The organism is Agrobacterium sp. 22094, from assembly GCF_052046015.1.
Taxonomy (GTDB): domain Bacteria; phylum Pseudomonadota; class Alphaproteobacteria; order Rhizobiales; family Rhizobiaceae; genus Agrobacterium; species Agrobacterium cavarae.
Map to the genome: position 1 here is coordinate 1 of NZ_JBQEPX010000006.1, position 57,671 is coordinate 57,671.

The following is a 57,671-nucleotide window of genomic DNA, read 5'->3' on the forward strand; positions in this document are numbered from 1 at the left end:
AAGAGACACACCCCAAACAAGTCAACAGACGTTTTTCAACAAAATCCATATTTCTTGTAAGTCGCTGTTTCAATTAGATAATTTTCACAAATCTGTCAAACAGGTGTCAGAAACATATCAGTTCCATGACTTTCACCGCGGGTTTTTGCGAGAAAGCAGGGAGAAGTCCGCGCCGCACACATACACGCCACGTTTTCGCCGCGACTTAATCCTATCTGCACTTCTTAACGAAGAGTTACAGCAAGCTGGGGACTGCGTCGGGATCGCCGCGCAGAAGTTTGACTCCTCGGTCTGAAAGTTGCACATCTTCGTCACATGACTTCTGGAGATCAAATGCAGAAACGGTCGCGACAGGCATGACGGCGGATCGGGATATGATCCGTACGCTCGGGACCGAGCCGCCTATTCTGGCGGAAGGCCGGCGAGCACCCGACCGGCGCGAGATCTCGATCCGCTGGCTGAGCGGGACATTTCTTACAGGGATCACCTCTTCCATATTGATGGGCGTCGCACTCTTTGCAGCTCTCGACGGCCGTCAGCAGCTTGCCATTCCCGCAGAAGCCTTCGCGCGCGGAGACATGGAACACTCCCTTTCCGAGACTGTTCGCCGTGGCACTCGGTTAGTGGCGCCCAATATCGCAGCGCGTCCTTCGGACCGCTCCGTTATGGAAGTCTCGACAGTTATTCATGATGGCGACAAGGAAGTGGTTCGCAAAGTCCCCTTCGCCCATGTGAAGATCTCGCTCGCGGCCAATTACAATACGCAGGATGATTATCCGGCATTCGATCCGCTCAACATCTTCGCCACAGACGACGAGCCGGAAGCTGCCGGGGCGAGCAAAACCGGGACGATCTATGGGTCCGAGGTGGAATCGGAAGTCAGCCTCAAATCGGTTCCTTTCCCGACGAAGCACAGCCCCTTTGCCTATGCCGGCGCGATGAGCTTCGATGAGGTGGAAGAAGCGGTCCGTTCCAACGGTTCTATCCTGACGGACGGCAACGAACAGCTTGCCGCGCTCTACTATATCGATCCGCGTCGGTTCGAGGCCGATGAGGATGTGGACATCACCGCGGGACTGGCGGCCCGCGTCGTCGAACAGAACATGTCGGTGTCGACGCCGCAGGCCCCGACGGTCAAACTGCCTGAATTTGCCGATGACGTCATTCCTGTGCGGCAGAGCCAGACGATGGAGGCTGCCCTTTTCGGCGCTGGCTATTCCAAGGAACAGGCCAAGCAGACCGCGACAGCCCTTGCGTCGGTCAATGGAACGGGGGATCTCCAGGCGGGTGACGTTCTCCGCATCGGCATTTTGCAGGACGACGAAAAGAGCGATATCGTTCGCGCCAGCCTTTACCGCAAGAACCGCCACGTCGTGACGGTGGCGGCAAACGACCAGAAGACCTTCGTCGCAGCGAGCGAACCGCCAAAACTCGATGCGGTCGCGACTGCCTTTGACGGCGGCAACGCGCCGATGACGGCGAACCGCGATCTGCCGCGTGTTTATGACGGCGTTTATCGTGCCGCTCTTGCCTACGGCATGAACCAGAGCATGGTCTCGCAGCTTATCAAGCTTCTGGCGAGCAGCGTCGACTTCCAGGCACAGCTGAAACCTTCGGATTCACTTGAGGCCTTCTTTTCGGTCGAAGGACCGGATGGCAAGGCGACCGAACAATCCGAATTGCTCTACGTCAATGCCAAATTCGGCGACAACCAGACGCGTTTCTACCGCTTCCAAAACCCGGATGATGGCAGCATCGATTACTTCGACGGCGAAGGCAAAAGTATTCGCCAGTTTCTGATCCGCAATCCGGTTCCGAACGGTCGCATGACATCCGGTTTCGGCATGCGGCGTCACCCGGTTCTACGATTCAGCCGTATGCATACCGGCACCGACTGGGCAGCGCCCCGCGGCACGCCGATTATCGCCACGGGTAACGGCGTCGTTGAGAAGGCGGGATGGGCATCCGGCTACGGCAACCAGACTTTGATCCGCCATGCCAATGGGTATGTCTCCTCCTATAACCACCAGAGCGCCATTGCGAAGGGCGTGGTCGAAGGAGCGCGCGTCACGCAGGGCCAGGTGATCGGCTATGTCGGCTCTACCGGTCTTTCGACGGGCGCGCACCTGCATTATGAGCTGATCGTCAATGGCACCAAAGTGGATGCGATGAAGGTTCGCCTTCCGGGCGGCAAGTCCCTTTCCGGCCAAGCACTCGCACGCTTCTCGGATGAGCGTCGTCGTATCGACACGCTGCTGAACATCGACGGCAAGGGCGAACAGGTCGCCAGCCGCTAATCAACTTCTGTTAGACACCGTCGCGCCTAAAGCGTAACGAGCGAATCTGAAAGATCGCGATACGCTCAAGGCGGAGCGACCTTAAGCGCGCTCGGCTGCAGGGAAAATCTTGGCGCGGCGAATGACCACATGGCCGTGATCTCCGGCTTCCACCGACGATTCCGGCGGTACATCGAATTCGAGAAGCTCCCCCTCTCTCGTCGTGGCGATCACGCGGCGCTCCCCTGCCCTGTCTAGAACGCGGGTGACTTGCGCGGGAATCCCATCATGCAAATCCTCCCATTCCAGATCGGCAGGGCGGGCATAGATCTCGACAGGACCGTCTGCCTGACCGTAGGCAAACTGGACCTCAGTGTCTCCAACATAGACCTTGCCGTTCTTGGCAATCCCGGAAACCTTGTTTGTGTCTCCCAGAAAGGTCATGACGAAGGCGCTGTTCGGCTGGCGGCAGACCTCTTTCGGCGTGCCTTGTTGGACGATCTCACCCTGGTTGAGAATGACGACGCGATCCGCAAGATCGAGCGCCTCTTCCTGGTCGTGAGTGACAAAGATCGTGGTGATGCCTAATTCGTCGTGGATTTCGCGAAGCCAGCGGCGCAGGTCGCGACGAACATTTGCGTCGAGCGCGCCGAAGGGCTCATCGAGCAACAGAACCTTCGGATCGACGGAAAGTGCGCGTGCCAGGGCGACGCGTTGCCTTTGCCCACCGGAAATCTGCGCGGGAAACCTGTCGCCCAACCCCTCGAGCCTTACCAGCCGCAGCAACTCCTGAACGCGGGCCTCGATTTCGGCGCGGTTCCGCTTCACGCGCGATACTTTCAGCCCGAAAGCGATATTCTCGTTCAACGTCATATGCGGGAAAAGTGCATAGTGCTGGAAGACGAAGCCGACGCCACGATCGCGGACGGGAATGTTGGTCGCATCCGTCTCGCCGAAGTAGATATGGCCGCCATCGGTATATTCGAGCCCTGCAACCATACGCAGGATCGTCGTCTTGCCCGAGCCGGAAGGACCGAGAAGCGCTAGCAATTCGCCACTTTCGATATCGAGCGAGACACCGCGCACGGCACGAAACGTGTCGAAGGTTTTAACGACATTCTGCAGGCGGATTTTCATGAAATCGTCTCCGTGGCGACGGCGTTTGCGGCGCTCAGCTTTTTACGTCCGCGACCTGCACCGCGCCGCTCCAATGCGACTTTGGCGATGATGGTGATAACGGCAAGCGCCGCGAGAATAGAGGCGGAGGCGAAAGCGCCAGCAGCCTGATAGTCGTGATAAAGAAGCTCAATATGCAGCGGCAGCGTGTTGGTCTGCCCGCGAATATTGCCCGAAACGATAGACACCGCGCCAAATTCGCCCATGACACGGGCGTTGCACAGCACGACGCCATAGAGGAGCGCCCATTTGATGTTGGGCAGCGTGACGGAAAAGAAAGTGCGCCAGCCGGAGGCCCCAAGCGAGGTTGCCGCTTCCTCCAAATCGCGTCCCTGCGCCTGCATCAGCGGGATGAGCTCGCGCGCAACAAATGGAGCCGTGACGAACATCGAGGCGATGACGATGCCCGGTAGAGCGAAGAGAATCTTGATTTCATAGGCATCCAGCAAGGGCCCGAACAGACCCTGCAGGCCATAGACGAAGAGATAGGCGACGCCGGCAACGATGGGAGATATGGAGAAGGGAATTTCCACGATGACCAGCAGGAAACGCTTGCCCCAGAAGTCGAACTTGGTGATCGCCCAGGCAGCAGCGACACCGAAGAGCGTGTTGATCGGCACCGCGATCAGTGCGGTGATCACCGTCAGCATGATGGCATGACGGGTATCGGGATGGTTGATCGTCGCGGCGTAGGCCTTCACACCTTGAGAAAAGGCCTCGACAGCGATGACCGCCAGAGGCGCCACCACCAGGAAGGCCCCGATGATGAGAACGAAGCCGATCAGGATTCGGCGCACCCATGGTGCATCGCCGACGCGCGGCGGCTTACGGCGGGAGGAAATAGTGCTCATTCTCTAGCTCCTCACCGTATAGCGCAAAGCGCGCGCCTGCAGATAATTCGTGAGCGCCAGCATCACGAAAGCCGTAATCAACAGAACGGATGCGATCGCTGCAGCCGCCTGATAATCATATTCTTCCAGCCGGATGAAGATCAGTAGTGAGGTAATCTCGGTCGAGAAGGGCTGATTGCCGGCAATGAAGATGATGGCGCCGAATTCGCCAAGGCTGCGGGCAAAGGAGAGCGACAGCCCGGCAAGAAGCGCTGGCGTCAAAAGTGGCAGGATGACCTTGCGAAAAATCTCGAGATCCGATCCACCAAGCGACTGGGCGGCCTCTTCCAATGCAGTGTCCAGATCTTCCAGCACGGGCTGAACGGTGCGAACGATGAAGGGCAGACTGGTGAAGGCCATCGCTACGATGATGCCGAGCGGCGTATAGGCGACCTTTATTCCGACCTCTGCCAGAACAGAGCCAAACCAGCCGTTTCCAGCAAAAAGCGCTGTCAGCGCTATACCGGCCACTGCCGTCGGTAGCGCGAAAGGCAAATCAACAATGGCATCGACCAGACGCCAGCCCGGAAAGCGATAGCGCGTCAGCAACCATGCCAGTGCGAGGCCGAAGATGACGTTGAAGACTGTTGCGGCCAGCGCGCAAAGGACGGTGACGCGGTAGCTGGCGAAGGCTCGCGGAGAGGATATGATGCTCCAATATTCCGCCGGTCCAAGGCTTGCCGCCTTGAAGACGAGTGCTGCCAGGGGAAGAACGACGATGATGCCAACGTAAAGCAGCGTGACGCCGAGAGACAATTTGAGCCCCGGCAGGACATTGCGTTTCAAATCTTCCCCCTTTGCATCGGCGAAGGTCCTGTTTCTCGGCACAAGATGGAGAGACACAAGATCAAAAATCGACCCGGCGAGTATCCCGCCGGGTCGATGTGGATTTGTGCCATAGAACGATTAGCGATTGCCGTAAAGCGCATCCAGTTTTCCGCCAGAGGCGAAATGGTCTTTCTGGATTTTGTCCCAGCCGCCGAAAACATCATTGACGTTGACGAGGCGAATGCTGGGGAACTGGTCCTTGAACTCGGCCGCAACCTTTTCATTGTGAACGCGGTGACCGAACTCAGCGGCAATGCGCTGGCCTTCTTCGGTATAAAGGAAGTCGAGGTAAGACTTCGCCAATTCGCGCGAGCCGCGCTTGTCCACGACCTTGTCGACGACCGCGACCGGGAATTCAGAAAGCAGGCTGACGGACGGCACAACGCCTTCGAACTTGTCCGTGCCGTACTGCTTGGCAATGCCACGGGTCTCGGCTTCGAAGGTGATCAAAACGTCGCCGATCTCACGCTCGACGAAGGTGGTCGTCGCGGCGCGGCCTCCGGTATCGAAGACAGGAACGTTGGCGAAGATCTTCTTGATGAACTCGTCGACTTTGGCTTGGTCGCCATTGAACTTTTCATTGGCGAAAGAGACAGCGGCCAAATAGGTGTAGCGCGCATTGCCGGACGTCTTCGGGTTCGGGAAGACGATCTTCACGTCATCGCGAACGAGATCATCCCAGTCCTTGATATTCTTGGGATTGCCCTTGCGAACAAGAAACGACGGGAAGGAGTAGAAGGGCGACGCGTCGTTTGGGAAATCTTTCTGCCAGTCGGCGGAAACAAAACCCTGCTTCACGAGGAAATCGATATCCGTGACCTGGTTGAAGGTAACGACGTCTGCCGACAGCCCCTCAACGATCGCACGGGCCTGCTTCGAGGTGCCTGCATGCGATTGGTCGATCGTCACGCCCGGATGGGATTTGACGAAGTCTGCATTTTCAGCCGCGAAGAGCTCACGCGCCACATCATAGGATGCGTTGAGAAGCGTCTTCGGCTCCTCAGCGGAGACGGCGGTGGAAATCAAAGCAGCAAGTGCGGCGCCAATCAGCGCAATCCGTTTCATGTCAGCCCCCATGGATCTCATTGGAGGCGGAGAATAGAGAAGGAAGATAGCCTCGGCGAGGAACCCTGAACCTCAGGCTGACCCATCTTGAGAATGTTCAACTCCCCAGACTGATCTTTTTGCAGTAATTTTCCGGCAGACCTCCGAGCCGATACATGGTCAAAATACGAGCTGGCGGGTTCTTGGAGCAGCCGATAGCGTTGCGGATCTCACCTCGCGACGTGGATTCCCATAACGCCTCGTAAAGACCCGATGTAGCGCCGATCCAGTTGCAAATCCGTGGTTCATGTCGGCCTTTGAGCCCCGCTTTATTGCATCGCCAAAATTTTTTCGCATGTCGTGCTTCCAAACCCGTTTTTGCGGAGTTTGGATGTGGTGGCTCCATCACGCAACATTTATCAAACGGAGGGAAGACAGGGCGCCTGAAAGCGTATTGAGTATATGAGAAAAACAAAAAAGCTGCCTATTGCGACGCAGCAAATTGACTTGACCGTCTGCAGAATCGTGGCATCTACTACAGCATCAATCCGAAAATCGGAATCGCTTTTCGGACACGCATGATGCGTAGATTTAAAGATATAGAGCGTCCTTAGTGCGTCTGAAAGACGCACGGCGCTCTAGCGAAATAGAAGACCGCGGCTCATTCCTGTCCAGCGTTGCCGCCGGACCATGCAGACAGCCCGTTACGGGTTAAGGCGTTACTCCAGGAGATAGACATGCAGGTTTCAGAACAAGAGTGGATCAGCAAGCGGGCTTACACACTTTGGGAGAGCGAAGGCCGCCCGCACGGCCGTGATGCCGAGCACTGGGAGCAGGCGAAAAAAGAATTCACTCTGCTGCAAAGCACGAAGGCGACCAAGCCTGCGCACCGCAAGAAGGGGGAAGTCAAAGCCGCTTCCATCGCTCCCGAGACAACCAAACCCAGGACACGCGCCAAGAAGTCTGCAGCCCAGTAAGCACTTCAGAACAGCTAAGCGCTTCAGAAATTCCAACCTGCATGAAAAAGCCCCGTTCACACAGAACGGGGCTCTTTTGTATCGACTGAGAAGATGCTGCGCAAAACTGCGCAGCGTTTGCTCGCGTGTGTCGCTTCAGAACGTCAAGGCGCGATCGCCGTTTTCGTCCTTGATGCGGGTCGGCAAGCCGATCTTGTTCAAGAGATTGAGGAACGGCTGCGGCGGAAGTTCTTCGACATTCGCCATCTGCTTCACATCCCACTCGCCAGTGGCAATCAGCATCGCGGCGGCAACCGGCGGAACGCCGGCCGTATAGGAGATGCCCTGCGAGCCGACTTCTTCGTAGGCTTCCTTGTGGTCAGCCACATTGTAGATGAAGACTTCGCGATCCTTGCCGTCCTTCGTACCCTTGACGATATCGCCAATGCAGGTCTTGCCGACATAGTCGGGCGCCAGCGAAGACGGATCGGGCAGCACGGCCTTGACCACCTTGAGCGGAACCACTTCCAGACCTTCAGCGGTCTTGACCGGCTTTTCGGACAGGAGGCCAAGGTTCTTCAAGACGGTGAAGACGTTGATGTAATGGTCGCCAAAGCCCATCCAGAAACGCACATCCGCGCCATCCATGTTCTTGGAGAGCGAGTGCACTTCATCGTGGCCCGTCATATAGGCTTTCTGCTTGCCAACGACCGGCAGGTCGAATTCCTGTCCGACTTCGAACATCTGGTTCGTCTGCCACTGGCCGTTCTGCCAGGAATAGACCACGCCGGTGAATTCGCGGAAATTGATTTCCGGATCGAAGTTGGTCGAGAACCAGCGGCCATGACTACCGGCATTGATATCGACGATATCGACGGACGTGACCTTGTCGAAATACTCATCCTTGGCCAGACGCGCATAGGCATTGACCACACCCGGATCGAAGCCGACGCCCAAAATGGCGGTAACGCCCTTTTCCTTGCATTCGGCGGCACGCTTCCATTCGTAGTTTCCGTACCACGGCGGCGTTTCGCAGATCTTTGTTGGATCCTCGTGGATCGCGGTATCCATATAGGCAACACCTGCGTCCATGCAGGCCTGAAGAACGGACATGTTGACGAAGGCCGAACCGACGTTGATGACGATCTGGACGCCAGTCTTTTCTATCAAGGCCTTCGTGGCCTCGATATCCAAAGCGTCCAGCGCGTGGGCCTCAAGTTTCACCTCTGTCTTGAGGCTCTTCTTTTCACGTACGGATTCGACAATCTTGCGGCACTTATCGACAGTGCGTGACGCAATATGAATGTCTCCCAATACATCGCTATTCTGGGCGCACTTATGCGCCACGACCTGTGCTACGCCACCGGCGCCGATGATGAGAACGTTCTTCTTCATTTCAGGTGATGCCTCCTTTTCCCCGCAGGGATGGCTTTTTGAGAAAGAGTGCTACAAGCGTTTTTCAAAAACGCGCTGTTACGACAGACTCTGCTGATAATCGACAAAGTCGAATTCACGGACGGTTCGAATGCTGCCGTCCAGTTCCTTGATGGCGATCGCCGGCATTTTGACGCCGTTGAACCAGTTCTTCTTGACCATTGTATAGCCGGCCGCATCCTGGAAAGAGACGCGATCGCCGACCTTGAGTGCGTTTTCGAACTTGAATTCGCCGAAGACATCGCCTGCGAGGCAGGATTTGCCGCATACCATATAGGAGTGCTCGCCCTCGTTGGGCGCAACCTTCGCGTTCTCGCGATAGATCAAGAGATCCAGCATATGGGCTTCAATCGAGCTATCGACAATGGCAAGATTCTTGCCATTGAACAGCGTGTCGAGAACCGACACTTCCAGCGTCGTGCTCTTGGTGATCGATGCTTCGCCCGGCTCAAGATAGACCTGCACGCCGTACTTCTCGGAAAACTGCTTAAGGCGGTCGCAGAACTGGTCGAGAGGATAATTCTCGCCGGTAAAGTGAATGCCACCACCAAGGCTGACCCACTCCGCACGCGACAGAAGCGAACCGAATTTTTCCTCGATCTGGCCAAGCATCTGGTCGAAGAGGCCGAAATCATTGTTCTCGCAATTGTTGTGGATCATGAAACCGGAGATGCGGTCCATGACCTTCTCCACCTTGGACACATCCCATTCGCCGAGACGGCTGAACGGGCGCGCGGGGTCTGCCAGATCGAAGGTGGAAGAACTCACCTGCGGATTGAGGCGAAGGCCACGAACGATGCCGGACGCCTTGTCGGCGAAGCGTTCCAGCTGCCCGATGGAGTTGAAGATGATCTTGTCGGCATGGGAGACGACTTCGTCGATCTCGTAATCGGCATAAGCGACGGAATAGGCGTGCGTTTCGCCACCGAATTTCTCATGCCCGAGCCGCACCTCATAGAGCGAGGACGAGGTGGTGCCGTCCATGAACTCAGCCATAAAGTCGAAGACCGACCACGTCGCAAAGCACTTGAGCGCGAGAAGAGCCTTGGCGCCGGATTTTTCGCGCACATAGGCAATCTTCTCCATGTTGCGGAGAAGCTTGGTCTTGTCGATCAGGTAGTAAGGTGTTTGCAGCATCGGCCAGTCACATCGTCCAATTGATAGAGATCATGAGATCATTTTCCCGGCCTTATATGATGCTTGTGACAGGAAAACAAACCTGTCGAAAACAATTGCAACGATTCCCCGACGGGTTTTCGCAAAAGGCGGGAACAAAAGCTTTGGCGCTACGTTTGGAGGTCAGGCGCATTTTGACACCCTAGAAAAGGATTGAACATGGCAAGCGTTCGCAACGTGGAAGACAAGGTACGCGAAACCCTCGACAGCGCAGAGGCCGAAGATGTCTCCGCACAGCTGGCCCAGCTTCGTGACGATCTTTCCAACCTCGCAAAGAGCGTCAAGGCACTCGGCGTTGGCGTTTCCCACGAGGTCAAGGCACAGGCGTCGCGCGTTGCCGATGATGCCATGGCGAAGTCTGAGCAGACCGTTCATGCGGTTCGCGACGAAATCCAGACCCTGAACGACAATCTGGTCTACCAGGTTCAGCGCAATCCACTTCAGTCTCTCGGCATCGCTGTCGCAACCGGCTTCCTTCTTGCCCTTGTCACGCGTCGATAAGGCGCAAACATGCTTCAAGCATTTTTGCTCTATTTGGGCGATACACAGCGGGAAGGCACCTTCGTCACGCGCAGGATAAAGACCGGTATCGTGCTGAGGGTGCTCGCCGGCTTCTTCTTCCTGGTTGCGGTGATCGCTGGCGGCATCGGCGGCTCGATCTATCTTGCGAAGGAGATCGGTGCTGGCCCAGCCGCGTTGGTCATCGCCGGCGTCGCATTCCTGCTTGGCGTGATCATGCTGGTCTGGCTGGCAATTCTTCGTCGCCCGACGGCGTACCGCCGTGCACCAATTGCGTCTCCGCTTGCAACAGCGCCATTGGCTGTTGAGGCCATGGCGGCGGGTGCTCTTGGAAAACGTCCGTTCACGACGCTGTTGATTGCGATGGCGCTTGGCTTCATCACAACACGCACGACAATTCGCAAGAAGTAGAACTCTTCTGCGCGTCCCTCGGTTTCCAAGGGGCGCGCATTTACCTTGCGGTCTTTTCCAAAAAATTCCCCCTACCCTTCTTCCGACAAAATGATACGCAGTCTCCAACAGTCTCTTTTTGAAAGGATGTTGGATGCGGAAGAAAGTTCTCGTTGTCGGCGGGGCCGGATATATTGGCTCGCACACCTGCCTGTTGCTTGCAGAACGCGGCTACGAACCTGTCGTTTTCGACAATCTCTCCAATGGTCATGAAGAGTTTGTTCGCTGGGGACCGTTCGAGCAAGGGGATATTCGCGACAAGGCGCGACTGGACGAGGTCTTCGCCAAGCATCAGCCCGAGGCGGTTCTTCACTTCGCAGCCCTCATCGAGGTGGGTGAATCGGTCAAGAACCCGGTCGCCTTCTACGATAACAACGTCATTGGCGCCCTGACCCTCTTGTCCGCGACGATGGACGCCGGCGTAAAAGCCTTCGTCTTCTCATCCACATGCGCGACCTATGGTCTGCCGGAACGTGTACCGCTGGATGAAGGCCATCCCCAGGCTCCGATCAATCCCTACGGCAGAACCAAATGGATCGTGGAGCAGGCGCTCAAGGATTTCAGCACCTACAAGGATCTGAAGTCTGTGATGCTGCGCTACTTCAACGCGGCGGGTGCTGATTTCGAAGGCCGCATCGGAGAGTGGCATAAGCCCGAAACGCATGCCATTCCGCTCGCGATCGAGGCGGCCCTAGGCCGCCGTCAGGGCTTCAAGGTGTTTGGCACCGACTACGACACCCGCGACGGTACCTGCGTGCGCGACTATATCCACATCCTCGATCTTGCCGATGCGCATGTCCGCGCGGTGGACTATCTCTTGTCTGGCGGGGAGACCGTAGAACTTAACCTCGGCACCGGGACTGGAACGACGGTGAAGGAGTTGCTCGACGCGATTTCAAAAGTCTCAGGCCGCCCGTTCCCCGTGGAATTCGCCGAACGGCGCGAAGGCGACTCCACTACGCTTGTGGCCAATAACGACAAGGCCCGGGAGGTCCTGGGTTGGCAGCCGCGCTATACACTGGAGGATATCATCTCCTCCGCATGGCGTTGGCATTCGACCCACAATGCGGAGCGTTGAGAGGTCCATTCAGCACAAAAAAACACCGGCCCCAATGAGGCCGGTGTTCTGAGAAAGAGCATCATGCTCACTCTCGCTCCTCTCCCGTAACGGGATTAGGGCTTGGTGGCACCTGTCTGCGTGGTGTCCGTTGCCGCTGGTGCCGTGGTGCTTGCGTTCGCGTTCTTGTCCTTGAGGGTCATGAACTCGGGCGCTGCCTTCAGCGATTCAGCGGTTTCGGTCGTCGTCAGGCGGACCGTGCCATTGTTGGTGTCACGTGTCATCGTGAGCTTGTCCATCGGGACGGCAACATCCTTGGTGCCGATTCCGAGGAATCCGCCGACGCCGACCACAGCAGCGACGATGCCGCCGTTTTCTTCGAGGATGAGGTTCGTCACGTTACCGATGCTCTCGTCGGCAGAGGTGTAAACCGAGTTGCCGATGAAATCATTGGCGCTGATCTGGTTGGCTGCCTGCTCCGTCAGATAGGAGCCGGATGCTGCACCAGCATTCGCGGAGGTGTCAGTCGCGCCAGGAGTTGTCGGCATGACTGGGGTTGCCGGTGCGGCGTTCGGGCTTGCGGGCGCCGTCGTGCCTGGCGCAGCCTGAGTTGCGTCTTGGGCGATGGCGAGCGGTGCGAACGCTGTTGAACCCATGAGGGCGGCCGTCGCGATAAGGGTCAATGTCTTTTTCATCTCGTACCTTCCTTTCATCGTCGTTAAACCAAACTGGCTGGTGACAGTTCATCTGTCCTTTTCGTCAACCTGTTCGCCGGGCAAACGAAACGACGGCAAAATTGGTTCCGGGTTTTTCACCCTCATCAACAAAGGGTGAAAGGAGAAAAAAGCCTATAGATATCGCTCCCTGCCGCAAGGAACAGCATTGTGCCGCCAAAATAGACAGCTATTATCTGTGCGTCATTCAGCATAAAAGATGACACTTATGGACGTATAAGGGCACGACAATTTCCAGGTTTAGAGCATTCTTCGCCAGACTGTCTCCCACAGCATCGATTGGCACCTACATCGTCATCATGACGACGCTGGTGACCCTGCCGCTGATTATTTTTGCCGGTTATCTGATGTTGCGGCTTGAAGCGGATGAACGGGAAGATTTGCAGCGTGAAGCCGTCGACGATGCCCGCGCCATCAGCCGCAACATCGAGCGACGTCTTCAGGAATTGAGCACCACGCTTAATCTCCTCGTGCAGTTTCCGGAACTGGAAGATGGCGATCTCGCCAGTTTCCATCAGCGCGTCAGTGAAAGCCTGCGCCAGCGAAACATCTATGTGGTGGTCGCTACGCGCGACGGCGTTCAGAAGGTCAATACGCGCATTCCCTACGGGCAGCCTCTAGGCCAGGTTCCTGCGGATGCCCATATTCAGGAGGCGATCGATGCCAAGCGGATCATGCTTTCGAACATCTTCTATGCCACGAATCGGAAGGAATGGGTGTTCACCGTCACCCTTCCCCTGCCCCGTCAGCTCGCAGCCGCTGGCGACGTGTTGATCGTTACGCAAGCCGCGAAGGATCTCTCAAGCCTGATCTCCACGGACGCAATCCCCGCTGGATGGTCGGCATCGGTGATCGACAGCGGCGGGCGCGTGGTGATTTCAAGCAATATGCAACAGGCAGCGCCCGGTATCGCCTATGAGCCGGCAAAACTTGCGGCCGGCATGTCGGCTTTCAGCGGGAGCTTCACCGACGCTCATAACAACATCTATGCCTACGCCCAACTTCCCGGCTGGCCCTGGAAAGCGGTCGTGGCGGGCGCGATAGACCGTAGCGACTCGGCCTTGCGCAGCACCTGGCGGCAGATGTTGATCGGCAGCCTTTTCATCGTCCTGGCTGCAGTCCTTGGCACCTACCTTGTCGGCCGGCAATTGCGGCAGTCCGTCAAACAACTCGTCGCCGTGGCTGAACGCATCGGCGAAGGCGAAATCGTCTCGCGCGTCGAAACCAACGTCAAGGAACTCAACCAGGTCGGTGTGGCACTCTCCAACGCGTCTTTCGATCGTAGTCAGGCAGAAGACCGTAACCAGCTGATTTTGCATGAACTGGTTCATCGGTCCAAGAACATGTTGACCCTGGTGCAGGCGATGATGCGCCAATTGGCGCGGGAGAACACGACCGTTCCCGAACTGCAGAAGGAAGTCGATCACAGACTCCGAGGTCTCGCCATGTCGATCTCGGCACTGGCCGAGGTCCAGTGGGAAGGCCTGCCGATCCACCGCCTGGTGAAAGGCCATCTTGAGGTGTTTGGCTCGACAGCCCATCAGGTCGATATCTCAGGCGAGGATTTCCTCCTATCGCCCGAAGCTGCGCAAAATCTCGGCCTCATCCTTCACGAACTGAGCACCAACTCGATCAAGTACGGCGCGCTTTCGGTCAGGGAAGGACGCGTGCGGCTTCATTGGGCTCTTAATTCAACCGATCACGATAGCGTGACGATGGAGTGGACCGAGACGGGTGGCCCGCCGGCCAGCCAGCCTTCTCGTCGGGGATTTGGCTCTACGATCATAAAGCGCCATGCGGAAAGCGCATTTTCTGCTGTCGTTTCAACGGATTATGCGCAAACCGGGTTTACTTGGTCTATGACCGCGCCCGTGGAGCGGCTGCTCAAAAAAAATTCTAGCCCAGAGACTGCGTAAAATATCGTTGGGCCTCTGGAACCAAGAATAGGTGCGTACGTTTCTTCAGCACGCCAGGCCAATTCCCCGTCCCCGCCTAGAGGCCCGGCGCAGCAGGTTTTGCCCCTGAAAACCTGCCCCTGAATAGCACGGCTCTCCCCCGAGCCGTGTTTTTCTGTTTTTGGGTCATTGATCGACAGTCCTCACTCGCCAACTCACGCGGAGACGCGGGGAATGTCCTCCGTCGATAATGTACGCTTCAGCTCATCACCTGAGATAGCCTGCTGGTCGAAGACGCGCTGAGATGACCGCGCGTGTCCTGTAAAGCATGGCTCGATGTTCAGATTCGCTCCACGCCCTAGGTCGCGTAGCGCATGTCGCTGTCACAAACCGCCGCACACTTTTACGTGGATCATGCTTTAGGACGTGCTGAGCGGCGCACCAGTTCTTTCGACATGCATATGGGCTGAAAAAAATCGATCCCGATCTCGAGCCCATCCCATAGCGCTTTGCGTGAAGGTTTCCACGCAAAGGACGTCTTTCACGTCAGGACGCGACCGGAGCAGGGAAGCGCAGCGTATATCCGATGTCACTGGCCGAGATGTCGTACCGCGCCTCCCCTGCAAGGGCTGCTGGCACCACCTTTTCGAGGACAACGCTACCAAAGTTGCTTCGGCGGTCGCTCTCTTGCGATGCGGGCATATCATCCGGAGAGAGCGGTTCGCTCCAGCTCACTTCGAAGAAATCCCCGTCGCGCCGGCATTCCAGCGTGATGGGCAAGTGAAGCGCCAGGTTGGGGCTGTGGCTGACGGTATTCACCACCAGTTCGTGAAAGGCCAGCCCCACATAGAGAGCGCCATTCGGATTGAGCAGGAGGTTCTCACCCTTCATTTGAACAAGGTGAGGATATTCTGGAAGGTAGAGATCCGATTGCTGTTTCAACAATTCGAAAATCTCCGCGCCGCGCCAGTCGGAATCCGTGATCAGATCTTGAGATTGTGCCAGCGCATGCAGCCGCCCGCGGAATTTCCGCAGGAAATCTTCCTTGGTGAAACTGAACCGTGCCGTCTGTGCCGAAAGGCTCTGGATGATTGCCAGAAGATTTTTCGAACGATGACTGACCTCGCGCAATAGCGAGCGAAGCAACTGTTCACGGCGACGCTCGACGGTGACCTCGCGGATCGTCGTCTTCAACACTCCCTGGCCAGACATGTTGACCGTGGAATAGACATGGAACTGAAATATCCTGTCCTTGCCCGCCATCACCTCAAGCGTACCGCGGCTGCCCGCAGCGCTAAGGTCCTTCTTCAACTCCGACAGACGCTGAGCAAGGTCCTTGCCGAAGATGTTGATGTCCGTAGGCTCGTCTTCCCGCTCCGTCGGGAGGTTCCAAACGTCCGGCAGATTGGCAATGAATATGTAATCCCGGTCACGATCCTGCAGCATGACAGTTTCGCCGGAGTCGAGCAAAGCCAACACCAGCGAATCATGCAATTCACCTTCGTTTCGGTCTCTGTTGTGCCACGCGAGCCGATGCAATTTCATCTCCTAGCGGAAAACGACGTCGAGCCGCGAAGCGCCCGCGCCGACTATCCTTGCGTCAAACGTCCAGCAGCCGCAAGAGTTGCGGGACATAACGACACTCAGCATGAATTACGCGGCAACACGTGAACTTTCATTAAAGAACAGAGCCTGACTGATCAGCGCCTTAACCATATCTGGATTGAAAGGCTTGGTCACAAGGAAGGTCGGCTCAGGCCGCTCACCGGTGAGCAGACGCTCAGGGAAGGCGGTGATGAAGATGACCGGAAGGGTCGTCATCTGAAGGATGTCCTTCATCGCGTCAAGGCCGGAACTGCCGTCAGCGAGCTGGATATCCGCAAGGATCATCTTTGGCTGGGTGCGATGGAACAGTTCCAGCGCTTCCTTGTGGGTGCGGGCGATGCCGGTGACGTTATGGCCAAGATCGGTCACCATCTGCTCGATGTCCATCGCGATCAGCGGTTCGTCTTCGATGATCATGATGTCAGTCGCAACCTGGCGGGCGATTTCGGACGCCGCCTCATCGATCAACTTGCCGATATCGCTTTCCGGAACCTGAAGAACTTCAGCGGCTTCCGAGGGAGAAAACTCTTCGACGGTGGTCAGCAGAAACGCCTGCCGCGGCACAGCCGGAACGGCCGAAAGATTGGCAGAAGCGCGCTTTTCCCAGCCTGTCAGGTTCTCATCCGTCTTGATGTTGATCGTGACGGAACTAAAAATAGAGACAAACAATTGATAAAGCGAAACACGATCGCTGCTCGTCTGCGGAAAGATGCTGACATCGGCGATCAGAGCTTCGAGGCTAGCAGCGACGTAGGCATCGCCAGTGGATTGAGACCCGCAAACGGCACGCGCGAACCTACGGAGATAAGGTAGGTGCGGTGCAATGCGTGTAGAAACGGACATGTAATTCTCCCCTGTTCATGCGGTCTGCAGCGCAAACCTGCGGGATTAATGCCTGAAGGAAAAAAAAGTTCCGCAGGCCTGGAACGTTTTTTTTGTGAGCGCATTTATAAAGCGTCACAAAAGGAATACCCGCACTCATGAGCATGTTTCAATCGGATCAGGATTCGTCTGATAACGGAGCGGGGCCAAGTGTGCCCGATTCCGGACGAGCGGTCATCACCCGGAAATTGAGAGAACTTTACGACGCTGTCCAGGATGAAGGTATCCCGGACAAGTTCCTCGACCTTCTCGAAAAGCTTGACGAGGCTGAGCGCAGATCGAAAGCTTCGGGTGAATGATGACACAAGACGTGGAAAAAGACGGCCACAACTTCAAACGCGAAATGCTGGCGGCTCTGCCAAATCTGCGCGCATTCGCTATATCCCTTATTCGCTCTCGCGACCGCGCTGACGATCTTGTCCAGGACACGATCATGAAGGCCTGGGCTAAGCAGGAAAGCTACCAGCCTGGCACGAATATGCGTGCATGGCTGGTGACCATCCTGCGAAACGAGTTCTACAGCCAGATCCGCAAATCCGGCCGTGAGGTTCAGGACACAGACGGCGCATATACCTCGCGCCTGTCCGTCCCGCCCGAACAGCATGGCTCGGTCGACCTCCACGATTTCCGCCAGGCGCTTGAAAAATTGCCAGACGATCAGCGTGAAGCCATTTTGCTGATCGGTGCTTCCGGCTTTGCCTATGAAGAAGCTGCAGAGATCTGCGGTTGCCCTGTCGGCACGATCAAGAGCCGTGTCAGCCGTGCGCGAATGCGTCTGCAAGAACTTCTCGGCATCGAAAACGAAAACGAGTTCGGTCCTGACGCCCAGACCACGGCAGTGACTGCTGCAATGGGTCTTCGCTGATCGCGTTCAATAACATGACGGGTGGCCCACTGACGCTGCCCGTCACATCCCTGTATCCTTGACGGATTCCATGACGACAAAGGTCGATGTGTTTGCGACCGAAGGCAGGCTCGAGATTTTCTCGCCAAGCACCCGTCGATATTTGCGGATGTCTGTCGTTCTTACTTTCAGCAGGTAATCGAAGGCGCCTGCAATCATGTGGCACTCCTCCACCTCCTTGATCTTGCGCACCGCTGCATTGAACTCATCCAACGCCTTCTCTCTCGTATCGGAAAGCTTGACCTCGGTGAAAGCGATGTGCTCGAGCCCAAGCTTCGCTGCATTGAGCGACGCCCGGAAACCCAGAATATAGCCCTCATCGACAAGCCGCTTCAGGCGGGTCTGGCAGGGCGTCTTCGAAAGCCCCACGCGCCGCGACAATTCCAGCATGGACATTCGCCCGTCCTCGCTGAGCGCTTCCATGATCCTCATATCGAAGTGATCCAGATCGCCTGTTTCTTGCGCCTTAATCATCCACTTTTCCTGCAAAACTCGAAAATAAAAGTTCGTTTTTCCTTTTTTACCCTTAAAATAAGGCCATAGCAATCTCGCCGGTGGTGTTATTCTGTGAACCAATATGGGGAAGGCAAAAGGCCACCTCATCTTTTCACGAATCCAATCGAGGGCCGATCCGATGGCGGGAACTGCATCCACCGTTGCACTGAATGAAGCGACAACGCCAGTTGGCATTTTTGACCGTTTCGCACCGCAGGTCCGAGAACAGAGCGCGCTCCGCCAGGCGATCACTGCAGCCTATCGCCGCTCTGAACCAGAATGCCTTACACCCCTTCTCGACGCGGCGAGCGTCAGCGACAGCGAAGCCCAGACGATCAAAGCAACGGCTCGCCGACTGATCGAGGCGCTGCGCGCGAAAGCCAAGGGTACAGGCGTCGAGGGATTGGTGCAGGAATATTCCCTCTCCAGCCAGGAAGGCGTGGCGCTGATGTGCCTTGCCGAAGCGCTGCTGCGCATTCCCGACACGGCGACACGCGATGCGCTGATCCGCGACAAGATCGCCACGGGCGATTGGAAATCGCATCTCGGCGGCGGTCGTTCGCTTTTCGTCAATGCCGCGACCTGGGGCCTCGTCATCACGGGTAAGCTGACCTCGACTGTCAACGACAGGGGCCTGTCTGCCGCGCTGACGAAGCTGATCTCCCGTGCCGGAGAGCCGGTCATACGTCGTGGCGTCGATATGGCAATGCGCATGATGGGCGAGCAGTTCGTCACCGGCCAGACCATTGAGGAAGCAATCAGCCGCTCAAGACCGCTCGAAGCCAAGGGCTTCCAGTATTCCTATGACATGCTGGGTGAAGCGGCGACCACTGCCAAGGACGCCGAACGCTATTACCGCGACTACGAACAGGCGATCCACGCCATCGGCAAGGCGTCCGCCGGGCGTGGCGTCTATGATGGACCTGGCATTTCCATCAAGCTTTCTGCACTCCATCCGCGATACTCTCGGTCGCAAGCCGAGCGTGTGATGGCGGAACTTCTGCCGCGCGTGAAGGCGCTGATGGTTTTGGCGAAGAGCTATGACATCGGACTCAACATCGACGCGGAAGAAGCCGATCGGCTGGAGATTTCGCTCGATCTGCTGGAATCACTGGCGCTCGATAGCGATCTTGGCAACTGGTCCGGCCTTGGCTTCGTCGTTCAGGCCTATGGCCGCCGCTGCCCCTTCGTGCTCGACTACATTATCGATCTCGCGCGCCGTTCCAACCGCCGCATCATGGTGCGGCTGGTGAAGGGTGCTTATTGGGACGCCGAAATCAAGCGCGCTCAGCTAGACGGTTTGGAAGACTTTCCAGTCTTCACCCGCAAGGTTCACACCGATGTGTCCTATATCGCCTGCGCCCGAAAGCTGTTGGCCGCGCGGGACGTCATCTTCCCGCAGTTTGCCACCCATAATGCGCAGTCGATGGCGACGATCTATCATCTTGCTGGCCCAGACTTCAAAATCGGCGACTATGAGTTTCAGTGCCTGCATGGCATGGGCGAACCGCTTTACAGCGAAGTCGTCGGCAAGCAGAACCTTGACCGCCCATGCCGTTTCTATGCGCCTGTCGGGACGCACGAAACGCTCCTGGCCTACCTCGTTCGTCGGTTGCTGGAAAATGGCGCCAACTCTTCCTTCGTCAACCGCATTGCCGATCCGAATGTGCCCGTCGATTCTCTGCTGGAAGACCCGGTCGCCGTGGTAAAAGCGATGCCGGTCCCCGGCGCGCAGCATGACAAGATCGCCAAGCCTGAAGCGCTTTATGGCGCAAGGGTGAACTCCAGCGGCCTGGACCTTGCCAATGAGGATGCGCTCGCCGAACTGAGCACGGCACTTTCCGCAAGCGTTACCATGGAGTGGAAGGCTGCTGCCCCCAACGCCTCTGGAGAGACGCGTCCGGTGAAGAACCCCGGCGACCACGACGACATCGTTGGCTATGTGACAGAACCGACGCAGGAGGATGTCGCTACGGCGCTAACGGTCGCAGCATCCTCATCATGGCCGCAGTCCAGCACCGAGACGCGCGCATACTGCCTGGAAAAGGCAGCGGACCTCATGCAGGCGCGGATGCCAACCCTGCTTGGCCTCATCATGCGCGAAGCCGGGAAATCGGCTCCCAATGCTGTCGCGGAGGTGCGGGAAGCCATTGACTTCCTGCGCTACTACGCGGCGGAAGCACGCAGCACATTCGGCCTGCTGCAACAGCCACTCGGACCGATCGTCTGCATCAGCCCATGGAACTTCCCGCTGGCGATCTTCATCGGCCAGGTTGCGGCGGCTCTCGTTGCCGGCAACCCCGTATTGGCGAAGCCTGCGGAAGAAACGCCGCTGATCGCAGCCGAAGGCGTGCGACTTCTGCACGAAGCCGGGGTTCCTGCCGATGCTGTTCAGCTTCTGCCTGGTGCAGGCCAGACTGGCGCGCAGCTCGTGGCGGCTCCGCAGACAGCTGGCGTGATGTTTACCGGCTCCACCGAAGTGGCGCGATTGATCCAGAAGCAGCTTGCCGAGCGTGTTTCGAGTGACGGACGCACCATTCCGCTGATTGCCGAGACCGGCGGTCAGAACGCCATGATCGTCGACTCCTCGGCGCTTGCCGAACAGGTGGTGGCGGACGTGATCGCTTCTGCTTTCGACAGCGCCGGCCAGCGCTGCTCGGCGCTTCGCGTTCTCTGCCTTCAGGACGATGTGGCTGAGCGGACGCTGACGATGCTGAAGGGCGCGCTCCATGAATTGCGCATCGGCCGCACCGATCAGCTTTCGGTCGATGTCGGCCCGGTGATCAGCGCGGAAGCCAAGGACAATATCGAAAAGCATATCGAAGCCATGCGCGGCCTTGGCAACACGATCGAGCAGATTTCGCTCGCCGGTGACAGTCAGAACGGCACCTTCGTGCCTCCAACCATCATCGAGTTGAAGTCGCTTGCCGATTTGAAGCGCGAGGTCTTCGGCCCTGTCCTGCATGTCATCCGCTTCAAGCGCGAAAAGCTTGATCAGTTGATCGACGATATCAACGCAACCGGTTACGGCCTGACCTTTGGTCTGCATACGCGCCTTGATGCGACGATCGCACATGTTCTGTCGCGGGTGAAGGCGGGCAATCTCTATGTCAACCGCAACATCATCGGCGCAGTCGTTGGGGTTCAGCCCTTCGGCGGCCGCGGCCTATCGGGTACAGGCCCCAAGGCCGGCGGCCCGCTCTATCTTGGCAGGCTGACACGTGTTGCTCCGCTGGTAGAGCGCGCTGCTCAGCATAAGGATCAAGCGGTTATCGATCTGGCACAATGGCTGGACGGCAAGAACGAAACGCAGGCGGCGGAAGTGGCGAGAACCTCCGCGCAGTCATCGGCGCTCGCCTTCGAGACGGAGCTTGCCGGTCCGGTTGGCGAGCGCAATATTTACGCGCTTCATCCGCGCGGCACAGTCTTGCTCGCGCCGGTATCCACGCACGGTCTTTATCGCCAGCTTGCGGCGGCACTTGCGAGCGGCAACACCGTCGTCGTCGACAAGGACAGCGGTCTGGAAGATGCTCTGGCAACGGCCCCGGCGTCGGTCAAGACACGCCTGTCCTGGAGCGCCGACTGGCAGGCCGCTGGACCCTTCGCTGGCGCGCTGGTGGAAGGGGACGCGGATCGCGTTCGCGCCGTCAACAGCCGGATCGCCACGCTGGAAGGCCCGCTCGTGCTGGTTCAGGCCGCATCGATGGAAGAGGTTCAGGGCGTAACCCAGCCCTACAATCTCAACTGGCTGCTTGAGGAAGTATCCGTCAGCGTCAACACGACGGCTGCCGGCGGCAATGCCAGCCTGATGTCGATTGGCTGAACGAAAAAGGCTGGCAGGAAAATTCTCTGCCAGCCTTTCGACTCTTCGCGTTAGTCGCGCGACTTTACTCGATGTCGAACGACACACCCTGCGCCAGAGGTAGCGCCTTGGAGTAGTTCACCGTATTGGTGGCCCGGCGCATATAGGCCTTCCATGAGTCGGAACCGGATTCACGGCCGCCGCCAGTTTCCTTTTCACCGCCGAATGCACCGCCGATTTCAGCACCGGAGGTGCCGATATTGACGTTGGCGATGCCGCAGTCCGAGCCATCGGCCGCGAGGAAACGTTCGGCTTCCTGAAGGTCTTTCGTGAAAATGGACGAGGAGAGACCGGCCGCGACGGCGTTATGCTCATTAATGGCAGAATCGAGATCGGAATACTTCATCACATAGAGGATTGGCGCGAAGGTTTCTTCCAGAACGGGGCCAACCTGCTTGGGCATTTCTACGATTGCGGGCTTTACGTAATAGCCATTGGCAGCACCGGTATCGACGCGCTCGCCGCCGGCGACCACACCGCCATGCGCCTTAGCCTCCTCGAGCGCCTTCTGCATGCCGTCGAATGCGGCCTTATCGACCAGCGGGCCAACGAGGGCAGACGTTTCAAGCGGATTGCCGACGGAGACGGAAGAATAGGCTTTCTTCAGACGCGGCACCAGTTGATCATAGACGCTGTCATGCACGAAGAGGCGGCGCAGCGTCGTGCAGCGCTGGCCCGCCGTTCCCATGGCACCGAAGGCGATGGCGCGCAGCGCCATGTCGAGGTCAGCCGATGGGCAGACGATACCGGCATTGTTGCCGCCAAGCTCGAGGATGGCACGGGCAAAACGTTTGGCAAGACGCGGACCGACATCGCGACCCATGCGCGTCGAGCCTGTGGCCGAGACCAGCGGGACCTTCGGATGATCGACCAAAGCTTCCCCCACAGCGCGATCGCCGATCAAAAGCTGGCTGAGACCTTCAGGCGCATCGCCAAAGCGGGCGACCGCGCGTTCGAAAATACCCTGCACGGCAAGCGCCGTCAGCGGCGTCTTCTCCGACGGCTTCCAGACGACGGAGTTGCCGCAAACGATGGCAAGCGCCGCATTCCAGGACCAGACGGCAACGGGGAAGTTGAAGGCGGAAATGACGCCCACGACGCCGAGCGGATGCCAGGTTTCCATCATGCGATGGCCGGGGCGTTCCGTCGCAATCGTCAGGCCGTAAAGCTGGCGGGACAGGCCGACGGCGAAATCGCAGATGTCGATCATCTCCTGCACTTCGCCTAGGCCTTCGGACGAGATCTTGCCGGCTTCGAGCGAGACGAGGCGACCGAGATCGGTCTTGAAGGCGCGCAGCTCTTCACCGAGAAGCCGGATCAACTCGCCACGCCGCGGCGCGGGAACCAGGCGCCAGGCGCGGAACGCGGTATCCGCCTTCTCGACGATACCTGTGACCTCTGCAGGGGAAACCGTCTTGAGGCTCGCGACCTGCTCGCCCGTCACGGGGCTGAAGGAGGCCATGTCGCCACCCTGATAGAGATCGGACGAGACGCCCATCTTGGACAGAAGCGCGGCTGCTTCCTTCACGACATCGACTTTGGCTGCGGACATATTCTGGCTCCTGACGATTTTCGCCACCTGTTGTTCCGGCACGCGGGAGATGGCTCGAGGCAGTTGGTCGGGTGCGAACCACCCATTTCATTCTCTTTCCAGATCATATACGTCTGGAACCACCCATTTCAAATGAGGAAAGCGGGTGGGTTGATGCGAGGCAGGAATGGATACGCGCAGACGACTGGTTCCCGATATCGTCACGCTGCAGGCGTTTGAATGCGCTGCACGGCATGGAAACTTTACCCGGGCAGCGGAAGAATTGAACCTGACGCAAAGTGCGGTCAGCCGGCAGATCAGCGACCTCGAGGCACAGACCGGCATGCTGCTCTTCGAGCGCATCAGGCGGCGGGTTATACTCTCCGATGCGGGCCGCAAGTTCCTGCCCGGCGTGCAGAAGCTTTTGCACCAGTCCGAGCAGTTGATGGTGCGCGCAGTCACGGCGGGAACCTCCAGCGCATCGCTCTCCATCGCCACATTGCCCACCTTCGGCAGCCGCTGGCTGACCCCTCGCCTGCACAAATTCATGGCGCTCTACCCGGAAACGGTTCTGACCGTCGGATCGCGATCCCAGCCTTTCGATTTCGACGAAGAGAGTTTCGATATCGCAATCCATTACGGACAGCCGGTCTGGGCGCGCGGCACCTGCACCTTCCTCTGCAACGAGGTCATCGTCCCGGTCGCAAGCCCGTCGCTATTCGCGAAACACACGCCCAAGACCCATTCAGACCTCTTGTCCAAGCCTCTGTTGCACGTCACCACCCGCCCAAAACTCTGGACCGATTGGTTCGAGATGAACGGCATCGCGTCGGAGGGCGCATATCGCGGTAGCCGCTTCGACCAGTTTTCGATGTTGATTGAAGCGACCATCAGTGGACTTGGCTTCGCGCTTCTGCCGAAATATCTGATCGAGGCCGAGCTGGTATCAGGCCAATTGGCCGTCGTGTTCGATGTGCCGCTCGCGACGGACAAGAGTTACCACATCGCTCTTCCGGAGGGGCGGCAGGACAATGTACTGGCGCAAGCGTTCCAGACCTGGCTCTTGGAGCAGGTTGGCAGGCCGCTGTAACGCGTGGACATCCTCCAAGCCGACATCGTTACAGGCGGTTGCGGAAAAACGGATTCCAGCGCACGGTCCCAAGCCGGATTTTTTCACGCATCATCGTGAGCAGCCCGGCGCTGGCGATCACGATCAGGCCAAACACCGCAAGCGTGTCCGGATACTCGGCGAAGAAAAAAGCGCCGATCCCCACGGCCCAGAGGATCTGCGAATAGTGCGACGGCGCAATCTGGCTGGCAGGCGCGATCTTCGTTGCCGTCAGCAACGTGATCTGGCCGACCGCCGTGCAAATGCCGATGATGATAAAGGCGCCGACCTGATGCAATGTCGGGACATGAAAATGCGGAATAGCCAAGATACCGTTGAAGGTGAGGCCGTAAACCAGCAGCACGCCCATGATCGAGGTGCGCTTTTCACGGCCGGCTAGCGAGCGCAAAATGACGATCGTCATTGCTGCCAGAAGAGCGACACCGACTGCCGCCAGGTGACCGAGTTCCAAGGCCTTGAAGCCCGGTCGCACGACAAGGAACACGCCGACGATCCCGGCAAAAACCGCGGACCAGCGCCAGAGCCCGATGTCTTCCTTTAGCACGACTGCGGAGAGGATGGTAACGAACAGCGGGGACAGAAAGATCAGCGCATAGGCTTCCGCCAAAGGCAGCGTCGTGAAGGCATAGATGCCGAGGATGCCGGCGAGCAGGCCTGAGATTGCGCGCCCATGCACCGCAAAAGGCCGGCTCATGCGCCAGAATTCGCGCCACCGTTCTTCCCGTGGCTTGGTGAAGAAGATGATGGCGGCAGAGGACAGGATACTGAAGAAGCCGATCTCGAACACCGAAACCTGGTGACCAAGCGACTTGATCGTGGCGTCTCCCCAGGAAAAGCTGGCGTAAGCGAGCAGTCCGAGAAGAAAACCTTTTTGCATGACGAACAATCCAGACGGTAACGTGCAAAGATACGGCAGAGCCGGTCTGCGATCGCGGCTGATGCGCGTCAGATCATGATGATTGGTGGCTCCTCGATACAAGGGCTACGCCTCATGCTCCACACTCACAAGGCGAAAATACACAAAAGCGGTAACACTGACATTTCAGCAACGGTTGGGATTTTGGTGGGAGATCAAGCCAGTTCGGGGTCGATGGTGAAGAGTTCATGTGCTCTCGCAAAGCCGCGCAGGGCGTATCGCCCGAGCGACACCATCAGCGCCTGCATCTCTTCAGGACACGTGGCGACGAAATCCCGTGACATCACCGTGTCGCGATCGACCGAACCGCAGAGACCTCCGATGCGGCTCACCATGTTGACCGCGGGTCCAACTACGGTGAAATCGAGGCGCCCTCGGCTGCCGATATTGCCATAGAAGACTTCACCGACATGGAGACCGAGATAGACATCTGTCGTCGGAAGGTCTTTCGCGTGACGCTCATGGTTTAGGACCGAAAGACGCGTCCGCATCGTCATTTCCGCGGCAAGTGCTGCGGCACAATCATCCTGGCGGTTGCCACTTCGGAAGATTGCAAGAACGCCATCACCGATCAGTTTAAGCACGCTGCCGCCATGCGCATGGATCGCATCGATGACGAGACCGGCGTAATCATTAAGAAATGGGATGATCTGATCCGGCTTGGCGCGATCGGAAATGCCGGTGAAATCCCGAAGATCGGAAAACCACAGAACCGCTTCGATCCGTTCGACTTCGCCTCTTGTGATCGTGCCACTCATCACCTTACGACCGGCATCACGGCCAAGATAGACATCCGTAATCGTTTCGATGATGCGCATGCAGCAGGCCGTCTTCACTGCTAGCGCAAGCGTCGGCAGCAGCATGCGCAATGCGGCCAACTCATCGTCATGAAAGCCCTCCGGCTGCCGGGTGAGCCAGCGGGAATAAAAGGCACTCATTTCGCCGATGCTACCACGCTCCGTGAAACGATGGATGGATGCGATGTAGTCGGTATGACCCGCATTGCGCAGCTCATCCAGCTTGTAGAAGCTCGCCGGTTCATTGAGGAACAACCGCTGCCGGATCTCCTCCGCATTCTCTTTCAGAAGATGGAAGAAGACGGAGCTCTCCCAAGCCTCACGCGCCGTACCCTCGTCGGTGAAATCATAGACGCTGGATGAATCGACCGTATCGCGGCTGTCCCACTGGAAAGCATGCCCTTCGAAATCCGGGTGGAGCGTGTCCATCAGGACCAAAGCCGAGGAAATGGAGATGCCAGCCGCGTTGCAGCGTTCGCAAAAGCCCGCCAGAAGCTCCTCTTCCGGCGTGCCCTCATAGCCCTGTCGAGAGAGCCAGAATGCAATTTCCTGGAGAGTGTTGGGTTGGGTCATGAAGTTCCTGCGGCAAGAAGGCGTTACTGATAGTAAAGGGAGAATAGCTTGAAGAGCCGTTTGGTTTTATTCGGTACAAAAAAATTTTACTATTCTCGTTGAAATCCGTTTGTGTGCTTGTGAATGCAGAGGAAGGCAGATAAATAGCAATTTTAGAGACAATATTAAGTCGCTGAGTGGCTTTACCGCCCAGCCTGGAAAAAGGTTGTTTAATGCGTATTGTGATGATTGGATCAGGTTACGTCGGCTTGGTTTCTGGCGCCTGCTTTGCTGATTTCGGCCATGACGTGATCTGCGTCGACAAGATGCCGGAAAAGATCGACGCGTTGAAGAACGGGCAGATCCCGATTTTTGAGCCTGGTCTCGATGTCATCGTTTCCACCAATGCCAAGGCCGGTCGGCTGAGCTTCACCACCGATCTGAAAACGGCTGTTGCAGACGCGGATGTTGTTTTCATCGCCGTCGGCACGCCATCGCGCCGCGGTGACGGCCATGCTGATCTCGGCTATGTCTACGCGGCAGCGAAAGAAATCGCAGCAGCCATCACCGGCTTTACCGTCATCGTCACCAAGTCCACCGTGCCTGTAGGCACAGGTGACGAGGTGGAGCGCATCATCCGTGAGGAAAACCCGATTGCGGATTTTGCCGTCGTTTCCAACCCCGAGTTTCTGCGCGAAGGTGCGGCCATTGACGACTTCAAGCGTCCCGACCGTATCGTCGTTGGCCTCTCCGACGAGCGCGCACGTCCGGTGATGACGGAAGTGTACCGTCCGCTCTACCTCAACCAGTCGCCACTTCTCTTCACCACCCGGCGCACCTCCGAACTGATCAAGTATGCCGCCAATGCATTCCTGGCGATGAAGATTACCTTCATCAACGAGATCGCCGACCTCTGCGAAAAGGTGGGGGGCGATGTGCAGGACGTGTCGCGCGGCATTGGCCTCGATGGCCGCATCGGCTCGAAATTCCTTCACGCGGGGCCGGGTTACGGCGGCTCCTGCTTCCCCAAGGATACGCTGGCACTTGCCAAGACCGCGCAGGACTATGACAGCCCGGTTCGTCTGATCGAGGCAACGATTTCTGTGAACGACAACCGCAAGCGCGCCATGGGCCGCAAAGTCATCGCAGCCGCTGGCGGGGATATCCGCGGCAAGAAGGTGGCCGTTCTCGGATTGACCTTCAAGCCGAACACCGACGACATGCGCGACAGCCCGGCGATTACCGTCATCCAGACATTGCAGGATGCCGGAGCGAAAGTTACAGCCTATGACCCGGAAGGCATGGCGAATGCCAAGCCTTTGATTGAGGGCATCGATTATGCGCAGGGGCCTTATGAGGCCGCGCAGGATGCCGAAGCGCTGGTGATCGTGACCGAATGGAACCAGTTCCGCGCGCTCGATCTCGCCCGTCTCAAAAGCACCATGAAGAGCCCTGTCCTCGTTGATCTGCGCAACATCTACCGCGCCGACGAAGTCACGGCCCATGGCTTCGCCTATTCGAGCATCGGCCGCTCGGAACAGTAACGGAAGGTCTGCACACCCATGCGTTATCTGATTACCGGCACGGCGGGTTTCATCGGCTTTCATCTCGCCAAGCGATTGCTGGACGATGGTCACTTCGTCGTCGGCTTCGACGGGATGACGCAATATTACGATGTGGCGCTGAAGGAAAAGCGGCACGCGATCCTCTCCCGCTCGAACGGCTTCAAAGCGCAGATCGGCATGCTGGAAGATGCCGATGCGCTGAACCGCGCGGCCGATCTCGCCGAGCCGGAGGTGATCATCCATCTCGCGGCGCAGGCGGGAGTTCGCTACAGCATCGAGTGCCCCAAAGACTACGTGAATTCGAACCTCATCGGCTCCTGGAATATTCTGGAGCTGGCAAAAAATCTCCAGCCAAAGCATCTTCTGCTCGCCTCGACCTCCTCGATCTACGGCTCGAATGAGAAAGTACCCTTTGCCGAGAGTGACCGCGCCGACGAGCCGATGACGATCTATGCGGCCACCAAGAAGTCGATGGAGCTGATGGCGCATAGCTACGCGCATCTCCACAAAGTGCCGACGACCGCTTTCCGCTTCTTCACGGTCTATGGTCCCTTTGGCCGTCCCGACATGGCGCTGTTCAAGTTCGTCGATGCCATCCTCAAGGGTCAGCCGATCGACATCTACGGCGAAGGCATGATGAGTCGTGACTTCACCTATATCGACGATCTGGTGGAAGGCATCATCCGCCTCAGCCACATTGCGCCTTCCGAAGACAATCGCGTCACTGAAGAGGGTGTGACCGATACGCTGTCGAAGCACGCACCGTTCCGTGTGGTCAATATTGGCGGTGGCCAACCGGTCGAATTGATGCGCTTCGTCGAAACGGTGGAGACGGTCCTTGGCCAGAAGGCCATCCGCAACATGCTACCAATGCAACAGGGCGACGTGCCGCGCACCTATGCCTCACCGGATCTGTTGCGTGCACTCACGAACTACGCGCCGGAAACGCCCGTCGAAACAGGCGTCCAGCGTTTCGTCGAATGGTATCGGGGCTGGCGCAACGGAACTGTCTAAGACCCTGCGGTCTTAGATATTACACCTCGGTCCCTTCACCATCACGGCCTTGCAACAAGCCCAGAACGGCTGCGCAGTTCGGATCGCCCTTATCCAGCAGCTGCGCCGGTGACGTCCAGCCGAAGGTGAAACCGACAACGGTGGCGATCGCCCAGGCCGGGTCTTCGCCGGCGCGGTTGAGAAGCTGCGGCGCCTGGCTGGCAACGCAACGCTGCGATTGCTGGATGATCTCAGTAGATGCATTTGCACGATCGAGCTGTTCGCGCATTTCCGCCTGAAGCGGATCGACGACGAACAGCGTGATGAACCATGCGGCGATATCGGAAAGCATGAGGGGCCTCTGCAGCCTCGGCGTGATGTCGGAAAAGGTCCGACATCGTGAAAGCGCCGAGACTTTCACCAGAGGGGCCCGGACCAGCGGGTTGAGGCAGATGTAGGAAGAGCGCCTATCGCTTCAAGACCATCGGTCAGACTTTCCGATAGAGATGTTGCGGAAAGAGCGCCTGACCTACTATCAATTGCTCAGGGTTTGCCTTGATCTGCCTCCGCCTCGGCAAATAGAGCGTCGAGACGTGGCTTGGCGCGGGCGGGCAGTGCCACGCTTCTGTAGTGTTCCGGCAGGCTACCCTTACCCACCTTGATCAACATGACCATGCCCATACCAAAATGCGGTGAGCATTTGATGCCGTAGAAGCCCTGCTGATCGAAAGTGACTTCAATCTCCTCGTTGATCTTGCCCTTGAAACCCTTCGCCCCGTCTGGAACCATGCCGTCGATGGTCGCGGCATTGTGGCTCTTATGCGTGGCGATGAACTTCACCGTGTCGCCAGGCTGGAGGTGAAGATAATCGGGTTCGAAAACCATCGAACCCTTTTTACCCTGATTGAGCATCCTGACCTCGAAGTCCTCCGCAAAGGCGAGACCCGCACTCAGCGACAAAGCGACGGCGGCCGTAGCAATGGATAGCAACAATTTCATCATGTCGTCCTTACTGGGTAAATCAAAGTCGGGGCGCGATAGCGGATATGACAGGCATCCTCGCCTTCTCGTTCCACATCGACATGAACGCCGAACACATCGAGGATGAGATCCGGGGTCAGCACGTTGCAAGGTTTACCCATCGCGACGAGCGCTCCCGCCTTCAACACGGCAACCCTGTCACAAAACATCGCCGCGTGATTGAGATCATGCAAGGCGGCGGCCACTGTCAGTTTCTGCTGCTGAACCAGATGCAGAAGTGCGATCTGGTGTCCGATATCGAGATGGTTGGTCGGCTCGTCCAGGAGCAGGATCTTCGGCTGCTGCGCCAAAGCGCGCGCAATATGCAGACGCTGCCGCTCTCCGCCGGACAGCGTATGCCACATCCGTCTCCCGAAGCCCTCCATATCGACGTCATGCAACGCCTGATCAACAATCTCATCATCTTGAGGAGTCCATGGAGACAGGGCGCCCTTATGCGGAATGCGGCCAAGCTCCACCGCCTGGCGAGCGTTGATGCGCTCCTGCGTCTCCGCCTGCTGCTCGACAAGCGCGACCTGACGCGCCACATCACGGCGCTGAAGCTGGTTCAACGACTTACCATCCAGCAAGACTTCACCGGAGCGCGGTTTTCTCAGGCCAGCGAGCATGGCCATGAGGCTCGTCTTGCCCGACCCGTTGGGTCCGACGATGCCGAGAAACTCGCCGGCAGAAAGATCGAGGCTGATGTTCTTGACGATATCGATCCCGCCCGTTGCCCAGCTTAGGTTGCGCGCTGACAGCATCATGCCGCCCTCCTTCGCTGTGAGAGGATGAGCGCGAAGGCTGGCGCACCAAAGAGCGCGGTAATCACACCAATCGGTAGAACCTGGCCGGCGATGATGGTCCGGGAGAGAATATCGGCTGCGATCATGAAGATGGCGCCGATCAGCGCGGCGGCCGGCAACAGGCGTCCGTGACGAACACCGACAACAAGACGGGCTGCATGGGGAATGACGAGACCGATAAAGCCGATCGATCCGACAATGCTGACCATAACGGCCGTCATCAAGGCAGACGTGCCCGTCAGCACGACATAGACGCGGCGCACGGGAATGCCAAGAGAGGCGGCCGACTCCGCTCCGAAGGTAAAGGCGTCCAGGGCGCGGGCATGCCAGAGGCAGACGATAAGACCGAACATGGCTATGGGAAGGGCAAGCGAGACATCCGTCCAGCGAACGCCGGAGAGGTTGCCGAGCAGCCAGAACATGATGCCGCGCGCCTGCTCCGCATTGGCGGCCTTGGTGACAATGAATGAGGTAAGCGCGTTGAACAATTGCGAACCGGCGACGCCGGCGAGGATGATTGCGCTGTTACCCCGCCCTGCCCTGAGCGCCAGCAGGCTGACAAGCGCAAAAGCTACGAGCGCACCAAGAAATGCACCGAGCGGCAGTGTCAGCATGCCCGCGCCGAAGCCAAGGAGGGCGACGCTGACCGCGCCGGTCGATGCTCCAGCGGAGATGCCGAGAATATAGGGGTCGGCCAGAGGATTGCGCAGCAGCGATTGCAGCACGACACCGGAGACGGCAAGCGCTGCCCCGCAACAGGCGGCAACCACGGCTCGGCTCAAACGATAGTTCCAGATGATCCCCTCATCGATGGCATCCAGTGGATATCCGGCATGCCAGAGGCGATTGGCGACGGTCTTGGCGACAACCTCCATCGGAATGGAGGTTTCGCCAATCGAGGCGCCCAGCCAAAGCGCCACCAGAAGACACCCGGCTGCAATGACGGCAGCGCGGGTGTAAAGAAAGGGAACGGGCATCCTCTTACTTCGCCAGACCAAGTTGGACGATCTGGTCGGCCAGCACCTCGATGCCGTCGATGGTGCGGATCGTCGGGTTCATCGCCTGCGCATCCATGACGACGATATGGTTGTCCTTCACCGCTGGCATCAGGCTTGTGACGGGATCATCTTTCAGGAATTTCAGTTTCACGGCGATATCGTCGGCTGGAAACCGGCGGCGGTCCATCTTGCCTGCGACTATGATCGTGGGGTTGGACTTGGCGATGGTTTCCCAACCGACGGTCGGCCATTCCTCATCACTGTCGATGACATTCTTGATGCCGAGCGCCGACATGATGTAGCCGGGAGCACCATTCTTGCCCGCCACGTAAGGATCGATATCCAGTTCGGCGCTGGAGAACCAGAAGACAGCCGAGAGCTTACCATTCACGGATGCGATCTTCTGACGCGCAGCACCCTCGCGGGCCTTCAGGTCGGCGATGAGCTTCTCACCTCGATCCTGCACGTTGAAGATTTGCGCGAGTTCAGCAATTTCCTGGTAGATCTGGTCCATGGTGAAGACCGAATGTCTGACACCATCGCCGCCGCCCGAATTGTCCTTACCCGTGCAATCGGCAGGCGACGTGTAAACCGGGATACCAAGCTCTTCAAATTGCTCAGGCTTTGCCACAATGCCTTCCGGACCGACATGCCATTGAAACTGAGCGGTTACGAGGTCCGGCTTTTTGGCAACCACACTCTCGAAACTCGGATCATTGTCCGCGAGGCGCTCGACCGTGGCGTTGGCCTCTTCGTATCCCTTGATAACCGGGCCGATCCAGACGGCCGTACCGACAACCTTGTCGGCCAGTCCGAGCAGATAGAGAATTTCCGTGGTGCTCTGACCAAGAGAAACGGTGCGCTGTGGAGCATGCGTGAAGGTGACGTCCCTGCCGCAATTTTTCAGCGTCGAGGGGTAGGTCGTTTCCGCAGCCTCTGCCGTTTTCGGCACGATCGAGAGCGCAGTGAGTGCAGCGGCCAGAAACGCGCCGGTGAAATGAAATGTCATGGTCCGATAATCCCCGAAATCGTCGACGTTGCCGACAAGCAAGACGCCGTCATGTGAGCGCGAATGAAACACTCATTCGACAGCCACGGGAGTGAGACGATCGAGAACGAGGGAAAAAGACAGATGGATGTGAGCGCTGAAGGGCGCAAATAACAATCATGACGTCTCCTGTTCAGGGCATCCCCGCCCGTGACATTGGAATGAACTTATGACGGCAGGTCTCCTGGCTCACGGATGATCGTCTTGCCCGCCTTCCCACGATAATTCGCAGTGGCCTGACGCAGGTGAATGCGCCACGAGTGCTCGACAATCCGCTTACAGTTGCGGGGGCAGCCACGGCATTGGAGATATCCCCTCACCGTGTTCCCTATTATTCCTCACGATCACTCGCTTGGAACCGTCGCCAGCCAGATAGACCTATTTGATCTCGTCCGTCAAGCAAGTCTCTGTAATGTTATTACATATCAAAAACAAGTGGATCATTGTGCTGAGAATAAACAAAATGGCCGGAACGAAGTCCCGGCCATCAAGGGTTTTAGCGAAATGATCTGGTTATGGGAGCGTGTAGGCGATGACATAATCACCCGGCTTCGTCCCCACCGAACCGTGGCCGCCTGCAACCATCACGACATATTGCTTGCCGTCGTCGAGAGCGTAGGTCATGGGCGTGGCCTGCCCACCTGCGGGAAGGCGTGCTTCCCAAAGCTGCTTGCCGCTCGTCAGATCGTAAGCGCGCAGATAATCGTCCACCGCTGCGCCAAGGAAAGCGACGCCACCTTTGGTGATCATCGGACCGCCGATACCCGGCACACCGACCTTGAAGGGAAGTGGCAGCGGCGTCATGTCGTAAACGGTGCCGTTCTTGTGCTTATAGGCAACCTTGCCGGTTCTGAGATCGGCACCGGCGACATAACCCCATGGCGGCGCCTGGCAGGGAATGCCGATCGGGCTCAGGAACGGGCCCATCAGCACGCCATAGGGTGCACCATCATTGCGGTTCAGACCCTGCTCGCTGCCCTTCTCATCCTGACCTCGCGGTGGAATCTGGTCGCGCGGAACGAGCTGTGAGGTGAAGGCGAGATAGGTCGGCATGCCGAACATGACCTGGCGTTCGGGATCGACTGCGACACTGCCCCAGTTGAAGGTGCCAAAATTGCCAGGGTAGATGATCGATCCATTCAGCGACGGCGGCGTGTAACGACCTTCGTAGTTCAGCTGATGGAACTTGATGCGGCAGGCGAGCTGATCGAACAGCGAGACACCCCACATGTTCTTTTCCTGCAGCGGTTCCGGCTTGAAGGTCAAGGCAGATGTGGGCTGCGTCGGCGCGGAGAAATCCTCGGGGATTGCCCCACCGGGTGCCGGCTCTTCGGTCACCGGCAGGATGGGCTCACCCGTCCGACGGTCCAGCACATAGATATCACCCTGCTTGGTCGGGCCGACAAGAGCGGGAACAGATTGGCCATCCGGCTTGGTGATATCGAGCAGCACCGGCTGGGCCGGCACATCCATATCCCAGAGATCGTGATGCACTGTCTGCCGTACCCAGCGGTCCTGCCCGGTGTTTACGTCGAGTGCCACGATCGACGAGGAGTACTTCTCTACATTCTCGCTCCGACCCATTCCGAGCTGGTCAGGAACTTGATTTCCCAAAGGGATGTAGACGAGCCCAAGCGCTTCATCGACGCTGAATACGGACCAGCTGTTGGGAGAGTTGGTCGTATAGGTCTGACCCGGCGGAAGCGGTTGGGTCTGGGTAGGGTTTCCGGAATCCCAGTTCCACAGCAGCTCTCCGCTGTTCACATCGAAGGCGCGAATAACGCCCGACTGTTCCTGGGTGGAGTAGTTGTCATTGACCGCGCCGCCGACGATGATCTTGTTGCCGGCAATGGCGGGCGGCGATGTGGAATAGTAGTAGCCAGCCGGATTGTACTTCATACCGACTTCGAGGTGGAGAACACCCTGATCGGCGAAAGACGTGCAAACCTTGCCACTTTCGGCGTCGAGCGCGATCAGACGAGCATCGGATGTTGGGAGATAAACGCGGGCGGCGCATTGCGAACCGGCCTGAGCGGCTGGATCGGCATAGTAAGTCACGCCGCGGCATGTCTGGTGCTGGCGATTGGGATTCAGGCCGACATTCGGATCATATTTCCACTTTTCCTTGCCGGTCGCCGCATCGATGGCGATCGCCCAATTGTGCGGGGTGCAGAGGAAGAGTGTCTTGCCAACCTTCAGCGGCGTGACCTGATACGTCGTTTCACCAACATCGTCGGGAAGCTTGACGTCGCCGGTTTGATAACGCCAGACCTCCTTCAGATCGCCAACATTGGCAGTGGTGATCTGTGTCAGCGGCGAATAGCGCTGGCCATAGGACGTCCGTCCGTATTGATGCCACTCGCCATCCGGAACAGCGTTTCCATAAGACGGCGCGTTGTTGACGACCTCCGTCGGAAGATTGCCCTCCTGGTCGTGCGGGTCCTGCGTCATCGATACGGCGGCCACACCCATGGAAATGACGACAGCGACCAGAAGCGGGACGGCATTTGCTCCATAGCGAATGCCGGTCGGGCTGACGAAACCGAGTGGCTTACGGATCCAGGGCATCAGCAGCCAGATGCCGATCACGATGATCAGGCCGCCACGCGGTCCAAGCTGCCACCAGTCGAGACCAACTTCCCACAAGGCCCAGCCAAGGGTCGCGATCACGAAGAGCGCGTAGAAATGCAGCGCCGCCTTGTTTCGCTTGAAAAGAAGAATTGCCGTGATGACGAAGGCAAGCCCGGCGAGAGCATAATAAAAGCTTCCCCCGAGCATGATAAGTTGAGAACCGAAGCCGAAAAGCGCAAGGCCGACAAGCGCTAGAGCGACAGCAGTAATGGTGACCGCCATGAAGAGCCCCTGTTAATTTCCCTTCGGGCTTAACAGGGTCGAAGACGATAAGTTCCGCAGAAATCACATTTCTGCCACTTCCGTGTTATCCGCGGATCGTTTCAATCGCGAAAGTCGTTGAAAGCACGCGCCATGTCGCGGTGTCCAGCAGACGCGGCTATAAGCGATGCCAGCAGAATTCTTGCCTGACCAGGCCGCAGTGTTCGGGAATGGATGGCGCCAACGGCACCCATATCGTGACCGCCACCTCCACCACCATAGCCGGCCACCAGGTGCCCCTCGGGAACGCGGCTGGAAACGACGACCGGAACATGTCTCTCGCGACAACGCCGCAGAGCATCCACGACGCCAGCATTGGCGTTACCCGAGCCGAGAGCGCAAAGAACGATGCCTTTGGCCCCCGCATCAAGACTGGCATCGATATGGGTCGCTTCACAGCCCGGATAGATTGCGACGATATCGACGCGGATGGCATCGACCGGTGCAGAAAATTCAGCGCTTTGGGGACAGTCGGAAGGTCCTGAAAGATCGAACGCATCCGGATCGTCGGCGGAACGCTTGTAAAGCCCCCAGACCGGCAGCAACTTGCCACCGAACGACAGAAGGACGCCCTTTTCGCTATTGGATGGCGTTGCGGCAGCGGCGATCGCCGCCTGAAGATTGGCCGGGCCATCCGAGAGCGGGTTATCGGCCGTAAATTGCGCACCGGTGAAGATCACCGGTTTGCCGAGCCTATGCTGTAGATGAACGAGCAGTGAGGTTTCTTCCATCGCATCCGTGCCGTGAAGCACGACGACGCCACATACCGCAGGGTCGGCAAGCTCGACACCAACCGCATCGCTGATCGCCTGCATGTCGGAGATCGTCAGGCTGGAGGAATCCTTCGCCATCAGCTCGACGGGTTTGACGAAGGCGCTATCGCCGCCGAGGCCGGAGAGCAGGTTTTCACCGGAGAGCGAGGGTTTCGCAGCTCCGGTTTCGTCACGCTGGCTCGCAATCGTGCCGCCGGTGGCAATAACCGCCACCAGCCCTTTGTCATGATCGGTCGGAATTACGACGGTCACTGCTGGCCCCGCGCGCCAGCGTCACGCAACTGCTGTGCTTTCGACAATTCCTGAATACGGCCACGCATCAAATACCATCCCCCCACCAAGGTCGGTGCGATGACGATAAGAGAGCCGACGGTATATGTGCCCGCAGGGTAATCGAATGCCATCAGCACCAGAACGCCAAACAGGAAGACAAGCGTCAGGATGCCCGTATAAGGCGCGCCAATCATGCTGAAATCCGGACGCTGCATCTTCCCCTGCCGGGACAGATGCCACAGCTTGAGTTGGCATAACACGATGACGCCCCAGGCGCAAATAATGCCGAGCGCGGCAAGATTGAGCGCAATTTCAAATGCTTCCGAAGGAACGATGGCATTGAGAATGACGCCGAGCACAGTGACGACAGCCGTGACCGCGATGCCGCCATAGGGCACGCCAGCCTTGTTCATCTTCGCCAGCGCCGCCGGTGCAGAGCCGGACACCGCCATCGAATGCAGGATGCGCCCGGTCGAATAGAGGCCGGCATTCAGCGACGACAGAACCGCGGTCAGAACGACAAGGTTCATGACGATATCGGCGCCTTCGACCCCGATGGAGCCGAAGAAGGTCACGAACGGGCTCTCGCCTGCCTTGTAGGCTGTGTAGGGCAAAAGAAGCGTAAGCAGCAGGACCGAGCCGACATAGAAGACGAGAAGGCGGAAGACGACGGTGCGGATCGCCTTTGGCATCACCTTGCGCGGGTCCTCCGTTTCACCTGCGGTGGTTCCGATCAACTCGATCGAGGCATAGGCGAAGAGCACACCTTGAATGATGATGAAGGCCGGCAGAATGCCATTGGGGAAGAAGCCGCCATTATCGGCAATCAGGCTGAAGCCGGTGACGTGACCTTCGATTGGCGTTCCAAAAATGACGAAGTAAACGCCCACGATCAGGAAGGTGAAGAGCGCGAGGACCTTGATCAGGCTGAACCAGAATTCCAGTTCGCCGAACACCTTCACCGACAGCATGTTCATGCCGAGCACGATGATGAGCGCGCCGAGCGCGAACACCCACTGGTCGATGCCCTGCATCCAGGGCACATATTGCTTGAAGAAATTCATGTAGAGGGCAACCGCCGTCACATCGGCAACCGAGGTCATCGCCCAGTTCATCCAGTACATCCAGCCGACAGCGAAGGCCATCTTCTCGCCGTAGAACTCGCGGGCATAGGAAACGAACGAACCCGATGTCGGGCGATGCATGATCAATTCGCCAAGCGCTCTGAGCACCAGGAAGGCGAAGAAGCCGCAAATTGCATAAGCGAAGATAAGAGCGGGGCCAGCAATGGCAAGGCGCCCGCCCGCCCCGAGGAAAAGCCCAGTTCCGATCGCGCCGCCAATGGCGATCATCTGGATCTGGCGCGGTTTGAGTGCTTTGTGATAGCCGAAATCCTCCCGGATTTCGACCCGACGTTCATGGTTTGCTTGAGTTATCTTATCCACTGGTGTCGCTCCTCCCTCAGAGCTGTCGTCCATAGACTTGATGAATGACCCGTTCTGTCCTTGCGCGAGCAATGCTTTGTCAACACTCTAGGCGCCGAAAGGTCAAGGTAGCCATTCTGTAAGGCTGCATGACAGATTTTCGATCCCTTAATTCTCGACTGCGCGCCCGTCAACCCTCTCCCCGCCCATTGACCTACATCATCGACAGGATTAAACCAAGTTAAATCTGTCTAGCAGCTTTACAGATTATCGGATCAACATGGAGGATGATATGATCACGATGCGTCAGGAACGCGATCTTCTTGGGCCCAAGGATGTCCCTGCAGATGCCTATTGGGGCGTGCACACGCAGCGCGCGGCGGAGAATTTCCAGATCAGCGGCGCAACGATCGGCCGCTATCCCTACCTCATTCGCGGACTGACCTTCGTCAAGGAGGCCGCTGCATTGGCAAACCATGAGTTGGGACTGCTAGATCAGGAGCGTCTGGACGCCATAGTCACGGCCTGCCGCGAGATCCGTGACGGCGCCCTCCACGACCAATTCATCGTCGATGTGATTCAGGGCGGGGCCGGAACGTCCACCAACATGAATGCCAATGAGGTGATCGCCAATCGCGCATTGGAAATTCTCGGGCACGCCAAGGGCGATTACAAGCACCTGCACCCGAACGATCGCGTCAATCTCAGCCAATCCACCAATGACGCCTATCCGACGGCGATCAACATCGCCTTGATCGAATCCATCGATGAACTGGCCGCCTCCATGCTTGTGCTCCAGGACGCTTTCGAGGCGAAGGCCCGCGAATTTGACGGCGTTCTGAAAGTCGGGCGCACGCAGTTGCAGGATGCAGTGCCGATGACACTCGGCCAGGAATTCCGCACCTTCGCCGTGATGCTTGGGGAAGACCGTGCGCGCCTAATCGAATCGGCAGCATTGCTGCATGAGATCAACCTCGGTGCGACGGCGATCGGCACAGGCCTTAACGCTCCTGCCGGTTATGCCGCGATTGCCTGCAAGCATTTGGTCCAACTGACAGGACGACCGCTGGTAACGGCAAGCGACCTCATCGAGGCAACGCAGGATCCTGGCGCTTTCGTTCATCTCTCGGGCGTATTGAAGCGCGTCGCCGTCAAACTCTCGAAGACCTGCAATGACCTGCGCCTGCTGTCCTCCGGTCCCCGTGCCGGCATCGGTGAGATCAATCTCCCCGCCGTACAGGCCGGCTCAAGCATCATGCCCGGCAAGGTCAATCCTGTGATCCCGGAAGTCGTCAACCAAGTCGCCTTCGTGGTCATCGGCAACGACATCACCGTCACCATGGCCGCAGAGGGCGGTCAACTTCAGCTAAACGCCTTCGAGCCTGTCATCGTGCGGGCCTTGTCGGAAAGCATCGCTCAGCTTGGCACCGCCTGCCGGACGCTCGCGGAACGCTGCGTCGTCGGGATTACCGCCAATGTCGATATCATGGCGCGTCGATTGGAAGAATCGATCGGCATTGCGACGGCGCTCAATCCGCTGATCGGCTATTACGCCGCAACCGAGGTTGCACGCGAGGCACTGGCAAGCGGTCGAACCGTGCCACAGGTCGTGCTGGAAAAAGGCTATATGAGCGCTGAACAGTTGATCGAGGCGCTGAGGCCGGAATTGTTGGCAAATATCTCAGCACCTGCTGTGCAGCCTGCCGCATAAGACATTCAGACAAGGCAAGCCGGGAGACGATGACAGTCTTCCGGCATTCCCAGACGCTACGCTTTACCTGGCGTCATCACCCATGATAGAGGTCACCGCCTGCTTGACCTTGCCAAGATGGGCTTCCATCGCCTGGCGCGCGCCATCCTCAGAGCCTGCCTCGATTGCTTCTGCAATCTTGCGATGCTCGATATTTGAGGCGACGCGGCGGTGGGCCATGAGGTTCAGCAGTTCCGATTGCTGGCTGACGCTGTCACGGGCATCCGCAATCACCTTGGCAAACAGCGAGTTGCCGGAAGCCTCTGCAATGGCGCTATGGAACTCGCAGTCCAGCAGCACCCATTTGTGCAAATCTTCCTGTTGATCCATCTCGCCGCAGAGCTTCATCATCCGCGCCACCTGCTGGTCCGTTCGGCGAAGCGCCGCCCAGCCGGCGGCGGGCACCTCGACGAAAGGTCTCGCCTCCATCAGATCGCGTGCCGAATAGCCGCCGTAGCGCAACTCTTGCCGGGGAGAATCCGTCAGGACGAAAGTGCCACTGCCCGTGCGCGTCTGCGTCATGCCAAGCGTCTGCAGCGAACGAAGCGCTTCGCGCACGATGGGGCGGCTGACACCATATCGACCGGCCAGATGCGTTTCCGATGGCAGGCGTGTGCCAACCGTCAACCGGCCCGACACGATGGCCGACCGCAAATCCTCGAATACCGATTCCGCCGCACTTTTGCGATGAACCGGGTTCGCCTCGTAAATCCAATCAGCCCCTGCACTCATGCCAGTAACCTTTCCAAACATCATATCATTGTCAAGAAGCGGCCTGCTGACAGAATGATCGGAACCAAAGAAAGCTGTGACCCTACTCATTTGCTTAATTTTTAGACATGGTGAAAAACATTGCTATTTCGAGAGGTCTGCGGCATTGATGCGCGCATGACGCTTCGGGATTTGACCATTCTTGTGATCGATGAAAACGCCATCCGCGCCTCGATTATCGAGGAAGGACTGCGTGAGGCCGGTCATATGAAGGTTACCGTCATTCACGAGGTCAACGGGGTGGCCCGCACCATCGAGACGCTGCAGCCCGATGTGATCGTTATCGATCTGGAAAATCCCAACCGCGACATGATGGAGCATCTGTTTCAGCTGACGCGCACGATCAGCCGGCCGATCGCCATGTTTGTCGACCGATCGGATACGGCGTCGATCGAGGCCGCTGTGGAAGCCGGTGTTTCAGCCTATATCGTTGACGGGCTGAAGAAAGAGCGCGTCAAGCCGATCCTCGATATGGCGGTTAGCCGTTTCAACGCGTTTAGCCGCCTGCAGCGAGAATTGGCCGAGGCGAAATCCGCGCTCGAAGAGCGCAAGGTCGTCGAGCGCGCCAAAGGCATATTGATGAAGATGCGCGGACTTTCCGAAGAGGAAGCCTTCGCACTGCTGCGCCAGACGGCGATGAACGAGAAAAAGAAATTGTCCGAGATCGCGCAAAGCGTGGTCACGGCTGCCGGGCTACTGATGTGACGGCCGCCACCGGACGAGGAGCGATAGCATGACGGTCATAGACGATCTTGCAGACAGAAAATCCGGCGTTGCAGCGCCCGCGCCGATCGGCAATGACCGGCAGCGGACCCTCCGGGCCGGTTTCATCCCGCTCGTGGATGCCTCGGTTCTGATCGCTGCGGCCGAATTCGGTTTTGCCGAGAAGGAAGGGCTGAAGCTCGACCTGGTGAAAGATGTCTCCTGGGCGAATGTTCGCGACCGTCTCGCCTTTCGCCAGTTCGACATTGCCCACATGCTCTCGCCCATGCCAGTGGCATCCATGCTCGGTCTCGGCTCGAACCCCTCGCCGACCATCACGCCCTTTTCACTCGGGCGGGGCGGCAACGCCATTACGCTTTCCACTGCGCTTTTCTCAAGGATGCAGGAGACGACCGGCTTGTCCGCGACAGCGGGGGCGCTGGAAAATGCCCGCGCGCTGAAAAGCGTGCTTGATGAGATGCGGGCCAAGGGAGAGCCCACGCCCACGCTTGGCATGACCTATCCATTCTCATCGCATAATTACGAATTTCGCTACTGGCTGGCAGCGGGTGGCATCCACCCGGACACGGATGTCAAGCTGGTGGTCGTGCCGCCACCGCTGACCTCCGACGCGCTTGCAGCCGGTGCAATCGACGGCTTCTGCGTCGGCGCTCCCTGGAACATGATTGCCTGCGAGCGCGGCGTCGGGCGCATCGTGGCCGTCAAGCAGGATATCTGGCCGTCCGCACCGGAAAAAGTCATCGGCATGCGCCCCGATTGGGCGGAGAGCCAGCAGGAAAGCGTGGCGAGACTTCTCGTGGCATTGGACGCCGCCGCCCGCTGGTGCGACGGCCTGGAAAATCGGCAGGCTTTGAGCGAAGCGCTTGCAGATCCGCGCTATATCGGCGCGCCTGAACATATTCTCCGACGCGTGTTGGGAGGCGAGTTCCATATCGACAGCCAGGGCAACCAGCGCGTCATCGACAAATACTTCCAGTTCCACGCCGATCACGCCAACGATCCGCAACCCAAACAGGCGCTCTGGATTTACAGCCAGATGATCCGTTGGGGACAGACCACGTTTTCGGCCGAGGGTGCCAAGGCTGCCGCATCCGCCTATCGTCCTGACCTGTATCGCGCGGCGCTAGGCACGGGCGGCGCTGCTCTTCAGGATGAAAACGATGGCGCAGGAGCACTTTTCATGGATGGAATGACCTTCGATCCCTCAGACATTCCAGCCTATGTCGAGCGCTTCCCGGTTAAGAATTCGGCCACGGCCCAACCCGCGACAGGCGACTTCTGAAGCATCGAGTGCTGCATTTTTGGAGCCAAGGGTCGGAGCGCAGATTAAATAATAGCCTGAAATTTTTTGGCTTAAATACCAACTACAGACCCTGCATCTAAAAAAACTTATATTTTTCAATTTAGTAGAGACACGCACAAAAACTGGCACGGTGCTTGCTTTGTGTAAAACGCTCGGGTCAACGGCGATCGGAGCAGCAGGAACGCGTTATCAGCGTTCTTCATACGACACAGACGTCGCAAGGTATGCAGCCCGGAACCTCCTCCCGTTCCGAAGGCGCATCACCGAGCGGCGTTTTTTTGTTTTTGGGCTTCGCAAAAGTCATAGGGCGCCCATGAGGCTGCCAAAAAGGGGAACATGCGACATGAAGAAAATGCTTTCCAGTTCGATCAGCCGCCGCTCGATCCTGAAGACGTCGGCCACTGCAGCCCTGATCACCGCCGTCCGAACGGCTTTCCCTTCTGGCGCCTTCGCCGCCACGTCCGAACCTGAAGTCAAGGGCGCAAAACTCGGCTTCATCGCGCTGACCGATGCGGCACCACTGATCGTCGCATCGGAAAAGGGACTTTTCGCCAAGCATGGTATGCCCGATGTCGAGGTGCTGAAGCAGGCCTCCTGGGGTGCTACGCGTGACAACCTCGTTCTCGGCGGCGCGTCCAACGGGATCGACGGTGCCCATATCCTGACCCCGATGCCCTATCTCATGCACACCGGCAAGGTGACGCAGAACAACGTACCGGTGCCGATGGCGATCCTCGCCCGCCTCAATCTCGATAGCCAGGGCATCTCCGTTGCCAAGGACTATACCGACACAGGCGTCCAGCTCGATGCTTCGAAACTGAAAGCTGCCTTCGAGAAGAAGAAGGCGGACGGCAAGGAAATCAAGGCGGCGATGACCTTCCCGGGCGGCACACATGATCTGTGGATCCGCTATTGGCTGGCGGCTGGCGGCATCGATCCGGACAAGGACGTCTCCACCATCGTCGTTCCGCCACCGCAGATGGTTGCCAACATGAAGGTCGGCAACATGGACGTCTTCTGTGTCGGCGAACCCTGGAACGAGCAGCTGGTCAACCAGGGCATCGGCTTTACTGCCTGTACGACCGGAGAACTGTGGAAGGGTCACCCAGAAAAGGCGCTCGGCATGCGTGCCGACTGGGTTGAGAAGAACCCGAATGCCGCCAAGGCCATGCTGATGGCCGTGATGGAAGCCCAGCAATGGTGCGACAGCATGGACAACAAGGAGGAGATGTCGACGATTCTCGGCAAGCGCCAGTGGTTCAACGTCCCGCCGAAGGACGTGCTCGGCCGTTTGAAGGGCGACATCAATTACGGCAACGGCCGCGTCGCTCATGGCACCGATCTCTACATGAAGTTCTGGAAGGACGCAGCATCCTATCCGTTCCAGAGCCATGACAGCTGGTTCCTTGCCGAAAACATCCGCTGGGGCAAGTTCGCGCCGGACACCGACATCAAGGCGCTGGTGTCTCAGGTCAACCGCGAAGATCTGTGGCGCTCTGCCGCGAAGGACCTGGGCGTTGCCGCTGCCGATATTCCGACCTCCACCTCCCGTGGCAAGGAAACCTTCTTCGACGGCAAGGTCTTCGATCCCGAAAACCCATCCGCTTACCTCGACAGCCTGTCGATCAAGGCCGCCTCCTGAGGACGCCATGGCTCCTCCGCAGCCGGCGGAGGGGCGCGCAACCCGTGCAACACACCATCCGGAAACAGGACAAGACCATGACCGCAACCGCACGCAAGACAGAAAGCACGGCCATCGCCGTTGCGACGCCAAAGGGCGGCACCGTGATCGCCATGAACCGCCGCCCGGTGTCGGTACTCTCTTTTCGCAAGATCGCCGTATCGATTGCGCGAAACGCCGTTCCGCCGCTCGTCGTCCTGATCATCCTGCTCGGCCTCTGGCAGGCGCTCTGTTCGGCGCCCGGCTCGTCACTGCCGCCTCCAAGCCAGGTGTTTGAGGAAAGCTACGACCTGATCGTCCACCCCTTCTTCCATTATGGGTCTCAGGATATCGGCCTTGGCTGGCGCGTTCTCGTTTCGCTCGAACGCGTTGCCTATGGGTTTGGTCTTGCGGCGATCGTCGGCGTCGTTGTCGGCGCCATCATCGGCCAGTCCGTCTGGGCGATGCGTGGCCTCGATCCGATCTTTCAGGTGCTGCGCACCGTCCCGCCGCTCGCATGGCTACCGTTGTCTTTGGCCGCGTTTCAGGACAGCAATCCATCCGCCATTTTCGTGATCTTCATTACCTCCATCTGGCCGGTCATCATCAATACCGCGGTCGGCGTGCGCAACATCCCGCAGGATTACCGAAACGTCGCGCAGGTGCTGCGTCTCAACCAGATCGAATTTTTCTACAAGATCATGCTGCCATCCGCCGCGCCCTACATTTTCACCGGTCTTCGCATCGGCGTAGGCCTCTCCTGGCTTGCCATCGTCGCGGCTGAAATGCTGACGGGAGGCGTGGGCATCGGCTTCTTCATCTGGGACGCGTGGAATTCATCCCGCCTGCCCGACATCATCGTGGCACTCGCCTATATCGGCGTCGTCGGCTTCGTCCTCGACAAGCTGGTGGCGGCCGCCGGAAAGCTCATCACCCGCGGCGCGGCAGCGAACTAGGAGGATTTCTTCATGAACGCCTATTTGAAGCTCGATCATATCGACAAATATTTCGACAAGGGCGGCAGCCGCGCCGAGGTGTTGAAGGGCATCAACCTCACCATCGACAAGGGCGAGTTCGTCTCCGTTATCGGCCATTCCGGCTGCGGCAAGTCCACCATGCTCAACCTGATTGCCGGCCTGACCAAGGTTTCCTCCGGCGTGGTGCTTTTGGAAAACCGCGAGGTCAACGAGCCGGGCCCGGAGCGCGCGGTCGTCTTCCAGAACCATAGCCTGCTGCCATGGCTCACCGTCTACGAAAACGTCAATCTCGGTGTAGAGAAGGTCTTCCGCTACACCAAGTCCAAGGCCGAGCGCCATGATTGGGTCATGCGCAATCTTGATCTCGTGCAGATGGCCCATGCGAAGGACAAGAAGCCATCCGAGATTTCCGGCGGCATGAAGCAGCGCGTCGGCATCGCCCGGGCCCTGGCGATGGAACCAAAAATCCTGCTGCTGGACGAGCCTTTCGGCGCGCTCGATGCGCTGACCCGCGCCCATCTGCAGGATGCGGTGATGGAAATCCATGCGCGGCTTGGCAACACCATGATCATGATCACCCACGACGTGGATGAGGCCGTTCTGCTTTCCGACCGTATCGTGATGATGACCAACGGCCCGGCCGCTCATATCGGCGAAATCCTCGATGTGCCGCTGGCACGCCCGCGCAATCGCATCGAGCTTGCCTCCGACCGAACCTATCTCAAATGCCGCGAAGCCGTGCTGAAGTTCCTCTATGAACGTCACCGCTTCGTCGAAGCAGCGGAGTAAGACCCATGTCCGAAACAAAGCCCCAGAAACTCGTCATCATCGGCAACGGCATGGCGCCGGGCCGCATGCTGGAGAACCTCTTCGAGACCGCTCCCGGTGTCTTCGACGTCACGATCTTCAATGCCGAACCGCGCGTCAATTATGACCGCATCATGCTCTCGCCGGTTCTCTCCGGTGAAAAGGCCTATGAGGACATCGTCATTCACAATGACGACTGGTATGCAGCCCATGGTGTGACCCTTCACAAGGGCGCGAAGGTCAGCCATATCGACCGCGAGCGCAAAACCGTCACCAGCGAAAACGGCATCACCGCCTCTTACGACAAGCTGGTGATCGCCACGGGCTCCTCGCCCTTCATCATTCCGGTTCCCGGGCACCAGTTGCCAGGCGTTCTCGCTTACCGTGATCTCGATGACGTAACGAAGATGCTGGAGATCGCCGGCGGCAAGGGCCGTGCCATCGTCATCGGCGCCGGTCTTCTTGGTCTCGAAGCGGCCTATGGACTGAAGCGTCAGGGCATGGACGTCACCGTCATTCACCTGATGCCGACCATCATGGAGCGCCAACTCGATCCGGCAGCGGCCTATCTTCTGGAAAAAGCGCTGACCGAACGTGGCATCGACATCATCACCAAGGCCAACACCAAGCGCATTCTCGGCGAAGACAAAGTCGAGGGCATCGAGCTGGAAGATGGCCGCGTCATCGAAGGGACCATGGTGGTCATGGCAGTCGGCATTCGCCCGGCCTCCGGCCTTGCCAAGGAAGCAGGTCTTGCCGTCAATCGCGGTATCGTCGTCGATGATGGCATGATGACGTCGGACTCCTCAATCTACGCGCTCGGCGAATGCGCCGAGCATCGCGGCATCTGCTATGGTCTCGTCGCGCCACTTTACGAAAGTGCCAGAGTTTTGGCCGACCGTCTGATCGGCGGCCAGTCCGAGTATCACGGCTCGGTCACCAATACGAAGCTCAAGGTGACTGGCATCAACCTCTTCTCCGCAGGCGATTTTGCCGAGGGCGATGGCCGTGAAGAGATCGTGCTGCGCGACGCGACGGCGGGCGTCTACAAACGCCTGATTCTCAAGGACAATCGTATCATCGGCGCGGTCCTCTATGGTGAGACCTCGGACGGTTCGTGGTTCTTCGACCTGATGAAAAAGGGCGCGGACATCACAGAGATGCGCGAAACACTGATTTTCGGCCAGTCCTATCAGGGGGGCTCCCCCCTGGACCCTATGGCGGCCGTTGCAGCCTTGCCGGATGATGCGGAAATCTGCGGCTGCAACGGCGTTTGCAAGGGAAAAATCACCTCCACCATCACCGGCAAGGGCCTGACCTCGCTTGACGATGTGCGCGCTCACACCAAGGCCTCGGCCTCCTGTGGCAACTGCACCGGGCTGGTCGAGCAGCTGATGACGCTGACGCTCGGCGACAGCTACAATCCCACAGCGGTGCAGCCCATGTGCAAATGCACCGATCTCGGCCATGACGATGTGCGCCGTCTGATCAAGGCCAAGGGGCTGAAGACCATTCCTGCCGTCATGCAGGAACTGGAATGGAAGACCTCCTGCGGCTGCGCCAAATGCCGTCCGGCGCTCAACTATTACCTCGTCTGCGACTGGCCGGATGAATATGCGGATGACTATCAGTCCCGCTTCATCAATGAGCGCGTTCACGCCAACATCCAGAAGGATGGCACCTATTCCGTCGTTCCGCGCATGTGGGGCGGCGTGACCAATGCAGGTGAGTTGCGCGCCATCGCCGATGTCGTCGACAAGTTCGAGATCCCGCTGGTGAAGGTGACCGGCGGCCAGCGTATCGATCTTCTCGGCATCGAGAAGGAAGACCTGCCCGCCGTCTGGGCCGATCTCGGCAAGGCTGGCTTCATCTCTGGCCAGGCCTATGCCAAGGGCCTGCGCACCGTCAAAACCTGTGTGGGCGAGCAATGGTGCCGCTTCGGCACGCAGGATTCCACCGGGCTTGGCATTCGCATTGAAAAGTTCATGTGGGGCTCGTGGACACCAGCCAAGCTGAAGCTTGCCGTTTCGGGCTGTCCGCGCAACTGCGCGGAAGCCACTTGCAAGGATATCGGTGTGATCTGCGTAGACTCCGGCTTCGAAATCCATTTTGCCGGAGCTGCGGGCCTCGACATCAAAGGTACTGAAATTCTCGGTCTGGTGAAGACTGCGGATGAGGCGCTGGAGCATATCGTGGCGCTGACGCAAATGTACCGCGAACAGGCCCGCTATCTTGAGCGCATCTACAAGTGGGCAAAGCGCATCGGCTACGACGAAATCCGCCGCCAGATCATGGATGACGCCGACAAACGCAAGGGCTTCTACGAGCGCTTTGTCTTCAGCCAGAAATTCGCCCAGGTCGATCCTTGGTCGGAGCGTGTGTCCGGCGAACACAAGCACGAGTTCAAGCCGATGGCGACCATCGGCTTCAATCAAGCCGCAGAGTGACCGTGGCTTTGAAAGCCATCGGTGCATAGCGCTGGGTGGTGGGGCGACATGGAGGAGATGTCGCCCCATCCCAAAACCTTCAACCGGACACAGGATGACGACGATGAACTGGGTCGAAATCGGCAATATCTCTGACATTCCACTGCGCGGCGCGCGCTGCGTAAAGACGCCGATGGGCAAGATTGCGGTGTTCCGCACAGCCGATAACGACGTCTATGCCATTGAAGATCACTGCCCTCACAAGGGCGGGCCGCTCTCTCAAGGCATCGTTCACGGCACGTCGGTGACCTGCCCTTTGCACAACTGGGTCATTTCGCTGGAAACCGGCAGGGCCGAAGGCGCTGACGAGGGTGCCGTGCGTACCATCCCCGTGCGCAACATCGATGGCAACCTGTCTATTGCGCTTGAAAGCATGATGATCGCTGCGGAGTAAGCATGGCACAAGAGGTCAAGACCACCTGTCCCTATTGCGGCGTCGGCTGTGGCGTCATCGCGAAGGTCGATAATGACGGTGGCGTTTCGGTGAAGGGCGATCCGGATCATCCCGCCAATTTCGGTCGGCTCTGCTCCAAAGGATCGGCACTTGGCGAAACGCTCGATCTCGACGATCGGCTGCTTTACCCGCACGTCGGTGGTGACCGAGTGAATTGGGATGAGGCGCTTGATCTCGTGGCCTCGAAATTCTCCGAAGCGATCGCGACCTATGGACCGGATTCGGTCGCCTTCTATGTCTCAGGACAATTGCTGACCGAGGACTACTATCTCGCCAACAAGCTGATGAAGGGCTTCATCGGCTCGGCCAATATCGACACCAATTCGCGGCTTTGCATGTCGTCCTCCGTCGCAGGCCATCGCCGCGCCTTCGGCTCGGACACGGTTCCAGGTGTCTACGAGGATCTGTTTCTCGCCGATCTCGTCATCCTGACCGGCTCCAATCTCGCTTGGTGTCACCCGGTCATCTATCAGCGCCTTGTAGCGGCCAAGGCCGAGCGGCCGGACATGAAGGTGGTGGTGATAGACCCACGCCGCACCATGACCTGCGACATTGCCGATATGCATCTTGCCATCAAGCCGGATGGGGATGTGGCGCTTTTTACCGGCCTGCTGGCGCATCTGGCCAAGGGAGCGACGCTCGACAAGACCTATATCGAAAGCCACACGCAGGGTTTCGAGGAAGCCGTCCGAACCGCCTCTGACATCAGCCTTGCCAGCTTGGTCGAGGCGACGGGTCTCAGCCTCGCCGAGCTTACCCGCTTCTATGAACTTTTCGAGCGCACCGAAAACGTCGTCACCTGCTACAGCCAAGGCGTCAACCAGTCGTCCAGCGGTACCGACAAGGTCAACGCCATCATCAACTGCCATCTGGCGACAGGGCGTATCGGCAAGCCCGGCGCGGGGCCGTTTTCGCTGACCGGTCAGCCCAATGCCATGGGCGGGCGCGAGGTGGGTGGTCTTGCCAATATGCTCGCCGCCCATATGGCCATCGAAAGCGCCGAGGACCGCGACCAGGTGCAGCGCTTCTGGAAAGCGCCGACAATTGCGAGTAAGCCCGGCCTCAAAGCCGTCGAACTTTTCCAGGCGGTGGCCGATGGTCGCATCAAGGCGCTCTGGATTATGGCGACCAATCCGGCAGTCTCCATGCCCGATGCCGGGGCCGTGGAAGCGGCGCTGAAGCAGTGTCCCTTCGTCGTCGTCTCCGACATCATGGGGACGACCGATACGGCACGCCATGCGCATGTGCTGCTGCCATCACTCGGCTGGGGCGAGAAGGACGGCACCGTCACCAATTCGGAACGGCGCATCTCCCGCCAGCGCGACTACCTTCCAGCGCCAGGTGAGGCGAAAGCCGACTGGTGGCAATTTGCCGAAGTCGGCAAGCGCATGGGCTACGCCGATGCGTTCACCTATGCCAATCCCACGGAGATTTTCGCCGAACATGCCAGCCTCTCGGCCTTCGAGAATAATGGCAGCCGTGATTTCGATATTGGCGCCTTTGCCGAGATCGGGCAACCGGCCTATGACGATCTGGCACCCTTCAACTGGCCACAGCGCTCCGGTGAGCGCCCCCACACGACGCGCTTCTTCGCCGATGGGAAATTCTTCCATGCGGATGGAAAGGCACGTTTCGTCTCCACAGCGCTGCCGCAGACGAGCCGCACCAGCGCCGACTATCCTCTGACGCTCAATACGGGCCGCATCCGCGATCAGTGGCACACCATGACCCGCACGGGCAAAAGCGCCCGGCTATCCTCACATCTGGCCGAACCATTCGTCGAGTTTCATCCCCGCGATGCGATGGAAGCGGGGATTGAGAGTGCCGATCTGGTGGAGGTGGAAAGCCCTCTCGGCACGGTGATCCTGCGCGCGCTCATCACCGACAGGCAGGCACGCGGCAGCCTCTTTGTGCCGATGCACTGGAACGATCAGTTCGCCGCCAAGGCCCGGATCGACAGGCTGGTGCCACCCAACACCGATCCCTTCTCCGGACAGCCGGCATCGAAGAATGTCGCCGTTGCGGCGCGCCGCTTTCAAGCAAAGGCCTATGCCTTTGCAGTGACTGCCACGACTCCGCAAAAGCCCGACTGCGCGTACTGGGCTCTCGCCAAGGCCAACGGAGGCTATCGTCTGGAGCTTGCCTTCGACACGCTGCCAGAAGACTGGATATCCTGGAGCCGAAAAATCTTCGGGATCGACGCTCGCATCGAACCGCTCGGCTATGCCGACAATCGAACCGGTGACATTCGGCTCGCCTTTTTTAACGAAGATAAGTTGTTGGCGGCGCTGTTTATCGCAGCTGCGCCCGTCGCCGTTGCGCGAAACTGGGCGGTCGCCCAGTTGAAAGAGCGGCATGAGGATCTACGCAACCGCTTCGCGCTCGTCGCTGGCAGGCCGGGCGCCGGCAGACCCGATCCCGGTGCCACCGTCTGCTCCTGCTTCAATGTGGGCATCAACCAGATCACCAGCGCAATCCGCGAGGGCTGCCACACGGTCGAGGCGGTGGGCGCCTGCGTAAGCGCCGGCACCAATTGCGGCTCCTGCCGGGCGGAAATCCGGACCATCATCGATGGCTGCCTGAAGACCGCAGCCGAGTGACATATCGACAGGAAACGAGGTGGGGAAGCCTTACAGCATCGGCCCGAAAGTCGGACTCGGTTTTCTTAAAGCAGGATGCGGCAACCAGCTCTCGTGAGCCGGCGATCGCGCCTGGAAGACAAAACTAGATATCGGAGAGGTTCCAGAAAAGAAAAAGCCTGCCGCGGGAGGAGGTGCGGCAGGCTTTGAACTTGATTGGCAATTGGGAGGAGGAGTATCGCCAATCCACATCGAACAACGCTGGGAGGAGGAGTGCGTCGTTTCGATGATCAATATATACTCCCGTCACCCGGCGCTGAAAAGCGCGACACTCGCAGGGCAGCAATGCACAAATTGCATAACTGCTCTTGCTATGACGTTTTTTTGATCACTGCGTGTCACGATGGACCTGGAAGCCTGCAAAGGATTGGTTCACTGGCATCAACTCGATGGCGTTGATGTTGATGTGCTTCGGCTGAGACACCACCCAGTGAATGGTGTTGGCGATATCCTCCGGCAGGATCGGGTTGACGCCTTTGTAAAGCGTGTCGGATGCCTGCTGGTTGCCGCCGGTGCGCACCAGCGTGAACTCGGTTTCGCACATGCCCGGCTCGATGGACGTGACGCGCACGCCTTTGCCGTGAAGATCCGATCGTAGGCCAAGCGAAAACTGGCGCAGGAACGCCTTGGTACCGGCATAGACATTGCCACCGGCATAGGGCCAGCTCGCTGCAACAGAAGATAGATTGACGACAATGCCACGGCGCTCGATCAGTGTCGGCAGCAAGTGGTGGGTAATGTTCAAAAGTCCCGTAATATTGGTGTTGACCATGGTGTGCCAGTCCTGCAGCGGCACTTGCGGTGCAGGTGCCGTTCCAAGGGCCAGACCGGCATTGTTGACCAGGACGTCGATTGCAGAAAACTCCTGCGGCAATTCAGCGAAAGCCGAACGCATCGCCTCCTGATCGGTGATGTCGAAGGCCAGACCGTGGAAGGAGGGCCCGAGTTCATCTTTGAGGTCCTGGAGACGCTCGGCGCGACGGCCGGTGCCGATAACCTTCCAGCCATGGCTTGCAAAGAGACGGGCGGTGGAAAGGCCGAAGCCAGAGGTCGCTCCGGTGATGAGAATCGTGGCTGTCATATCTGCTCTCCGCTTGATGGTGCTGTTTAGAGAAGCTTTGCCGCGGCAAGCTTCAGGCACTCTCTGAATGCCGTCAGATCGGTATAGAGTTCCTCAGGTGCCGCATCTCCAACGATGATGGCCCCGCCCCGGCGCAGGATGCTGCCATGAAGCATGAGGTTGTCGACCATGTCGAAGTTCTCGACGGAAAGCCCGTCGGGTCCTCTGTAACGCCCATCATCGCTAAGCGAGACATCGCCGGCATAGTGATCGTGGATGCGGGTGAAATGGTTCTTCGCCATATTGGTATAGGCGAACACCGGCTTGCCGAGAGCGCACATGAAGCCGAGCTCGAAGCTCGTACCGACATCAGCTGCTATTCCCCGGAAGGGCGTCAGGTTGGCAATGACGGCGTCCGCCTCAAGCATCATATGCTCGTCGATGGCGTTGATATTGCAGCCGTGGCCGGTCTTTGTGTCGGCAGGCGGAATTTCAAGATCGCCGGGAGACAGTGGGGTGAAGCCGGCGTCTCGGGCAAGCTGTGCCTTCGCATCCAGCATGTCGCGCGCGTTGGAGAGAAAGACCTCAGGTCCCGCGAGATAGATTTTCTTGGTCATGGATATGGGAATTTCGTCATTGGCAGGAATTTGATGTCAACCTAGACCGCGACCGCCTGACGAGGCAAGAGCGCCTGGAGCATCGGCCCGAAAATCGAGATCGATTTTCGCAATAGCATGATGCGACTATTCAAAAAAGATGAGCGTCCTTGGCGCGTCCAGCAACACCCCACCGCGCTCCAGGGCCAAAAGCGGTATCGCCGACAGCCACTTTGCGCTATAGCCGGAACCGGAAGACGCGTAACCGGAGTACCAAATGGCTGCCAAGATCCGCTATCATGAAGGCGATATTTCTGCGAGCGATGCCGCGCGCTATACAGGCGCAATCGCCGTCGATACGGAAACGCTCGGTTTGGTACCGCGTCGCGACAGGCTGTGTGTCGTACAGCTTTCACCCGGCGACGGCACGGCCGACGTCGTACGCATTGCCGCCGGGCAGAAGGACGCGCCAAACCTCGTCGCGATGCTGGAGGATCCGAGCCGAGAGAAGATTTTCCATTATGGCCGTTTCGATATCGCCGTGCTGTTCCACACCTTCGGCGTGACGACGACGCCGGTCTTCTGCACCAAGATCGCGTCCAGGCTTTGCCGGACCTATACGGACAGGCACGGACTGAAAGACAATCTGAAAGAGATGCTGGAGATCGACATCTCCAAGGCACAGCAATCCTCAGACTGGGCAGCCGAGACGCTTTCCCCGGCGCAGCTCGAATATGCCGCATCCGATGTTCTCCATCTGCATGCGCTTCGCGACAAGCTCACCCACCGGCTGATCCGTGACGGCCGCTACGACCACGCCACCGCCTGCTTCGCCTTCCTGCCCACACGGGCAAAGCTCGATCTTCTCGGCTGGGACGATACAGATATCTTCGCCCATAGCTGAGGCGGTCCGTGGCGACGCCACACGCTTATGGTTAGCAGTCGATTAACGATTCCCCGTCATGATTGCTCTTAATGATTCGTCCGCCTGCTTTCGAAGGGTAGGCTTTGGATATCATTCCCCGGCGGTGCGGATGACGAGCAATGGCTCGAGCGCATCCCTGAGTATCAAAGCTGCGACGCGATGACAGCGGATCAACGCGCTTCGGACCGAAGAAAGAGCGCGCCATGTTGCCGCCCGTCAGTGCCGTCACAGCAGGAGAATTTTCCTCGCAGACTGCGGGGCAGAAGCAGGATGCTGTCAGTTCGTCGATCAATCAGCCAAATGTCCCGCAGGCCATCTCCGATACCTCCCCCAATCCCCCGGTCGTCGCGGCACGCGCCGTCTCCGGCGAAGCGGAGCTTCACCGCACTGGAACCGTGCTGACAGAGGTTCTGGGCTCGCTTCTGGGAATGGAGCGCCTGGAGGGGGAAGATGCCGAAGCCTATGTGAACCGTCTCACCTCGGCCCTCCAATCTCTCCCATTGGCGCAGAAAGCCGCACTCGAACAGCAACTGGGAAAGCTGCTGAAGGGCATGACGATTGCGCTCATGCTGGACATTCTGAAAAACAACGCCGGACCCAATGCCGCAAGGCTGGCGGTGATGCTGGAACTGGCCCGTGTCGGCCAGTCGAAGGATGGCGTGAAGGTGGCGCTGACGCCCTATCTTCAGGACCTTATGCCCGACAGCCCATCCCTTACTCCGCTGCCAATCAAGGTGCCGGCCCCCGCCTTGCAGGGTCCTCGACCGCCGCTTTCGCCAGACCAAAGCGTCTCTTCGCCAGGCAAACCTGTGGCCCCCACTCCGGCACCAACAGGGGGCGTGACAGACGACGTACCCGCTCCGACATCCCATCCTGCTCAGACCGCACCAGAGGTATCTGCAAGACTGACGGCGCAGTCGCCTCTCTTTCCTCCCCAGAATACCACGTCAGCGACGGCCTCCACTCCCGCAGCCCCTGGCGCGCCTCAAGCTTCATCGCCCGTACCCCAAGCGCAGGCGTCTCCGCCACCCGCTCCGTCCAGCAATGCCGGATCATCCATCGCGCTTCCGCCGAATGCGGAGCTACCGATGGTGATGCCAGATGGCACGATGGACGATGCTGCTCTTGCTTCTTTCTTGAAAGCGGACGCGGCAACGATTGCGGCGCAGATTCGTGGTGCGAGCCCGCAGGACATGGAGAAACTGCTATTGGCTGTGCTGCTTGGCAGACTGCCTGAGCGCGCCGATCCGCTTGCAGACACATCTTCCGCGCTGCCAGTCCTACCACACGAAGAAGGCTCCAATGCCGAGGCCACCAAAAAGCAGCAGGTCATGACAACCGGACAGCCGCAAGCGCACGCCACCGACGCCCCGAGTGAAGAGGCGGCCACCGGGATCCTGCGCCCGGAAGCGCAAACAACCGCACGCGCTTCGGTCGCCGCCGACGGCAAGACCCTCGTCTTCGAGCAGGCGGCACTTCAATCCGCCGTCGCCTCGCTGGTGACAAAGCCCGGCACACCGCTTCCCTTCGTCAACTACCCGATCGAGGAGCAGAAGCGCGATGAGGAGGCGCCGCCCCGCGGTCGCTGGCCCTCCTCTGAAGGCGAAGGCGAAGCCGGGGAAGAGGCCGGACATGGCCAGACGGACCAGAACGACGCGAAGCAAGATCATCCAGACGATCTATCCGGCCAGGAAGAGCGCGTGGCCGCCAATGATGAGCCGGTCGATCACTCGGTTTCCGATGGCGCGCGCGAAGATGGCCGGGTGGGCGATGCCGAATCCTACTATCTGCGAATGGGCAACTTCGCCTGATCTGCTCGCGAAGATCCCACAAAGTGCGTCTTGCCCCCTGACAGCTGGAAATAACCGCAACAAAAAACCCGCCGGATCGCCCCGGCGGGTTCTTTTAAGCTTTAGAAGCTGACGATTACTCGCCGCGGTTCTTCAGAGCCGCGCCAAGGATATCGCCGAGCGAAGCGCCGGAGTCGGACGAACCGAACTGAGCGACGGCTTCCTTCTCTTCTGCGATTTCCAGAGCCTTGATCGAAAGCATGACCTTGCGATCCTTCTTGGAGAAGTTGACGACGCGGGCGTCGAGAACCTGACCAACCGAGAAACGCTCAGGACGCTGATCGTCACGATCGCGTGCCAGGTCGTTGCGGCGAATGAAGGAGGTGATGTCTTCGTGGTTGACGAGCTTCACTTCGATGCCGCCTTCGTTGACGCCGATGACTTCAGCGGAAACGACAGCGTTCTTGCGAAGTTCGCCAGACGTTGCAGCTTCGCCGACGGAATCCTTGCCGAGCTGCTTGATACCGAGAGAGATACGCTCCTTCTCGACGTCAACGTCCAGAACGACAGCCTTGACGACGTCGCCCTTGTTGAACTCTTCGATGACCTGCTCGCCGGGACGGTTCCAGTCGAGATCCGACAGGTGAACCATGCCGTCGACATCGCCTTCGAGGCCAATGAACAGGCCGAATTCGGTCTTGTTCTTGACTTCGCCTTCAACTTCAGTGCCGGCCGGATGGCTGTAGGCAAATGCCTGCCATGGGTTTTCCAGCGTCTGCTTGAGGCCGAGCGAGATACGGCGCTTGGACGGATCGACTTCGAGAACGACA

The 57,671-nt window shown here is 58.5% G+C and carries 49 protein-coding genes and 1 riboswitch (1 of these 50 running past the window's edge); of the genes, 24 read left to right on the top strand and 25 right to left on the bottom strand.

Annotated features, from left to right (window positions below; genetic code table 11):
* Together ACTJK5_RS20600 and ACTJK5_RS20605 are read left to right on the top strand one after the other, a co-directional pair.
* Positions 1-295: hypothetical protein (locus ACTJK5_RS20600; RefSeq protein WP_440613138.1), on the top strand; the 295-nt coding region annotated here is incomplete at its 5' end.
* A 61-nt stretch (positions 296-356) separates the two neighbouring features.
* On the top strand, positions 357-2,297 hold the full coding sequence (locus ACTJK5_RS20605) for a M23 family metallopeptidase (RefSeq protein ID WP_112520722.1): 1,941 nt from the start codon (positions 357-359) through the stop codon (positions 2,295-2,297).
* 81 nt (positions 2,298-2,378) lie between these two features.
* On the opposite strand, the gene ACTJK5_RS20610 is transcribed toward ACTJK5_RS20605, so the two are convergent.
* The 4 genes from ACTJK5_RS20610 to cysP form a co-directional block, all read right to left on the bottom strand.
* A complete protein-coding gene (locus tag ACTJK5_RS20610) occupies positions 2,379-3,413 on the bottom strand; it encodes a sulfate/molybdate ABC transporter ATP-binding protein (protein ID WP_153312796.1) in 1,035 nt (344 codons plus the stop codon).
* A complete protein-coding gene (gene cysW / locus ACTJK5_RS20615) occupies positions 3,410-4,303 on the bottom strand; it encodes a sulfate ABC transporter permease subunit CysW (RefSeq protein WP_112520724.1) in 894 nt (297 codons plus the stop codon). Before cysW ends, ACTJK5_RS20610 begins: the two co-directional genes overlap by 4 nt.
* Positions 4,304-4,306: 3 nt before the next feature.
* On the bottom strand, positions 4,307-5,128 hold the full coding sequence (gene cysT / locus ACTJK5_RS20620) for a sulfate ABC transporter permease subunit CysT (RefSeq protein ID WP_153312797.1): 822 nt from the start codon (positions 5,126-5,128) through the stop codon (positions 4,307-4,309).
* A 120-nt stretch (positions 5,129-5,248) separates the two neighbouring features.
* A complete protein-coding gene (cysP, locus tag ACTJK5_RS20625; protein ID WP_153312798.1) occupies positions 5,249-6,235 on the bottom strand; it encodes a thiosulfate ABC transporter substrate-binding protein CysP in 987 nt (328 codons plus the stop codon).
* Positions 6,236-6,951: 716 nt separating this feature from the next.
* On the opposite strand from cysP, the gene ACTJK5_RS20630 reads away from it, so the two are divergent.
* Entirely contained in the window at positions 6,952-7,191 is a 240-nt protein-coding gene (locus ACTJK5_RS20630; protein WP_111850860.1) for a DUF2934 domain-containing protein, read from the top strand.
* A gap of 135 nt (positions 7,192-7,326) precedes the next feature.
* Here ACTJK5_RS20630 and ACTJK5_RS20635 read toward each other — a convergent pair whose 3' ends face one another.
* Entirely contained in the window at positions 7,327-8,565 is a 1,239-nt protein-coding gene (locus ACTJK5_RS20635) for a saccharopine dehydrogenase family protein (protein WP_062427740.1), read from the bottom strand.
* A gap of 78 nt (positions 8,566-8,643) precedes the next feature.
* Positions 8,644-9,741: a carboxynorspermidine decarboxylase gene (gene nspC, locus ACTJK5_RS20640; RefSeq protein ID WP_112956906.1), complete on the bottom strand. Its 1,098-nt coding sequence runs from the start codon at positions 9,739-9,741 to the stop codon at positions 8,644-8,646.
* 198 nt (positions 9,742-9,939) lie between these two features.
* Between nspC and ACTJK5_RS20645 the strand changes: the two genes are divergently transcribed.
* The 3 genes from ACTJK5_RS20645 (at position 9,940) to galE (ending at position 11,827) form a co-directional block, all read left to right on the top strand.
* Positions 9,940-10,281, top strand: coding sequence for a DUF883 family protein (locus ACTJK5_RS20645; RefSeq protein ID WP_153312799.1), 342 nt, complete (start codon positions 9,940-9,942; stop codon positions 10,279-10,281).
* A gap of 9 nt (positions 10,282-10,290) precedes the next feature.
* Positions 10,291-10,710, top strand: a complete 420-nt coding sequence (locus ACTJK5_RS20650) for a hypothetical protein (RefSeq protein WP_111850856.1) — start codon at positions 10,291-10,293, stop codon at positions 10,708-10,710.
* 133 nt (positions 10,711-10,843) lie between these two features.
* Positions 10,844-11,827 carry a UDP-glucose 4-epimerase GalE gene (gene galE, locus ACTJK5_RS20655; protein ID WP_112956907.1) on the top strand — a complete coding sequence of 328 codons (984 nt, stop codon included), beginning with the start codon at positions 10,844-10,846 and terminating at the stop codon, positions 11,825-11,827.
* A gap of 95 nt (positions 11,828-11,922) precedes the next feature.
* Here the strand turns inward: galE and ACTJK5_RS20660 are convergent, their stop codons facing one another.
* A complete protein-coding gene (locus tag ACTJK5_RS20660) occupies positions 11,923-12,501 on the bottom strand; it encodes a PRC-barrel domain-containing protein (RefSeq protein WP_112956908.1) in 579 nt (192 codons plus the stop codon).
* A gap of 338 nt (positions 12,502-12,839) precedes the next feature.
* Here ACTJK5_RS20660 and ACTJK5_RS20665 point away from each other — a divergent pair, with 338 nt between their 5' ends.
* Positions 12,840-14,456, top strand: a complete 1,617-nt coding sequence (locus tag ACTJK5_RS20665) for a sensor histidine kinase (protein ID WP_112956909.1) — start codon at positions 12,840-12,842, stop codon at positions 14,454-14,456.
* 525 nt (positions 14,457-14,981) lie between these two features.
* On the opposite strand, the gene ACTJK5_RS20670 is transcribed toward ACTJK5_RS20665, so the two are convergent.
* A complete protein-coding gene (locus tag ACTJK5_RS20670) occupies positions 14,982-15,980 on the bottom strand; it encodes a sensor histidine kinase (RefSeq protein WP_112956910.1) in 999 nt (332 codons plus the stop codon).
* A gap of 108 nt (positions 15,981-16,088) precedes the next feature.
* Positions 16,089-16,883 (bottom strand): response regulator, encoded by a 795-nt coding sequence (locus ACTJK5_RS20675; protein ID WP_062427732.1) that lies wholly within the window; start codon positions 16,881-16,883, stop codon positions 16,089-16,091.
* A 137-nt stretch (positions 16,884-17,020) separates the two neighbouring features.
* Here ACTJK5_RS20675 and ACTJK5_RS20680 point away from each other — a divergent pair, with 137 nt between their 5' ends.
* Both ACTJK5_RS20680 and ACTJK5_RS20685 read left to right on the top strand, forming a co-directional pair.
* Positions 17,021-17,221: a NepR family anti-sigma factor gene (locus tag ACTJK5_RS20680; protein WP_062427731.1), complete on the top strand. Its 201-nt coding sequence runs from the start codon at positions 17,021-17,023 to the stop codon at positions 17,219-17,221.
* Positions 17,221-17,787, top strand: coding sequence for a sigma-70 family RNA polymerase sigma factor (locus ACTJK5_RS20685; protein ID WP_062427769.1), 567 nt, complete (start codon positions 17,221-17,223; stop codon positions 17,785-17,787). Before ACTJK5_RS20680 ends, ACTJK5_RS20685 begins: the two co-directional genes overlap by 1 nt.
* A 42-nt stretch (positions 17,788-17,829) precedes the next feature.
* Here ACTJK5_RS20685 and ACTJK5_RS20690 read toward each other — a convergent pair whose 3' ends face one another.
* Entirely contained in the window at positions 17,830-18,300 is a 471-nt protein-coding gene (locus ACTJK5_RS20690; RefSeq protein WP_112956911.1) for an Lrp/AsnC ligand binding domain-containing protein, read from the bottom strand.
* Positions 18,301-18,460: 160 nt separating this feature from the next.
* Here ACTJK5_RS20690 and putA point away from each other — a divergent pair, with 160 nt between their 5' ends.
* Positions 18,461-22,144 carry a trifunctional transcriptional regulator/proline dehydrogenase/L-glutamate gamma-semialdehyde dehydrogenase gene (gene putA / locus ACTJK5_RS20695; protein WP_112956912.1) on the top strand — a complete coding sequence of 1,228 codons (3,684 nt, stop codon included), beginning with the start codon at positions 18,461-18,463 and terminating at the stop codon, positions 22,142-22,144.
* Positions 22,145-22,208: 64 nt separating this feature from the next.
* On the opposite strand, the gene amaB is transcribed toward putA, so the two are convergent.
* Entirely contained in the window at positions 22,209-23,735 is a 1,527-nt protein-coding gene (gene amaB / locus ACTJK5_RS20700) for an L-piperidine-6-carboxylate dehydrogenase (protein WP_112956913.1), read from the bottom strand.
* 166 nt (positions 23,736-23,901) lie between these two features.
* Between amaB and ACTJK5_RS20705 the strand changes: the two genes are divergently transcribed.
* Entirely contained in the window at positions 23,902-24,804 is a 903-nt protein-coding gene (locus ACTJK5_RS20705; RefSeq protein WP_112956914.1) for a LysR family transcriptional regulator, read from the top strand.
* A 28-nt stretch (positions 24,805-24,832) separates the two neighbouring features.
* Here the strand turns inward: ACTJK5_RS20705 and ACTJK5_RS20710 are convergent, their stop codons facing one another.
* Positions 24,833-25,720: a DMT family transporter gene (locus ACTJK5_RS20710; protein ID WP_062439147.1), complete on the bottom strand. Its 888-nt coding sequence runs from the start codon at positions 25,718-25,720 to the stop codon at positions 24,833-24,835.
* A 194-nt stretch (positions 25,721-25,914) separates the two neighbouring features.
* A complete protein-coding gene (locus ACTJK5_RS20715) occupies positions 25,915-27,129 on the bottom strand; it encodes an adenylate/guanylate cyclase domain-containing protein (protein ID WP_112956915.1) in 1,215 nt (404 codons plus the stop codon).
* A 212-nt stretch (positions 27,130-27,341) separates the two neighbouring features.
* On the opposite strand from ACTJK5_RS20715, the gene ACTJK5_RS20720 reads away from it, so the two are divergent.
* A complete protein-coding gene (locus tag ACTJK5_RS20720) occupies positions 27,342-28,652 on the top strand; it encodes a UDP-glucose dehydrogenase family protein (RefSeq protein WP_112956916.1) in 1,311 nt (436 codons plus the stop codon).
* Between the two features lie 18 nt (positions 28,653-28,670).
* Positions 28,671-29,687 carry an NAD-dependent epimerase gene (locus tag ACTJK5_RS20725; protein WP_112956917.1) on the top strand — a complete coding sequence of 339 codons (1,017 nt, stop codon included), beginning with the start codon at positions 28,671-28,673 and terminating at the stop codon, positions 29,685-29,687.
* A gap of 19 nt (positions 29,688-29,706) precedes the next feature.
* On the opposite strand, the gene ACTJK5_RS20730 is transcribed toward ACTJK5_RS20725, so the two are convergent.
* From ACTJK5_RS20730 to ACTJK5_RS20765, 8 genes are all read right to left on the bottom strand, one after another.
* Positions 29,707-30,018: a hypothetical protein gene (locus ACTJK5_RS20730; protein WP_112956918.1), complete on the bottom strand. Its 312-nt coding sequence runs from the start codon at positions 30,016-30,018 to the stop codon at positions 29,707-29,709.
* 191 nt (positions 30,019-30,209) lie between these two features.
* Positions 30,210-30,668: a pseudoazurin gene (locus tag ACTJK5_RS20735; protein WP_112956919.1), complete on the bottom strand. Its 459-nt coding sequence runs from the start codon at positions 30,666-30,668 to the stop codon at positions 30,210-30,212.
* Positions 30,665-31,453 (bottom strand): ABC transporter ATP-binding protein, encoded by a 789-nt coding sequence (locus tag ACTJK5_RS20740; protein WP_112956920.1) that lies wholly within the window; start codon positions 31,451-31,453, stop codon positions 30,665-30,667. Before ACTJK5_RS20740 ends, ACTJK5_RS20735 begins: the two co-directional genes overlap by 4 nt.
* Positions 31,450-32,469: a FecCD family ABC transporter permease gene (locus tag ACTJK5_RS20745; RefSeq protein ID WP_112956921.1), complete on the bottom strand. Its 1,020-nt coding sequence runs from the start codon at positions 32,467-32,469 to the stop codon at positions 31,450-31,452. The genes ACTJK5_RS20740 and ACTJK5_RS20745 overlap by 4 nt, the downstream gene beginning before the upstream one ends.
* Before the next feature lie 4 nt (positions 32,470-32,473).
* Positions 32,474-33,499, bottom strand: coding sequence for an ABC transporter substrate-binding protein (locus ACTJK5_RS20750; protein WP_112956997.1), 1,026 nt, complete (start codon positions 33,497-33,499; stop codon positions 32,474-32,476).
* Positions 33,500-33,695: 196 nt separating this feature from the next.
* A riboswitch (cobalamin riboswitch) is annotated at positions 33,696-33,916 on the bottom strand.
* A gap of 135 nt (positions 33,917-34,051) precedes the next feature.
* Positions 34,052-36,391: a glucose/quinate/shikimate family membrane-bound PQQ-dependent dehydrogenase gene (locus ACTJK5_RS20755; RefSeq protein WP_111850841.1), complete on the bottom strand. Its 2,340-nt coding sequence runs from the start codon at positions 36,389-36,391 to the stop codon at positions 34,052-34,054.
* 101 nt (positions 36,392-36,492) lie between these two features.
* On the bottom strand, positions 36,493-37,455 hold the full coding sequence (locus ACTJK5_RS20760) for an asparaginase domain-containing protein (protein ID WP_440613139.1): 963 nt from the start codon (positions 37,453-37,455) through the stop codon (positions 36,493-36,495).
* Positions 37,452-38,954 carry an amino acid permease gene (locus ACTJK5_RS20765; protein WP_440613140.1) on the bottom strand — a complete coding sequence of 501 codons (1,503 nt, stop codon included), beginning with the start codon at positions 38,952-38,954 and terminating at the stop codon, positions 37,452-37,454. Before ACTJK5_RS20765 ends, ACTJK5_RS20760 begins: the two co-directional genes overlap by 4 nt.
* Positions 38,955-39,192: 238 nt before the next feature.
* On the opposite strand from ACTJK5_RS20765, the gene ACTJK5_RS20770 reads away from it, so the two are divergent.
* Positions 39,193-40,611 (top strand): aspartate ammonia-lyase, encoded by a 1,419-nt coding sequence (locus tag ACTJK5_RS20770; protein ID WP_440613141.1) that lies wholly within the window; start codon positions 39,193-39,195, stop codon positions 40,609-40,611.
* A gap of 63 nt (positions 40,612-40,674) precedes the next feature.
* Here ACTJK5_RS20770 and ACTJK5_RS20775 read toward each other — a convergent pair whose 3' ends face one another.
* On the bottom strand, positions 40,675-41,382 hold the full coding sequence (locus ACTJK5_RS20775) for a FadR/GntR family transcriptional regulator (RefSeq protein WP_111850838.1): 708 nt from the start codon (positions 41,380-41,382) through the stop codon (positions 40,675-40,677).
* Positions 41,383-41,538: 156 nt separating this feature from the next.
* Between ACTJK5_RS20775 and ACTJK5_RS20780 the strand changes: the two genes are divergently transcribed.
* From ACTJK5_RS20780 to ACTJK5_RS20815, 8 genes are all read left to right on the top strand, one after another.
* Positions 41,539-42,126 (top strand): ANTAR domain-containing response regulator, encoded by a 588-nt coding sequence (locus ACTJK5_RS20780; protein WP_062427764.1) that lies wholly within the window; start codon positions 41,539-41,541, stop codon positions 42,124-42,126.
* A 28-nt stretch (positions 42,127-42,154) separates the two neighbouring features.
* The gene (locus ACTJK5_RS20785; protein ID WP_153312810.1) at positions 42,155-43,426 is read left to right on the top strand and encodes a CmpA/NrtA family ABC transporter substrate-binding protein; all 1,272 of its coding nucleotides are present in this window, start codon (positions 42,155-42,157) and stop codon (positions 43,424-43,426) included.
* 364 nt (positions 43,427-43,790) lie between these two features.
* Positions 43,791-45,089 (top strand): CmpA/NrtA family ABC transporter substrate-binding protein, encoded by a 1,299-nt coding sequence (locus ACTJK5_RS20790; RefSeq protein ID WP_113272385.1) that lies wholly within the window; start codon positions 43,791-43,793, stop codon positions 45,087-45,089.
* 77 nt (positions 45,090-45,166) lie between these two features.
* On the top strand, positions 45,167-46,063 hold the full coding sequence (ntrB, locus tag ACTJK5_RS20795) for a nitrate ABC transporter permease (protein WP_153312811.1): 897 nt from the start codon (positions 45,167-45,169) through the stop codon (positions 46,061-46,063).
* A 12-nt stretch (positions 46,064-46,075) separates the two neighbouring features.
* A complete protein-coding gene (locus tag ACTJK5_RS20800) occupies positions 46,076-46,873 on the top strand; it encodes an ABC transporter ATP-binding protein (protein WP_111850834.1) in 798 nt (265 codons plus the stop codon).
* Positions 46,874-46,878: 5 nt separating this feature from the next.
* Positions 46,879-49,338: a nitrite reductase large subunit NirB gene (gene nirB, locus ACTJK5_RS20805; protein WP_440613142.1), complete on the top strand. Its 2,460-nt coding sequence runs from the start codon at positions 46,879-46,881 to the stop codon at positions 49,336-49,338.
* A gap of 103 nt (positions 49,339-49,441) precedes the next feature.
* On the top strand, positions 49,442-49,771 hold the full coding sequence (gene nirD / locus ACTJK5_RS20810; RefSeq protein WP_113272417.1) for a nitrite reductase small subunit NirD: 330 nt from the start codon (positions 49,442-49,444) through the stop codon (positions 49,769-49,771).
* Between the two features lie 2 nt (positions 49,772-49,773).
* Positions 49,774-52,431 carry a nitrate reductase gene (locus ACTJK5_RS20815; RefSeq protein ID WP_153312813.1) on the top strand — a complete coding sequence of 886 codons (2,658 nt, stop codon included), beginning with the start codon at positions 49,774-49,776 and terminating at the stop codon, positions 52,429-52,431.
* Between the two features lie 367 nt (positions 52,432-52,798).
* On the opposite strand, the gene ACTJK5_RS20820 is transcribed toward ACTJK5_RS20815, so the two are convergent.
* Positions 52,799-53,551, bottom strand: coding sequence for an SDR family oxidoreductase (locus tag ACTJK5_RS20820; RefSeq protein ID WP_153312814.1), 753 nt, complete (start codon positions 53,549-53,551; stop codon positions 52,799-52,801).
* 26 nt (positions 53,552-53,577) lie between these two features.
* Positions 53,578-54,147, bottom strand: a complete 570-nt coding sequence (locus tag ACTJK5_RS20825) for a nucleoside 2-deoxyribosyltransferase (RefSeq protein ID WP_062597599.1) — start codon at positions 54,145-54,147, stop codon at positions 53,578-53,580.
* A 256-nt stretch (positions 54,148-54,403) separates the two neighbouring features.
* Here ACTJK5_RS20825 and ACTJK5_RS20830 point away from each other — a divergent pair, with 256 nt between their 5' ends.
* Positions 54,404-55,030, top strand: coding sequence for a ribonuclease D (locus ACTJK5_RS20830; protein ID WP_144622889.1), 627 nt, complete (start codon positions 54,404-54,406; stop codon positions 55,028-55,030).
* Between the two features lie 224 nt (positions 55,031-55,254).
* Positions 55,255-56,862 carry a hypothetical protein gene (locus tag ACTJK5_RS20835; RefSeq protein WP_440613143.1) on the top strand — a complete coding sequence of 536 codons (1,608 nt, stop codon included), beginning with the start codon at positions 55,255-55,257 and terminating at the stop codon, positions 56,860-56,862.
* A gap of 115 nt (positions 56,863-56,977) precedes the next feature.
* Here the strand turns inward: ACTJK5_RS20835 and rpsA are convergent, their stop codons facing one another.
* Positions 56,978-57,671, bottom strand: the end of a protein-coding gene (rpsA, locus tag ACTJK5_RS20840; RefSeq protein WP_062427705.1) for a 30S ribosomal protein S1. Its footprint extends 1,007 nt past the window's final position; 694 of the gene's 1,701 nt are visible here — the last part of the coding sequence; its start codon lies beyond the right edge, outside the window; it ends in the stop codon at positions 56,978-56,980.

Coding starts and splice junctions, on each gene's coding strand:
- ACTJK5_RS20815 (WP_153312813.1), top strand. CDS start 49,774: ATGGCACAAGAGGTCAAGACCACCTGTCCCTATTGCGGCGTCGGCTGT.
- ACTJK5_RS20710 (WP_062439147.1), bottom strand. CDS start 25,720: ATGCAAAAAGGTTTTCTTCTCGGACTGCTCGCTTACGCCAGCTTTTCC.
- ACTJK5_RS20635 (WP_062427740.1), bottom strand. CDS start 8,565: ATGAAGAAGAACGTTCTCATCATCGGCGCCGGTGGCGTAGCACAGGTC.
- ACTJK5_RS20730 (WP_112956918.1), bottom strand. CDS start 30,018: ATGCTTTCCGATATCGCCGCATGGTTCATCACGCTGTTCGTCGTCGAT.
- amaB (WP_112956913.1), bottom strand. CDS start 23,735: ATGTCCGCAGCCAAAGTCGATGTCGTGAAGGAAGCAGCCGCGCTTCTG.
- ACTJK5_RS20605 (WP_112520722.1), top strand. CDS start 357: ATGACGGCGGATCGGGATATGATCCGTACGCTCGGGACCGAGCCGCCT.
- ACTJK5_RS20770 (WP_440613141.1), top strand. CDS start 39,193: ATGATCACGATGCGTCAGGAACGCGATCTTCTTGGGCCCAAGGATGTC.
- nirB (WP_440613142.1), top strand. CDS start 46,879: ATGTCCGAAACAAAGCCCCAGAAACTCGTCATCATCGGCAACGGCATG.
- nspC (WP_112956906.1), bottom strand. CDS start 9,741: ATGCTGCAAACACCTTACTACCTGATCGACAAGACCAAGCTTCTCCGC.
- ACTJK5_RS20790 (WP_113272385.1), top strand. CDS start 43,791: ATGAAGAAAATGCTTTCCAGTTCGATCAGCCGCCGCTCGATCCTGAAG.
- ACTJK5_RS20675 (WP_062427732.1), bottom strand. CDS start 16,883: ATGTCCGTTTCTACACGCATTGCACCGCACCTACCTTATCTCCGTAGG.
- ACTJK5_RS20835 (WP_440613143.1), top strand. CDS start 55,255: ATGTTGCCGCCCGTCAGTGCCGTCACAGCAGGAGAATTTTCCTCGCAG.
- ACTJK5_RS20720 (WP_112956916.1), top strand. CDS start 27,342: ATGCGTATTGTGATGATTGGATCAGGTTACGTCGGCTTGGTTTCTGGC.
- ACTJK5_RS20745 (WP_112956921.1), bottom strand. CDS start 32,469: ATGCCCGTTCCCTTTCTTTACACCCGCGCTGCCGTCATTGCAGCCGGG.
- ACTJK5_RS20685 (WP_062427769.1), top strand. CDS start 17,221: ATGACACAAGACGTGGAAAAAGACGGCCACAACTTCAAACGCGAAATG.
- ACTJK5_RS20775 (WP_111850838.1), bottom strand. CDS start 41,382: ATGAGTGCAGGGGCTGATTGGATTTACGAGGCGAACCCGGTTCATCGC.
- ACTJK5_RS20725 (WP_112956917.1), top strand. CDS start 28,671: ATGCGTTATCTGATTACCGGCACGGCGGGTTTCATCGGCTTTCATCTC.
- ACTJK5_RS20765 (WP_440613140.1), bottom strand. CDS start 38,954: ATGGACGACAGCTCTGAGGGAGGAGCGACACCAGTGGATAAGATAACT.
- nirD (WP_113272417.1), top strand. CDS start 49,442: ATGAACTGGGTCGAAATCGGCAATATCTCTGACATTCCACTGCGCGGC.
- ACTJK5_RS20750 (WP_112956997.1), bottom strand. CDS start 33,499: ATGACATTTCATTTCACCGGCGCGTTTCTGGCCGCTGCACTCACTGCG.
- ACTJK5_RS20785 (WP_153312810.1), top strand. CDS start 42,155: ATGACGGTCATAGACGATCTTGCAGACAGAAAATCCGGCGTTGCAGCG.
- ACTJK5_RS20755 (WP_111850841.1), bottom strand. CDS start 36,391: ATGGCGGTCACCATTACTGCTGTCGCTCTAGCGCTTGTCGGCCTTGCG.
- ACTJK5_RS20780 (WP_062427764.1), top strand. CDS start 41,539: ATGACGCTTCGGGATTTGACCATTCTTGTGATCGATGAAAACGCCATC.
- ACTJK5_RS20740 (WP_112956920.1), bottom strand. CDS start 31,453: ATGATGCTGTCAGCGCGCAACCTAAGCTGGGCAACGGGCGGGATCGAT.
- ACTJK5_RS20670 (WP_112956910.1), bottom strand. CDS start 15,980: ATGAAATTGCATCGGCTCGCGTGGCACAACAGAGACCGAAACGAAGGT.
- ACTJK5_RS20820 (WP_153312814.1), bottom strand. CDS start 53,551: ATGACAGCCACGATTCTCATCACCGGAGCGACCTCTGGCTTCGGCCTT.
- cysW (WP_112520724.1), bottom strand. CDS start 4,303: ATGAGCACTATTTCCTCCCGCCGTAAGCCGCCGCGCGTCGGCGATGCA.
- ACTJK5_RS20830 (WP_144622889.1), top strand. CDS start 54,404: ATGGCTGCCAAGATCCGCTATCATGAAGGCGATATTTCTGCGAGCGAT.
- cysP (WP_153312798.1), bottom strand. CDS start 6,235: ATGAAACGGATTGCGCTGATTGGCGCCGCACTTGCTGCTTTGATTTCC.
- putA (WP_112956912.1), top strand. CDS start 18,461: ATGGCGGGAACTGCATCCACCGTTGCACTGAATGAAGCGACAACGCCA.
- ACTJK5_RS20650 (WP_111850856.1), top strand. CDS start 10,291: ATGCTTCAAGCATTTTTGCTCTATTTGGGCGATACACAGCGGGAAGGC.
- ACTJK5_RS20680 (WP_062427731.1), top strand. CDS start 17,021: ATGAGCATGTTTCAATCGGATCAGGATTCGTCTGATAACGGAGCGGGG.
- ACTJK5_RS20610 (WP_153312796.1), bottom strand. CDS start 3,413: ATGAAAATCCGCCTGCAGAATGTCGTTAAAACCTTCGACACGTTTCGT.
- ACTJK5_RS20645 (WP_153312799.1), top strand. CDS start 9,940: ATGGCAAGCGTTCGCAACGTGGAAGACAAGGTACGCGAAACCCTCGAC.
- ACTJK5_RS20735 (WP_112956919.1), bottom strand. CDS start 30,668: ATGATGAAATTGTTGCTATCCATTGCTACGGCCGCCGTCGCTTTGTCG.
- ACTJK5_RS20800 (WP_111850834.1), top strand. CDS start 46,076: ATGAACGCCTATTTGAAGCTCGATCATATCGACAAATATTTCGACAAG.
- ACTJK5_RS20630 (WP_111850860.1), top strand. CDS start 6,952: ATGCAGGTTTCAGAACAAGAGTGGATCAGCAAGCGGGCTTACACACTT.
- ntrB (WP_153312811.1), top strand. CDS start 45,167: ATGACCGCAACCGCACGCAAGACAGAAAGCACGGCCATCGCCGTTGCG.
- ACTJK5_RS20690 (WP_112956911.1), bottom strand. CDS start 18,300: ATGATTAAGGCGCAAGAAACAGGCGATCTGGATCACTTCGATATGAGG.
- ACTJK5_RS20705 (WP_112956914.1), top strand. CDS start 23,902: ATGGATACGCGCAGACGACTGGTTCCCGATATCGTCACGCTGCAGGCG.
- ACTJK5_RS20825 (WP_062597599.1), bottom strand. CDS start 54,147: ATGACCAAGAAAATCTATCTCGCGGGACCTGAGGTCTTTCTCTCCAAC.
- ACTJK5_RS20715 (WP_112956915.1), bottom strand. CDS start 27,129: ATGACCCAACCCAACACTCTCCAGGAAATTGCATTCTGGCTCTCTCGA.
- ACTJK5_RS20665 (WP_112956909.1), top strand. CDS start 12,840: ATGACGACGCTGGTGACCCTGCCGCTGATTATTTTTGCCGGTTATCTG.
- galE (WP_112956907.1), top strand. CDS start 10,844: ATGCGGAAGAAAGTTCTCGTTGTCGGCGGGGCCGGATATATTGGCTCG.
- ACTJK5_RS20660 (WP_112956908.1), bottom strand. CDS start 12,501: ATGAAAAAGACATTGACCCTTATCGCGACGGCCGCCCTCATGGGTTCA.